A 57300-nucleotide genomic window follows, 5' to 3' on the forward strand; every position below is an offset into this window, starting at 1 on the left:
GGTCGTGCCAGGGGCCCATGACCAGCGCGTCCCGTACGATCAGCCATCCCGTGTGGGTCTGCCAGGTGGTTTCCATGATCAGGCTGCCGGGCAGGTAGCGGCGGGCCGACGGGACGGACACGCCGTAGGGTCCCAGCCGGAAATGGCCGGCGCTGCGGTCCAGGATCGCCCCGAACACGCTCGGGGAGTCCGGTCGGGGCACACACATCCATTCCACCGACCCGGCCGGAGAGATCAGGCAGGTGGTTTCCCAGTCGGACAGGAATGCGTAGTCGGCGATCGGGGGAAACGGGTTCCGCAGGGCTGCGTTGGGAGCAAGCGGCCCGGGTGTGCGCAGGTCGATCGACGACTCCATCGACGTCGCGGGGGCTGCGCGGAAGGGTTCCTCGGGCATGGTGTCGGCCGGTTGGTCGTCGGGTTGAGCGTGCAGAACCATCTGGACATCATCGACTGCGCGGCGGCCCTTCGTCCAACGTTTCGGCCGCGCGGCAAAGTCGGCGTGCTTTTTCCCTCACCGTGACTTTGACGCCGGAGCGGGCCGGTACGCCCGTCTTCACACATTGGTCTTCGGCCGCCGGGCGCAATAGGGTGAGCTCCGTGAACGCGTTCCTCAACTGGTGGGACGGCAACGAGCTGTGGCTTTCCGGGCTGGCCTTCGTGCTTCAGGCCATGGTGGTGATGCCGATCGTGCTGGCGGTGGCCTACGTGACGGCGGCGTTGCTGGACGGCCTGCTCGGCAAGGGCATCGCCCTGATGCGCCGCGCCCGCCAGGCCGGCGGGACCTCCGGATAACCCGGATGCCTCGCTCGCACGTGACGCTGGTGCTCGCCATCCTGGTGGCGCTGGTGATCATCACCTGGCTGGTCACCCATCTGATGCACCGGTAGGGCGCCGACGCGATCCCCGCAACGGCCAGCCGTGCGGCGGTCCGGTGGCGGCCCCGTCAATTCCTGTTAGGCTTCCGGCCATGCGTGCGGCGTTCGGCATTCCGGGGTGCTATGCCTTCATGCACTGTTGTCGCTGACTCCCAAGCCCGTGTGCGGTCTGGTTCCGGAGTTCTCGAATTCTCCTGACGTTCTAGTTGCCTTTCCGCCGAGACGGGACACCGAGATCCGCTAAGTTCTCCCACCGGAAGGCCATCGATGGACATCAGGACCGCAGCGCGCTGGCGGCCTGTTCTCGCCCTTGTTCTCACCGCCGGTGTCGTGGCCGGATGCCACGGCGGCGCCAGCGATGCCGTCGGCGGCACCGGGCCGGCCGACGCGCGCACCAGCATCACGCTGGTCGCCTACTCGGTCCCAGAACCCGGATGGAGCAAGATAATTCCGGCGTTCAACGCCTCCGACGAGGGCAAGGGCATCCAGGTGGTCACCTCCTACGGGGCCTCCGGTGACCAATCCCGCGGTGTGGTGGACGGCAAACCCGCCGACGTGGTGAACTTCTCCGTCGAACCCGACATCGCTCGCCTGGTCAAGGCCGGCAAGGTCGCCAAGGATTGGAACACCGACGCCACCAAGGGGATCCCATTCGGCTCGGTGGTCACGCTGGTGGTGCGCAAGGGCAATCCGAAGCACATCAAGGATTGGGACGACCTGCTGCGGCCCGGCGTCGAGGTGATCACGCCCAGCCCGCTCAGTTCCGGGTCGGCCAAGTGGAATCTGCTGGCGCCGTACGCCGTCAAGAGCGAGGGCGGCGCGCACGGCGACGCCGGCGTGGACTTCATCCGGAAGTTGGTGACCGAACACGTCAAGTTGCGTCCGGGATCGGGGCGCGAGGCCACCGACGTCTTCGTGCAGGGCAGCGGTGACGTGTTGATCAGCTACGAGAACGAGGCCATCGCCACCGAGCGGGCGGGAAAGCCGGTCGAGCACCTCAATCTGGCGCAGACCTTCAAGATCGACAATCCGGTCGCGGTGGTCAACACCAGCCCGCACCTGCAGGCCGCCGTCGCGTTCAAGAACTTCCAGTACACCGCGGCGGCCCAAAAGGTTTGGGCGCAAGCCGGTTTCCGGCCGGTCGACCCGGCCGTCGCCGCCGACTTCCGCGACCAGTATCCGGTGCCGGCGAAGCTGTGGACCATCGCCGATCTGGGCGGCTGGAGCGCCGCGGACCCGCAGCTGTTCGACAAGAACACCGGCAGCATCACCAAGATCTACACGCAGGCCACCGGATGACGGCCATCACGCCCGACCCGCTGGCGATCCGGCCCGAACTCGGCGGCGACCCCGGACACCAGCCGGTGCCCGGACGCGGCCGCGGCACCACCGCGCTGCGGGTGGGGGTGGCCACGGTGTGGCTGTCGGTGATCGTGCTGTTGCCGCTGGCCGCCATCGCCTGGCAGTCCGCCGGCGGCGGATGGCACGTGTTCTGGCTGGCGGTCACGTCGAACGCCGCGCTGGAATCGTTCCGGGTGACGCTGACGATCTCGGCCGGGGTGACCGTGCTCAACCTGGTCTTCGGCCTGGTGATCGCCTGGGTGCTGGTGCGCGACGAGTTCCCCGGCAAGCGGCTGGTCGACGCGATCATCGACCTGCCGTTCGCGCTGCCCACCATCGTGGCCAGCCTGGTGATGTTGGCGCTGTACGGCAACAACAGTCCGGTGGGTCTTCACCTGCAGCACACCGCGGCGGGTGTGGCGGTGGCGTTGGCCTTCGTCACGCTGCCGTTCGTGGTGCGTGCGGTCCAGCCGGTGCTGCTGGAGCTGGACCGCGAAACCGAGGAGGCGGCCGCGTCGCTGGGCGCCAGCGGCCCGAAGATCTTCACCTCCGTGGTGCTGCCGGCGCTGCTGCCCGCGTTGTTGTCCGGTGCGGGCCTGGCGTTTTCACGCGCGATCGGCGAGTTCGGCTCGGTGGTGCTGATCGGGGGTGCGGTGCCGGGCAAGACCGAAGTGTCCTCGCAGTGGATCCGGACCCTGATCGAGAACGACGACCGGACCGGTGCCGCCGCGATATCGATTGTGCTGTTGGCGATTTCCTTTGTGGTGCTGCTGATCCTGCGGGTGGTCGGTGGGCGCGCGGCCAAACGCGAGGAGCTGGCCGCATGACGTCGTCGCCCGGGGTCCGCTATGGCCTGCGATTCGTGGCGCTGGCCTACATTTTCGTGCTGCTCGTCATTCCGGTGAGCCTGATCCTGTGGCGGACGTTCCGGCCCGGGTTCGGCCAGTTCTATGCCTGGGTCAGCACCCCCGCGGCGATCTCGGCACTGAACCTGACGCTGCTGGTGGTGGCCATCGTGGTGCCGCTCAACGTCTTCTTCGGCATCCCCACCGCACTGGTGCTGGCGCGCAACAGGTTTCGGGGCAAGGGCGTGCTGCAGGCGATCATCGACCTGCCGTTCGCGGTGTCGCCCGTCATCGTGGGCGTGGCGCTGATCGTGCTCTGGGGTTCGGCCGGTGCGCTCGGGTTCGTCGAAAAGGACCTCGGCTTCAAGATCATCTTCGGTCTGCCCGGCATCGTGCTCGCCAGCATCTTCGTCACCCTGCCGTTCGTGGTGCGCGAGGTGGAACCGGTGCTGCACGAGCTGGGGACCGACCAGGAGGAGGCGGCGGCCACCCTGGGTTCGGGCTGGTGGCAGACGTTTTGGCGGATCACGCTGCCGTCCATCCGGTGGGGCCTGACCTACGGCATCGTGTTGACCATCGCACGTACCCTGGGGGAATACGGCGCGGTGCTGATGGTGTCGTCGAACCTGCCGGGGAAGTCGCAGACGCTGACCCTGCTGGTCTCCGACCGCTACAACCGGGGCGCCGAGTACGGCGCCTACGCGTTGTCGACGCTGCTGATGGGGGTTGCCGTGCTGGTGCTGGTTTTCCAGGTGGTTCTCGATGCCCGCCGCGGCCGCGCGGCCCGGCAGGCCTGACGAGGAGGCATGACGTGACCGACGCCGGTACCGACCGCGGCGACATCGCCATCACTGTGCGCGACGCCTACAAACGCTACGGCGACTTCGTCGCACTCGACCACGTGGACTTCGTGGTGCCGACCGGTTCGCTGACGGCCTTGTTGGGTCCCAGCGGATCGGGCAAATCGACGCTGCTGCGCACCATCGCCGGCCTGGACCAGCCCGACACCGGGACGGTGACCATCTACGGCCGGGACGTGACCCGGGTGCCGCCGCAGCGCCGCGGCATCGGCTTCGTGTTCCAGCATTACGCGGCGTTCAAGCACCTGACGGTCCGCGACAACGTGGCCTACGGCCTCAAGGTGCGCAAGCGGCCCAAGGCCGAGATCAAGGCCAAGGTGGACAATCTGCTGGAAGTGGTGGGGCTGAGCGGTTTTCAGGGCCGCTACCCCAACCAGTTGTCCGGTGGGCAACGGCAGCGGATGGCGCTGGCGCGGGCGCTGGCCGTCGACCCGCAGGTGCTGCTGCTCGACGAGCCGTTCGGCGCGCTGGACGCCAAGGTGCGCGAGGACCTGCGCGCCTGGCTGCGCCGGTTGCACGACGAGGTGCACGTGACCACGGTGCTGGTCACCCACGACCAGGCCGAGGCGCTGGATGTCGCCGATCGGATCGCGGTGCTCAACCAGGGCCGCATCGAGCAGATCGGATCCCCGACCGAGGTGTACGACGCCCCGACGAACGCGTTCGTGATGTCGTTTCTGGGTGCGGTGTCCACGCTCAACGGCACTTTGGTGCGACCGCACGACATCCGGGTGGGCCGCACTCCCGAGATGGCGGTGGCGGCCGAGGACGGCACCGCCGAGTCGACGGGTGTGGCCCGGGCCATCGTCGACCGGGTGGTCAAGCTGGGTTTCGAGGTGCGGGTCGAGTTGACCAGCGCGGCCACCGGCGGGCCCTTCACGGCGCAGATCACCCGCGGTGACGCCGAGGCGCTGGCCCTGCGCGAGGGCGACACCGTCTACGTGCGGGCCACCCGGGTTCCGCCGATCACTGCCGGCGCGACGACGGTGCCCGCGGTCTCCCGCGACGGCGCCGACGAGGCCACCCTGACGTCGGCGTAAGGAACGCTCTTCAGCGCGACAGCCAAACAGGTTGGCGCCGAAGGCTTTACGAGGCGTGCAGCCCGCATTCCGTCTTGGCCAGGCCCTGCCAGCGCCCGCTGCGCGGGTCGGCGCCGGCCAGCGGCTTGGCCGTGCAGGGGGCGCAGCCGATCGACGAATAGCCTTCGTAGATAAGCGGATTGACCAGCACGTTGTGCTCGTCGATGTAGTTCTGCACGTCCTCGTCGGTCCAGGTGGCCATGGGGTTGACCTTGACCAGCTTGAAGCCCTCGTCGAAGCCGATCACCGGCGCGTTGGCCCGTGTCGCGGCCTCCGAGCGGCGCAGGCCGGTCACCCAGGCCGAGTATCCGCGCAGCGTCTTGCCCAGCGGGGCGACCTTGCGCAGCCGGCAGCACTCGCCGGGGTCGCGCGCGAACAGGTCCTTGCCCAGCAGTTTGTCCTGCTCGGCGACGCTGTGCTCGGGAGTGACGTTGAGCACCCGGATGTCGTAGACGGATTCGATCGCATCCCGGGTCCCGATGGTCTCGGCGAAGTGGTAGCCGGTGTCCAGGAAGACCACCGGCACACCGGGGCGGACCTTGGCGGCCAGGTCGATCAACACCGCTTCCTGCATGCTCGAGGCCACCACGTAGTTGCAGGTGGCCCATCCGCGTGGCCCGTTGACGCCGCCGAATGTCTCGTCGGTCCAACGCAACACGTCGCTGGCGCTGGCGCCTTCGAGCTCGGCGGCGCCGCGGGCGGCTAGTTCACGCAGTTCGGCCTCTGGAAGTTTGGTCGTTCGTTCGGTCATCGCAAATCGTCCTCGTCTGCCCTCATGGCCCACTGGGCGAAACGTTCACCTTCGCCGCGATATTTCAAGAAGTTGCGTGCCACCCGCTCGATGTAGTCGCCGAGCTCGTCGCTGGTGACCTTGTGCTGGCGCAGTTTTCGGCCGAAGCCGCTGTCCTGGCCCAAGCTGCCGCCCAGGTGCACCTGGAATCCCTCGACCGAGCCGCCCTCTCCGTCGTCGACCATCTGGCCTTTGAGGCCGATGTCGGCGACCTGGATGCGGGCACACGAGTTGGGGCAGCCGTTGAGGTTGATGGTGATCGGCACGTCGAGCTGCCGGTTGACATCGGCGAGGCGGCGCTCCAGCTCGGGCACCAAACCCTGTGCCCGCACCCGTGTTTCGGCGAACGACAGCTTGCAGAACTCAATTCCGCTGCAGGCCATCAGGTTACGACGCCAATGCGACGGTTGCGATTGCAGGCCGAGGGCTTCCAGCCCGGCCACCACCTCGTCGAGCTTGTCGTCGGGGATGTCGAGCAGCACCAGCTTCTGATAGGGAGTGAACCGGATCCGGTCGCAACCCGCTTGCTGCGCCAGGTCGGCCACCGCCAGCAGGATGGTGCCCGACACCCGCCCGGCGATCGGGGCGACTCCCACCGCGTTGAGCCCGTTCTTGAGCCGTTGCACCCCCACGTGATCGATCGGATGCGCGACCGGCTCGGGGGCCGGACCGTCGATCAGCGGACGCTTGAGATATTCGGTTTCGAGAACTTCGCGGAACTTCTCGATGCCCCAGTCCTTGACCAGGAACTTCAGCCGCGCCTTGGAGCGCAGCCGGCGGTACCCGTAGTCGCGGAACACCGAGGTGACCGCCGCCCACACCTCGGGCACCTCGTGCAGCGGAACCCAGGCGCCGACCCGTTGGGCCAGCATCGGGTTGGTCGACAGCCCGCCGCCGACCCACAGGTCCAGGCCGGGACCGTGCTCGGGATGGTTGACGCCGATGAACGCAACGTCGTTGACCTCGTGGGCGACGTCCTGCAACCCCGAGATCGCGGTCTTGTACTTGCGGGGCAGGTCGGCGAATTCGGGCTGACCGATGTAGCGGCGGGCGATCTCGGCGATCGCCCAGCTCGGGTCGATGACCTCCTCGAGCGACTCACCCGCCAGCGGCGACCCCAGGATCACCCGCGGGCAGTCGCCGCAGGCCTCGGTGGTGCGCAACCCCACCGCGTCAAGCCGACGCCAGATCTCGGGGACGTTTTCCACCTCGATCCAGTGGTACTGGATGTTCTCGCGGTCGGTGATGTCGGCGGTGTCGCGGGCGAAGTCCACCGAAATCTGGCCCAGCGTGCGCAGCGCGGCCGCGGAGATGGCGCCGCCGTCGCAGCGCACCCGCATCATGAAGTACCTGGCCTCGAGCTTTTCGATGTTCTCGTCGCCGGTCCAGCTGCCGTCGTAGCCCTGCTCGCGCTGGGTGTACAGGCCCCACCAGCGGAAACGGCCGCGCAGGTCGCTCTTGTCGATGCTGTCGAAGCCGTTTTTGGCGTAGATGGTCTCGATCCGCTCCCGAACTGCCAGCGGCGCGCCGGCCTGTTTCATTTCCTCGTTCGGGTTCAGCGGCTCACGATTCCCCAGTGCCCACTGGCCCTCGTTACGGGCCTTCGCGGGTCGGGCGGTGGTCATCGGACGTTCTCCTCGGAAAAAGATCGCCAGCGCGGCCAGCACAGTTCACCGACACTGTTGGGCGGCATGGAACCGTCAGCCGGCTGGAGACGCGGGGGGCTGGGTCTACCACGTCAAGGCAGACAGATACAGCTGCAGACGCGCTTGAGATCGATGTGCCGTCGCGCCACGAGCACCACGTGCGGGCTGGGTTGGGCGACAGTCACGCCAACCATTGTGCCACGGACGCCGACGGGCCGTGCGAGCAGGTCAAATCTTGGCTCACGGTGATTTAAAACCCGGGCCGCAGCGGGCTCGCCAGCCGTCCCGGGCCGCCCGTTCGCCGTGGGATCATGTGGCATGGCCATTCGCGAGCAAACGGTCGAGCTGCCCGACGTGCGGGTGGTCGACGGGCACCCGTTTGGCCTCTATGTGCACGTGCCGTTTTGCGTAACCCGTTGCGGCTACTGCGATTTCAACACCTACACACCCGCCGAGCTGGGCGGGGTCAATCCCGACGCGTGGCTGGGGGCGCTGCGCACGGAACTGGAACTGGCCGCCGCGCGGCTGCGGCCACCACCGGTGAACACCGTGTTCGTCGGGGGCGGGACGCCCTCGCTGCTGGGGGGCGCGCGGCTGGCGCTGCTGCTGGACATGGTGCGCGAGCACTTCGCCCTGGCGCCCGACGCGGAGATCACCACCGAGGCCAACCCCGAGTCGACCTGGCCGGAGTTCTTCGACGCCATCCGGGCGGCCGGTTACACCCGGGTGTCGCTGGGGATGCAGTCGGTGGCGCCGCGGGTGCTGGGTGTGCTGGACCGCATTCACACGCCGAACCGGTCGGCGGACGCCGCCCGCGAGGCGCTGGCCGCCGGGTTCGAGCACGTCAGCCTCGATCTCATCTACGGGACGCCGGGGGAGTCCGACGAGGACCTGCTGTGGTCGCTCGACACCGCGATCGAAACCGGTGTGGACCACGTGTCCGCCTATGCGCTGGTGGTCGAGGAAGGCACGGCGCTGGCCCGGAGGGTGCGCCGCGGTGAGCTGGCGGCGCCCGACGACGACGTGCTGGCGCACCGTTACGAATTGGTCGACGCGCGGCTGTCGCAGGCGGGCCTGTCCTGGTACGAAGTCTCCAACTGGTCGCGCCCGGGCGGGCAGTGCCGGCACAACCTCGGCTACTGGGACGGCGGTCAGTGGTGGGGCGCGGGTCCCGGTGCCCACGGCTACGTCGGCACGACGCGCTGGTGGAATGTCAAGCACCCCAACGCCTATGCCGAACGGCTCAACGCCGCGGCGCTGCCGGTGGCCGGATTCGAGCAGCTCGTCTCCGAGGCCTTGCACACCGAAGACGTGCTACTGAAAATCCGCCTGCGCCAAGGGCTTCCGGTGGATCTGTTGAATCCCGCGGAACGCGAACGCGTCCAGGGCGTGGTGGCCGACGGGTTGTTGGTGCGCGACGGCGACCGGCTGGTGCTCACGCCGCGCGGGCGGCTGCTGGCCGACGGCGTGGTGCGCACGCTGTTGGGGTGACGCCGGTCAGACCCCGTACCAGCGCTCGACGAGGCGGGCGATCTCGATGTAGAGCGGGATCCCCACCGTGACGTTGTAGGAGAACGTCAGGCCCAGCGAGGCGGCCAGCGGCAGCGTCGGGCTCGCCTCGGGGATCGCCAGGCGTTGCACCGCGGGCACGGCGATGTAGGACGCCGCACCGCAAAGCACCGCGAACAGCACGTAGGTCCCGGTCTTGAAGTCGGTGTGGGTCAGCGAGGCGTAGCTGCAGGCGACGAAAATGCCCAGTGTCGCAAAGACATTCGGGGCCACCAGGCCGAAGACGATGAAACCCCAGCCGGCCGAGCGAAGGTCCTTCAACTTGCGCGACGCCGTCATCCCCATCTCGAGCAGGAACAGACACAGCACGCCCTGGAAGGCGATCACGAAGAACTTGTCGTCGTCGGCGACGACCTTCTGGCCTTGCAGCCCGCTGACCAGGCCGATGATGATGCCGCCCATCAGCAGGACCAGGCCGGGGTTGAGGAAGACCTCCTGGAACAGCTCCCGGGAGAAGATCGGCGCCCTTGTGCCCTTGCCGCGCAGCGGGCCCGGGTCGGTCTGCCACTCCGGATGCTCCAGCTTTTCCAGCGACAGTTCCAGCTCCTGCTCGATGGCCGCCTCCTCCTGGGTCTGCAGGCTCTGGCCGTGCGGCGGACGCGCGGCGGTGCCGGGACCGACCCCGACCCGGACCGGCGGCGTGTAGCCCGCCTCGTCGGGCATGTACCCGGCGGAGTCCATGCCCCGGTGGCGCAGTCGCGCCACGAAGTACAGCGCCACCAGGCAGCCGGGAATCTCCATCACGGCCAGCATCACCGGCATGTAGGCGTTGAAGGCGATGTTCACCGCCGCCAGGACCGCCACGCAGGTGGCGAAGGTGCCCGCCGAGTCCGACCCGTAGTAGCCGGCGATGGTGGCGCGGTCCACCTTGCGCAGCGATTTCAGCCGGCTCAGCCCCAGGTAGGCCAGCCCGCCGATGGCGCAGTTCAGCACGAACCCGAGCACCATGAAGCCCACGATCGCCCCGACGCTCGACGCGCTGACCTGGGCGAGTTCCTCGCCGCCGTGCCAGCCGATGGCCAGCAGCAGATACATCGTCAACCCCTGATAGATCACGTAGGGGAATTCGAACCGCACCTTGAGAATCGGGATCAGGAAACCGAAGTAGAAGAACAGCAGTAGCGGCTTGAAGAGGTTGTGGGTGAAGTTGTGCCAGAACTCTTGCAGCATCGATGCCTCCGTTGATCAGAGCCGTGATCGGGGGGAAGCACCGTCCGCGAGCCGAGCAGCCACGAAACGTCCCGACGACCGTGACGAACCTATCCCCGCCGCCCTGGCCTCGCCACTCGACGACACGGCGGGTGAGGAAGATTTAACGGAATCCTTTCGGGCGGCATAAGCGCTGCTCAGGGGCGGATTTCCGGGCGGAATCGGGGCGGATTGCCCGGTTCGCCGCCGCCGTGCATTTGGTGTGAAGGTGCTGTGGATTTACTGTGCAGTCAATAGAAGCCAGGTCCGGACTGTAGGCCACGGCCGGTGGCTGCTCCCAACCGACGGGCGGTGACCACCCCGGGATGAGTGTGGCCGCCGGATGCGCACCGTGTGTGGCCGCCACGTAAACGGCGGGAAAACGTTGCGACGATGATCACCGCCCTTCCGGGAATCGGGCTGACGAGATCGGTTGCGCAAAGCTACATAGGTTAGGCTACATTTACTAACCGTGACCGAGGTCAGCGTCGAGACAACTTCCGCCGGCTCTGAGTCGCCGTCGATTCCTCTTCCGGTGCACATCGACCCGGCGGACCTGGCCGCCGAGCTGGCCGTGGTGCTCTCCGAGCGTGCCGGGGAAGAGTATTTGCTCTACGAGCGCGGCGGTGAATGGGTGCTGGCCACCGGGGTGCGCGCCATGATCGAGCTGGACAGCGACGAGCTGCGGGTGATCCGCGACGGCGTGACCCAGCGCCAACACTGGTCGGGCCGGCCGGGGCCGGTGCTCGGTGAGGCCATCGATCGGCTGCTGCTGGAGACCGACCAGCTTTTCGGCTGGATCGCCTTCGAGTTCGGCGTCTACCGCTACGGGCTGCAGCAGCGACTGGCGCCGGGCACCGCGCTGGCCCGGGTGTTCTGGCCGAACGGACGCATCGTGGTGACCCGCGAGGCGATCCAGCTGTTCGGGACGTCGACCGGCCGGCGCGACGACGTGCTGGGCGTGCTCGGCGACGGGGTGCCGGGGCTGCGCGACGCCTCGGCGGTCGACGTCGTCACCGACCCATCGAACTATCGCGATCGGGTGGCCTCGGCCGTCGCGGAGATCGCTGCCGGCCGCTATCACAAGGTGATTCTTTCCCGTTGTCTCCAAGTGCCTTTCGCGCTGGACTTCCCCTCCACCTACCGGCTGGCCCGTCGGCACAACACCCCGGTGCGGTCGTTTCTGCTGCGGCTGGGCGGGATTCGCGCGGTGGGCTACAGCCCGGAACTGGTCGCGGCCGTGCGTCACGACGGCGTCGTGGTGACCGAACCGCTGGCGGGCACCCGCGCGTTCGGCCGCGGCGCCCTGCACGACCGCCAGGCCCGTGACGACCTGGAGTCGAACTCCAAAGAGATTGTCGAGCATGCGATTTCGGTGCGAAGCTCGCTGCAGGAGATGGCCGAGATCGCCGAGCCCGGCACCGCCGTCGTCACCGACTTCATGACGGTGCGGGAACGGGGCAGCGTGCAGCATCTCGGCTCCACGGTCAGCGGGCGGCTGGCCACGTCCAACGACCGGATGGACGCGCTGGAAGCGCTGTTCCCCGCCGTCACCGCCTCGGGCATCCCGAAAGCGGGCGGAGTGGAGGCGATCCTGCGCCTCGACGAGGGACCACGCGGGCTGTATTCGGGTGCGGTGGTGATGGTTTCGGCCGACGGCGCGCTGGACGCGGCGTTGACGTTGCGCGCGGCCTACGAGCATGACGGCAAGACCTGGCTGCGGGCCGGCGCCGGCATCATCGAAGAGTCGACGCCCGAGCGCGAATTCGAGGAGACCTGCGAGAAGCTGTCCACCCTCGCGCCGTATCTCATTGCGCGCCAATAGCTTCCCGGGGCTGCCGCTGCCTGGCGTGTGCCGGGTCACGGTTCGGCGCTAAGGGACTTTCGGCCCTAGGTGGTCGCCTCCGCCGCGTGTCATCTTCATGTAACCGCATGACACAGATACATGCGGGCTGCCGACCGCGATGGACAACCGGGAGGGTTCCGTGCCCAAGGACCTGACTAACCTGCAGCTGCTGCATGAACTCGAGCCGGTGGTGGAGGGGCTGCTCAACCGGCACCTGGCGAAGTTCAAGGAGTGGAACCCGCACGACTACGTGCCCTGGTCGGACGGCAAGAATTTCCACACCCGCGGCGGGCAGGATTGGGAACCGGGCCAGACCCGGCTGCCCGACGTCGCGCAGGTGGCCATCGTCCAAAACCTGCTGACCGAAGACAATCTGCCGTCGTATCACCGCGAAATCGCCATGAATTTCGGCATGGACGGCCCGTGGGGCCAGTGGGTGAACCGCTGGACCGCGGAGGAGGCCAGGCACAGCACCGCGCTGCGCGATTACCTCGTGGTCACTCGATCGGTGGACCCGGTGGAATTGGAGTTGCTGCGGCTCGAGCAAATGACCCGGGGCTTCAGCCCCGGCCAGAATCAGCAGGGCGACATGTTCGCCGAGAGCCTGTTCGACTCGGTCATGTATGTCTCATTCCAGGAATTGGCCACCCGCGTCTCGCACCGCAACACCGGCAAAGTGTGCAACGACGCGATCGCCGAGCAGTTGATGGCCAGGGTGTCGCACGACGAAAACCTGCACATGATCTTCTACCGGGACGTCAGCGCCGCGGGCCTGGATATCGCACCGAATCAAGCGATGAAGTCGGTGCACCGGATTCTGCGCAATTTCAAGATGCCCGGATTCACGGTGCCGGAGTTTCGGCGCAAGGCGGTGATCATCGCCGTCGGCGGTGTGTATGACCCACGGATCCATCTCGACGAGGTGGTCATGCCGGTGCTCAAGAAATGGCGCATCTTCGAACGCGAAGACTTTACCGGCGAGGCCGCCCGAATGCGCGACGATCTCGGCCTGCTGGTCAAGGAGCTGCAGGATGCGTCGGAGAAATTCGAGGAATCCAAGCAGCGCTACCTCGAACGTGAGGCACGCAGGACCGAGAAAATCACCGCCAGCAAAGTGTTGCAAACGAAAGGAACGCTGACGCTGAGCCGGCATTGAGCCGAGTGTTCGCCGATGATTGTCGCCGCCGGGCCGATGTCACGCGCAACCCTGCACGCCTGCTGCGGGTTTGCCGCGAAAATCCATCATTCTCCGGTTTTCTGACAGCGCCGCGTTTAGCATCTGTGCCACCTTCAACGGGATGGAGTATTTGTGTCTGGCCGTAAGTCCAAAATCATTCTTGCCGTAATGCTGGCCCTCACTTACCCCACGGCCGCAGCCTGCACGGGCACCTACACGTGGTTAACCTGCACTGTGGTCAGCACTCCTTTTTAGTGCTGACCCACGTCTAGATTGCGCGCGCACGACCCGAGGTGCGCGCGAAGCCGTATTCAGGCCGACGAGCTGGATTCGAGATAGTCGGCCAGAATCCGGCTGACCAACGACTCGATATTGGCTTCGATCGACGACGCGAGCGTCGCGGTGACCGTCGCGACCGCTTGGGTGCGGAACCGCACCAGCATGGTGATCAGCTCGGCGATCTCGGCGTCGGCCGGCAATGGTTCGCCGGGCTTGATCCGATCGAGCACGTGTTCGGCGCCCGCGCGCACCAGCATGTCGCTGATCTTGTCGATCTCGGGGACGATCTGCTCATGGAGGTCGATGAGCTTGTCGAATTCGACGCCGTAGCCGCGTATTTCGTTGAACGCCTCGATCAGCTTCGGGCGGGTCAGGGTGGCCCGGGTCCCGTCGACGCGGATCACCTGAAGCGCCACCAGGCGCTCGAACGCGCGGGGGTCGCCGACGAGTCGCTGTGCCTCGGCCAGCGACATGGTCTCCGGTTTCTCGGTGGTCCAGGTGCCCACGATGGCGGTTTCCAGGCCCAGCACGTCGCCGAGGTTCTTGCCTTGCTCCCAGGCGCTGAGCATTTCCCGGACGTGGGCGATGGTGTAGCCGCGGTCGAGCATCGACGTGATCAGCCGCAGCCGGGTCAGGTGGGTGTCGTTGAACAGCGCGATCCGGCCGACGCGCAGGGGCGGCGGCAGCAGCCCGCGGTCACGGTAGACGCGAATGTTGCGGGTGGTGGTGCCGGCCAGCCGGGCCAGGTCGTCGATCCGGTACTCACCGGAGTTGGGGTCGCCGTGCGGGTGACGGACCGCCGCGTCGAAAAGCTGCGACACCGCGCCCTCGATGAGTTGGCGATATTCCCGCGACTGGCGCCGGACGCGCTTGGGTGCCCGCCGCACGTTGTGCAGCACGCTGGCGATGGTGCCCGGCTCCGGCCTGGAAGAACGGTAGGGTGCGCGCTCGGTTGCCATGTCGGTGCGTCGGCTCAGGCGGAGGAGGCGGCGGGTGTGCGGGCGCGCCGCGCCACGGCCTGATAGTCCTGGTACCGGAAATCGCTCATCTGGCGAAGATACTGCGTGGCGAAGCCGGGATACATCGACCCGTTGAATCCGTCCTTGGTGAGGTACCAACTTCGGCACCCCGACATCCAGGTCGTCTTGGTGAGCCGGCGTTGAATGACCTCGTTGTGGCGGCGTTGAACCTCTTCGCGCACATCGAGGTAGCGCAGGTCGTCGTTGAGAATGGTGGTGATGCCGCGGACCGCGTAGTCCAGCTGGCCCTCGATGTAGACCAGCAGCGAGTTGTGCCCGGGCCCGGAGTTGGGGCCGGTCATCACGAACAGGTTCGGGTAGCCGTGCACGTTGATGCTCTTGTAAGCCTGTGCGCCACCGGCCCATTCGGCGGCCAGCGATCGTCCCCCAAGCCCGGTGACCGGAAACGGCGGACCGGTCAGGTGCACGTCGTAGCCGGTGGCGAACACGATGCAGTCGAGGTGGTGCTCGATGCCGTCACTGGTGCGAATGCCGGCCGGGCTCAACGTGGCGATCGGCCAGTCGATGAGCTTGCAGTTGTCGCGTTGCAGCGCCGGGTAGTAGTCGCTCGAGACCAGCATGCGCTTGCAGCCGGGCCGGAAGTCCGGCGTCAGCTGACGGCGCAGCCACGGATCCTTCACCTGAGCGCGCAGATGCGCCTTTCCGAGCCGGGCGACCAGCGACGTCAACGGCGTGTCCCACACCAGCGCGGTGGCGCTGGCTTCGTGGCCCCAGTACAGCGCCTGGCGGGCAAGTTCCTGTGCGGCAGGGACTTTCGCGAACAACGCCTGGACAGCCGGTGGGGTGGCGACGTCCAGCCGCGGCAGCACCCAGCACGGGGTGCGCTGAAACACCTTGACGAACCCGGCCTGCTTGACCAGTTCGGGGATGATCTGGATGGCGCTGGCGCCGGTCCCGATGACCGCGACCCGCTTGCCCGCGAAGTCGTAGTCGTGGTCCCAGCGCGCGCTGTGGATCTTGTGCCCGCGGTAGCTGTCCAGCCCACGGATGTCGGGGAAGCTGACGTCGGACAGGGGACCTGACGCCAGCACCACGGTGCGGGCGCGGAACTTCTTGCGGTTCTTGGTGGTGGCGGTCCACACGCCGGCGTCCTCGTCGAAGGCCAAACCGCTGACCTCGTGGCCGAACCTGATGCGCCGGCGAATGTCGAACCGGTCCGCCATGTCCTCGAGGTGGCGATAGATCTCGGGGGCCGGCGAGTAGGTTCGCGACCAGGTCGGGTTCTTGACGAACGAGTAGGAATACAGCAGCGAGGGAACATCGCAGCTGGCACCGGGATACGTTGTGTCACGCCAGGTTCCGCCGACCCGGTCGGCGCGCTCCAGAATCACGATGTCGTCGACTCCGGCCTCGGCCAGTCGGATCGCCGCACCCAGACCGGTGAAGCCGGCTCCGATGATGAGCGCCGCGTGGGCGTGATCGCGTGCCATGCTCACGCCGCCGGCTCGTGGGTGAGTTCTTCCACCCAGGATGGCACACGCGGAAGCAGCAGCCGCGGATACCGGTCGGAAAGCCACACCATCGAATTCGCCAGCAGGTGGTAGGGGTGGCGTGGGTTGGTGACCACTCCGGCGTAGCGCCTCAGGAAACGATAGGTCGGCACCCGAGTGGTGCGTTCGCCGCGATCGCCAAGCTCTTTGAATCGTTTCACCGCCCGGTAGAGCCGCTCCGGCTCCATGCCCATGGCGGTGATCTCGTTGCGGATCCGGTTGATCAGCGGTGCGCCGGTGATCGCACCGATGATGAGGCCCGGGGTGGCATGGTGACCGACGAAGTCGATGAGCAACCGCCGGACCTTGGCGTGCCCGATCATGTCGAGGACTTCGAAATCGACGACGAGATGGCGGGATTCGTCATTGTTGATCTTCTCGAAGACCTGATGGCAGATGGGGTCGTGCACCTCGTCGAGGAGAAATTTCAACAGGGCGCCGTCCAGTGCCACCTCGAGCATCGGGATGACGGTGCCCAGCAGCGACAGCGGCATGTCGTCGGCCCAGCGGTCCAACCAGTCGATCGCCAGCCGGATGTTCACGTTCGGCTCGGGAATCTCACCGTCGGTGAGCATGCCCCAGCGTTTCATCAGCGCCAGTTCGGCGTTGGCGTGCCGCTGCTCCTCGGCGTGAAAGTAGCGGTAGATCTCGGCGATGGTCGGGGTGGGCGCCTTCTTCGCCAGTGCCGCGAATCCCCTGGCGCCGATGTTCTCGATCCAGCACAGGTCGGCCATGAACGCCTTGAGCTGTGGCCGCTGTTCGTCACTGATCATGTCGGCGCCGGGCGCGTCCCAATCGATGTCGGCGAGCGCCCACTGTCGATCCTTGATCTTGGCGAGCATGGCTTCCATGTCGATGGCCACCGGAGGCTCCTTTCCGTCGGGTGATCAGGGCAGGTTGATTCGGGACACCAGGCCGGCCGCTCGCGTATAGGCCTGCGGGGCAAGGCGTTTGATATGCCAGCCGATTTGTGCGTCGAGCTGCGGCATGCAGTACAGGTCGCCGCGGTCGTGCGCGTCCAAGCAGATGCGGGCGACTTTGTCCGCGGAGAACCCGGTCCAGCGCATCAGTTTTGCGGCCAGTTCGCCGGATTCCTCGCTGATTCGCCCGGATTCGAGGATGTTCGTCTTGACGAACGTCGGGCACAGCACGGTGACCCGCACCGGCGTGCCGGACAGCTCGGCGGCCAGGGTCTCGGACAGTGACAGCACACCCGCCTTGCTGACGTTGTAGGCAGCCATGCCGGGGGCCGCGCCGAACGCCGCGGCTGAGGCCACGTTGATGATGCCCCGCGGCGCGGCCGACGGCGCGGCGTCGCGCAGGATCGGGGTGAACACATGGCAGCCGTGAATGGGACCCCACAGGTTGATTCCGAGCGTCCACTGCCAATCGTCCAGTGGCGCATCACCGATGGCCGCGCCGCCGGCGCCGACACCGGCGTTGTTGATCACCAGTGTGGGTGGGGCGCCGAACCAGGACTGCGACTGCTCGGCCAGCGCCTGCACGTCGCCGAATTGCGAGACATCACAACGGGTTGCGAGGGCTTTCGCGCCGTGTTCGGTGATCGCGTCGGCCGTCCGCTGGGCGGCGGCTTGGTCGATATCGCTGCACACGACGGTGCCGCCGCGCTTGCCCAGTTCGAGGGCGAAGGCTGCACCGATGCCGCTTCCGGCGCCGGTCACCACCGCCAGGGCGCCGCGGCTGGTCTTCGATCGGTGCAGCAGCCGGTCCAACATGTCAGTGCACCTCCTGGGTGAGGGCACGGGCATCCTGCAGGGCGTGGGTGATGAACCGCGCGACATAGGCCATGGCCTTGGCGGCTTCGGGCGTCATGCGCGGCAACGCCTGAAAGACGTGCACCTGGTGCGGCCAGATCTGTAGTTCGCATCTGCCGCCGGCGGTGCGGATGTCGGCGGCGAGTTGGTGGGCGTCCGCTTGCAGCATTTCGGCTCCGCCGGCCTGGATCAGTGTGGGCGGAAGCACGGGACCGCGGGCGACGTCGAGCGTCAGCCGCTCATGGGTGAGGTCGACGCCGCTGTGGTAGAGGCCCACCAGCCGGATCGCGTTGGCCGCGCGGGTGGCCGGATCGGGGCGAATCCGTTCTCGCGCCTTGGCCAGCTCGAACGTCAGGTCATAGAGGGGGGAGAACAACACCATGGCGGCGGGGTGTTCGACCCCCGGTTGCAGCAGTAGGTCGACCGACAGGTGACCGCCGGCCGAGTCACCGGCGATCACCATCTGTTCGGGCGGCACACCGCAGGTGTTGATCAGCCAGTCCCAGCCGGCGCGCACGTCGTCGGCGGCGGTGGGGAAGCGATGACGCGGGGCCAGTCGGTAGTCCACGCAGAACACCGGCAGACCGGTCAGCGACGACAGCCAGGATGTCAAGCGGCGGTGCGTCTTTGGCGAACACACCGCGTAGCCGCTGCCGTGTATGTAGTAGATCGCTTCGGCGATGCTGGACGGGCGCGAGTGCTCGCTCGTCGGGGTGCGCGGGCCGAAGACCCATTCGCCCTTGACGCGGCGGCCGTCGGGCAGCCTGGTGTCCACCGATTGGACGCGGGTGCCGGACAGCGAGGGGCCGAACGTTCCCATGATCCGGGCGACGATCTGGCGCGAAAGCCACAGCCCCCATGCCCGCTCGGGCGGGATCACGCTGGTGATCGGCCGAAGGGTGTACGTACTTACCGCTGCCGCGCCGCGGGACCGCAATGACCCGCGAGCCGGAACACCGCCCGTCATGCAATGCAGTCAACACCAAATGGTGACATTGGTCAATGGCAGCTTTTGGATCTGCGCCGTACGCGTGGTGCTTGGTGGGCTGGCTGGGCGTCTGGAGTACGACGCCGATCACCTCGACGACGCCAGTCGCGATATCAACGCCATGATCGGTACGACTAGTGGATAACTCATGAGTCGGTCATCGCCGAGCGGATCACCTCCAGGTCGTGATCATCGATCTTGAACACTCCGAACCGAAACTTGTAGCCCCACCGAGCCTTATCTTCGATGAAGTCGAGTTGGTCGATCAGCGGTCGGATCGGTGTCTGCGTGCAGTCGAGGAAGTCGACTTTGCGGCGCCACGGCTGAAAGTCAGGCGTCATCTCCGCTCGATATGGCTCGTCGTCGGCAACTTGTCCAATAGCGGTGAAGGCCTGTAGTGGCTCGCCGTCGGGGTAGACGGTCTTGGGTGAGTAGAAGACAATCCAGTCACCTTTTGCCATCTTGCGAAGCATGTGCGGCTTGCCGTGGTTAGCCTGGGTGAAGCGGCCGCGGACCCCCGCTTCGACATGGTCACGGCTGACGGTATTGATCCAGTTCGTCATGACCGCATGCTAAGCGGAGCGACTGACACATCTTGGTGCTTGCTCGTCGGGCTGTGGATAACAATCGGCGATTACGTCGCGGGGGAAAGCACGGACCCGAGTCGTAATTGCGTGCTGTGCGCCCGCACGGGGCGGGCGCACGGTCAAGCCGAAGGGTTCCGACCTCACGCGGCTGAGTCGGGCCGCGTCAGGCCATCGATCTCGGGGAGGGGCCGTCGGCAGATTTTGTCGGCCTCGTTTGCGCGAAGCACTCTCGCGATGGCGCTGGGGCCGAGCAACCGCTATGTGCACTCGGCGTATCAGGTATGTGACCTCGACGCCCTAGCCGCCGGCGGCGAGTATCTGAAAGACCATGGCTACCAACAATCCTGGGGGATCGGCCGCCACATCCAGGGCAGCCAGATCTTCGACTACTGGCGCGACCCGGACGGCTTCTTGGTGGAGCACTTCAGCGACGGCGACATGTTCGATTGCACGCTGGAGCCGGGCTGGGCGCCGTTCACCGCCTCCGGCCTGGCGCAGTGGGGGCCTCCCGCCAGCAAGGACTTCCTCGGCACCAATCCCAAAGCCCTTCCGCACGAGGCGCGCTCGATGATCAGCGCGCTTCGCCACCGCAACGAATTCGATATCCACCGTCTTATCGGCCTGATGAAAGTAGCTAACTCATGACCATCTCGATCCTGCGCACTGCCGACGCCTGGTGGGTCCAAACCGCGACTGGCGCCGTCAAGGTCAACACCCACGCCACCACTACGCGGGAGCTGCTGGCCGACCGTGCCGCCATCGACGCGGCCGCCTCCAGTTCCGACACTGTGCCTGTCGAAGGCGTGAACCTTTTGTCTCCGGTGACGGCGCCGTGTCGGGTGGTGGCGCAGATGACCAATTTCGCGTCGCACGTCAAAGACGCGGGCATGGATCCCAACACCATCCCACTGACGTTCTTCCGCAAGGCATCTGGTTCGATCACTGGACCGTTCGACGACATCGTCAAGCCCGACCACGTTCGTTTCCTGGACTACGAGGTCGAGATCGGTCTGGTCATCGGCCAGGAGCTGCCCGTCGGCGCAGCCATCAGCGAGGCGAACCTGGCGAATTACATTGCAGGCGCGGTGGTGACCAACGATGTGTCGGCGCGTGATATCCAGCTGCCGAAAACCCAGTTCTACGAGTCTAAGTCGTACCCGACGTTCACCCCGGTCGGTCCCGCACTGGTACTGCTCGACGCTGACGAGCTGAAGCGCTTCGGCGACCTGCGGCTTCAGCTGCGAGTCAACGGTCAGGTTCGCCAGGACATGCGCGTCGACGGCGACATGATCTACCCACCGGTGCAGGCATTGCAGGCGTTGGCGCGGTTCCAGCGCCTCGACCCGGGCGATCTGGTCTTGACCGGCACCCCGGTCGGCACCGCGCTCAGCGCCCCGCCCAAGCCCGTGCAGATCATCGCGTCGCTGCTGCCGCCCGCGGTGAAATGGAAAGCGTTCTTCAACGCCCAAGCCAAAAACCCGAAGTACCTGCGCGACGGCGATGTCGTCGAAACCGCCATTGCAACCGATGATGGCGCCATCGACCTCGGCACACAGCGCAATGTGGTGAGATTTGCGAAATGAGCACCGGCGCCACATCTTTGGACTACTGCTGATCGATATGCACCAAACCGCAAGCAAGGAGCGGAAATGACGGATTCACCCGCGTACAAGCATGCGGAAGAATCCGTGCCGGTTGTCATCGTGGGTGCCGGCCCGACCGGGATCACCGCCGCGACGTTGTTGGCTCAGCATGGCATTCGTTGCCTTGTCCTGGAGCGCTGGGACGATGTCTATCCGCAACCCCGTGCTGTCCATCTCGACGACGAGGTTCGTCGCATCCTGGCTCGGCTAGGTATCAACGATGAATTCGCTGCGATCTCGCGCCCGGCGTTGGGCCTGCGACTTCTCGATCCCGAGTTCGGAGTGCTCGCTCAGTTCAACCGCGATCCAGCCGAAAGTGTCCATGGATTCCCGCAAGCCAACATGTTTGATCAGCCGGAGTTCGAGGCGCTGCTGCGCAGGAATCTAAAGAACTTTCCCGGCGCCGTTATGAGAGGCAATTCGGAAGTCACCGATGTGACCCAAACAGAGGTGGGGCGCCTGCGAGTGACGTTCGCCGATCGCGCCACCGGCGAGGGACACGTCGTCGATGCGGATTACGTTCTGGGCTGCGATGGCGCGAACAGTGTGGTGCGGTCGGCGATCGGGGCCGCGATGGACGATCTGCACTTTGAGCAACGCTGGCTGGTCGTCGACGTGGCTACCGACGTCGATCTCAATCAGTGGGACGGCGTGTATCAGGTATGCAGTCCGGTGCGAGCCGCGACGTACATGCGCATCGGGGCCACTCGCTACCGATGGGAATTTCGGCTGCTGCCCGGCGAAACTGCCGACGATTACCGCAGCTGTGCTGCGCTTCGTAGCCTGATCTCACCGTGGGTCGGCGACGTAGCCGACGAAGACCTCGAACTGGTGCGGGTGGCCGAATACACCTTCCGTGCCCAGCTGGCGAACCGGTGGCGGGATCGCAACGTGTTTCTCCTCGGCGACGCAGCCCATCTCACACCGCCGTTCATCGGACAAGGCATGGGAGCAGGGCTCCGGGACGCGATGAACCTAGCCTGGAAGCTGGCCGGTGTACTCGGCGAAGACTTGCCCGAGGAGGTCCTGGAAACCTACGAGCAAGAGCGCAAACCACATGCGCGCGCGTTGATCGCCCTTGCCCTCGGGATGGGGTGGGCCATGACCGCCGGCGGTGGCATCGGGGACGCGATCCGACGCACTGTTGTCCCGCGCCTGCACCTCGTCCCCGGCATGCGGGGCAGGATCGTCAACAGCAGAACCCCGGCTCTGCGCAGATCGGCGCTCGTTGTCAAATCCCGTCTCCGCCGAGACCTTGCAGGCACGCTGTGTCCGAACCCGGTGCTAGACAACGGTGCTCGGTTCGACAACGTCGTCGGAAATCGGTTCGCGCTGATCACGTCCTTACCGCTGACGAAGGGCCAGCGCATCGAACTTGACCACCGCGGGGCCGTCGTCTTATCGGTCAAACCCGGCTGTGAACTCGACCGCTGGCTGCGGCGAGGCCGTGCTACCGCCGCGATCGTTCGGCCCGACCGCACCGTGATGCGAGCCGGCCGCGACACCGCCGCGCTGTGTAATGCCTTGCTGTACTTCTGTCCTGGAGACTGAGCTGACCGTGGAACAAGACAACCAAATCATCATCCGTGGGCTCCGCGGCGAACCGGCGGATCTCAACGAGGGGGAGGAACTCTGAAGTGGCAGCCTCTGACCATTGTTGGGCTCAAGAGATCTTCCAGACCTCGACAATGGGAGCACTGCTGGATGGCGTGTACGAGGGAAACGTCACGGTCCGTGAATTATTGCGCCATGGAGACTTTGGTCTCGGCACCTTCAACCGTCTAGACGGCGAAATGCTGGTGCTCGATGGGGTCTGCTACCAACTGCGCGCGGACGGCAGTGCCGCGCTCGCCGATCTCGATGAACTGACTCCATTCGCCGCAGTGACCTGGTTTCACCCCGACCGGACGATAGACGTCTCGGCCCCACATGACCGCGGCGCGCTCAAAGCGCGGATTGACGAAGCTCTGGAGAGCACGAATCTCATGGTCGCCGTTCGTGTTACCGGTGATTTCAGCACGATTCGCACCCGCACCGTCACGGAGCAGCATCCGCCGTTCCGGCCCTTCACCGAGGCCACCGAGGATCAGCAGGAGGTGACGTTTACCGACGTGACTGGGACGTTGGTCGGATTCCGCATGCCCGACTACGAGCAGGGCATCTCGGTGGCTGGCTACCACTCGCACTTCATCGACGCCGAGCACCGGCATGGCGGACATACCCTTGACTACCAACTGGTTCGGGGAACCGTCGAGATTGGCGTGCGCACCGAACTGCATCTGAGTCTGCAGCGCACCCCGGGCTTCCTTGGCGCCGAATTAAACCAGCCGAATCTGGACGGTCAGATCCGCCAGACCGAGGGCGGCTGAAGACGGGCGAAAACGAAGCGCGCTCGGCTCAGCGGGTGGTCGAGACATTGCACGCATATGGAGTTCGATATGTCTTCGGTGTGCCCGGGGCCAAGATCGACCCGGTCTTCGACGCCCTCCTCGACAGTGGTGCCGAACTTGTCGTGTGTCGCCACGAACAGAATGCGGCGCATGCGATGTGGGATCCCTCTACATCTTTGTGCGCTCGTCTGGGTTCATGGCGGCTGCTTGTTAGAGGCCAGGGCAAGGTTGCACCTCTGCGGCCCCAGCATTATTATCGACTGATAATAACGCTCCGAGGAAGCTAGCACCATCCCCGGATCGCCTACCAAAGATGAAGGATTGGCGTCATGCTGCTTCCCCTCGCGCCGGAGCCATTCACGGTTCCCACTGATCGCGATCTGCTCCCCTCGGAGCGGCGAGAATTCGTGCGTACCCATCGCACCTGTGTTTACGGTTACCGCCGGCGAAACGACGGTCCGGCGATGTCGATCGTGTACTACATACCGACCGACAACGACGAACTGCTGGTGTCCACGATGGCCGCTCGTGGCAAGGCCCGGATGGTCGAGAGAGACGGCAAGGTGAGCCTCTGCATTCTTGATGAACGCTGGCCCTTCGCATATCTGCAGGTGTACACAGACGCCACCATCGAGCGAGACCACGATCTGGTGGTCGATGTAATGATGGCCGTCGCTGGTCGGATGTCGGGTGAGCCACTCCCCGAGGAAGCGCGTCCGATCGTTGCCGCCAAGGCCGCTGAGGAGGATCGGGTCGTCGTGCGTTGCCGCCCTTACGCGACTTTCGCGCAGCCACCGGCTCACCTCTACCGCAATGATCAAGAGGAAGAGATCGTTCACTGGGTGTCGACCACCGTGCCCTGGGACGCACCCGATCCCGCCTGATTCGCGTCCTCTCGAATCGCCAGTAACGTGACGCAATGAAAACCAAAGCGCCCCAACACGCACCACGCCAGCGTCGGGTGCGAACTGATATCCGCGAAGCACTATTGAACGCGGCACTGGTCGAGTTCGGAGCCAAAGGCTTCGACGGCGCATCCACCCGTGCGATTGCAGCGCGGGTAGACGCGCACCAGCCCCAGATCAATTACCACTTCGAATCGAAGATGGCGCTGTGGACCGCAGCCGTGGACCACTTATTTGCGCTACTCGGCGAGGAGATGGCTGGGCTCTTCCCAACTGGTCCGACCAACATCGACGCAGCGCAATTGGCAGTGGACTTCGCTGACGGCATACGGCGGTTCGTGGCATTTGCCGCCCGACATCCCGAACTCAACCAAATCATGGTCCATGAGGGAACCGCCGACTCCGACAGACTTGCTTGGTTGACCAAAACTCACGTCAAGCCACTCTTTGATGCCGTTGCATCCGCGTGGACGCTACTGCGCGAGGCCGGGGTGGCCGCTCCCATCGACAGCGACATCGTCTACTACCTGCTCGTCGGCGGGGCATCGACTCCCTACAGCAACGCGCCCGAAGTGCGCCTTCTCACCGGACACGATCCGCAATCATCTAAGTGGATATCCGCGCACGCGGATGCCCTGATAACCACGCTGTTACCCGGAATTTCATGCTCCAGGCCCGCCTCACGCCCGCGGAGGAACTCGGAGACTGAACCGCGTTTCGACTGAAGTTCAACACTCGCCAAAACAACACCGTGACAACACATTGCGGCCCAAGTTGTAATTAGCAGCTTCCGAATGACGCAAGCCCCCGGACCCGCGTACCTCGCCAGCTGGGTCGTCAAGACTGCTTGCGCTAGGCAGATGATCGACTGGTACGGCTCGTTTTCGGCCCCCATGTCGTGCAGGCCGAACGATGGATCGGCCGCGTGCTCGCCGGGACGCGACCCAGCGTGTGGTCACCGCGTCGCGCGATTCGTCATCGATCGGCGCCACCTGCGTAATCAACGTAGAGATGAAAAAACTCGACACAGCGTTGATTTTTGCGTAGGTTCGGGTCATGCCCAAGACGTTCTTCATCACCGGTGTGAGCAGCGGACTCGGCCGCGCCTTTGCGCACGGTGCGCTGGAAGCCGGCCACACCGTCATCGGCACGGTGCGCAAGACCGCCGATTTAGCCCCTTTCGAAGCACTGGACGCGAAGGCCCACGGCCGGATCCTCGACGTCACCGACCACGCGGCGGTCATCGACACCGTCGCCGAAGCCGAAGCGTCCATCGGGCCTATCGATGTCCTGATCGCCAATGCCGGTTACGGATTGGAAGGCGTCTTCGAGGAGACGCCGCTGTCGGAGGTGCGCGCGCAGTTTGAGACCAATTTCTTCGGGGCTGCCGCCACCGTGCAGTCGGTGCTGCCGTACATGCGGAAGCGGCGGGGCGGGCACATCATGGCCGTCACTTCGATGGGCGGGTTGATGACGGTACCGGGGCTCTCGGTGTATTGCGCCAGCAAGTATGCGCTCGAAGGCCTGCTGGAGAGCATCGGCAAGGAAGTTGCCGGGTTCGGGATCCACGTCACCGCAATCGAACCCGGGTCGTTCCGGACGGATTGGGCGGGCCGGTCGATGGTCCGCGCCGAACGCGCTATCGATGACTACGACGCGGTGTTCGAGCCGATCCGTTCGGCACGGCTGCGCGCCAACGGCAACCAGCTCGGTGATCCGGCAAAGGCCGCGACGGCCATACTGACCGCCGTCGAAGCTGCGCAGCCACCCCGCCACCTCGTACTGGGATCCGATGCGCTCCGGCTGATCCGCGCCGGACGCGACGCGGTCGACGCTGACATCGCGGCCTGGGAGTCGTTGTCGCGCAGCACCGATTTCCCCGAGGGCCATCAGATTGCGGCGAGTTGACCCGGCGACGAGCGGGCGAACCGCGCAAAGGTGACCTCCGCGAGGCCGCGATCCTGGACGCGGCCGAGGAGTTACTGGGCGCCATCGGCTATGACGCGATGACGATCGCCGACATCGCCGCACGCGCCGGCATCACCCGCGGAGCGCTCTACTTCTATTTCGGATCCAAGCAGGAAGTCATCACCGCGTTGTTCGCCCGCACCGTCGCGGTGCTCCACGAGAAGTCGCGGGCCGCAACCGAGGACGCCGCCAGCGGGGCGAAGGCGATCGATACCGCCATGCGACGGACCGAGGATCTCTGGCGCGAGCACGGCGTCGTCATGCGCACGGCGATCGACCTCGCGGCCACCGTTCCGCAACTCGATGCACTGTGGAAACAGACAGCCGACATCTTCGTCGTTGCGATCACCGCGATACTCGAGCACATGGGTGTGCCGGCCGGTAAGGGGCCCGACAAATCGGCGGCCATCGCTGAGGCTCTGTGCTGGATGATCGAACGCAACTTCTATCAAGCCTCCCGAGTGTCGCCCGCCCGCCTGACTCGAGCGCGACAGACCTGTACCGAAATATGGCTACGAGTCGCCTCTTGAGTCGCGCTGTGCCCTGTGTTGCCGCAGAGAAAGGAGAGCACCGCCAGCCCGCAACTTCGCAGTGTCGCGACGAGACGCCTCTGCCCTGACGGGGGAGAAGAAGGTGTGGCAGCGGCTAGCTGCTCGGTCAAATGTCGGGGTGACCAGACTCGATCACCGGTCGCCGTCGGCCTTCCGCAGCGGATTTGGAACTGGCGATTCGGGGACACCGCTGAGTTTGCGGAGTGTAGCGATGCAAGCTTGAAGTTCTTCGAGAGCCACGCTGGCCGCCTTGGCTCGGAAGAACTTATGCAGTTGGCGCAACGATTCCTTTTGCACGCGCGCACTTCGAGCCGTTACCCGGATGGGAGAGCTGCCTGACCCGTCCCCGCGGGACGGTGGCTGGACCTATAATCTCCGGTTATGAACAAGGTCACGAAAATCTTGTTTACGGTGTTGCTCGCCTTTGCCGTCTCGACGACGTCGGTGAGTTGTGTGCCTCCCTACTGCCCCCTCACCGGCGCCCCGGCTGCCATTTGCTAGTCGGCTGCGGCCGCTGACGGGGTTAACGCCCGCCGCACGGCTCGGTCAGCCGCTCGGCCGGTTGCGGCTGTTTGGGGCAGCCGCTGATCTACCGGAGAAGCGACGCGAGCTTTTTGGCCGTCTCCTTGGCCGAGGCTGGATTCTGTCCGGTGACGAGGTTGCCGTCGACGACGGCGTAGGAGATGAAGGGAAGTTTGGCTTTTTCGTAGAGCGCGCCACGATCTTTGGCTCGTTGCTCCGCGTTGTAGGGAACGAGCTTGTCGACGCGGGCGAGGACCTCTTCTCGCCAAGAGAAGCCCGTCATCTTCTTGCCCGCGATGAGGTAGGAGCCGTCGGAAAGCGTGGTGTTGAGAAGTCCGCAGTAGCCGTGGCACACCGAGGCGACGATGTCCCCGCGTTCGTAGATCTCACGGGTGATGCGTTGCAGCCCAATGCTATCGGGGAAGTCGTACATGACAGCGTGGCCCCCGGTGAAGTAGATCGCGTCGTAGTCGGCTGAGTCGATCTCGTCGGGGCTGCGGGTGTTTTCCAGGAGTGCCATCTTGCCCGGGTCGGCGCGCCAGGCCTTGGCGGTCTTGTCGTAGTTGGGGAACTTTAGCGCTCTGGGCTCCAGCGGGACCTTGCCGCCGGAGGGGCTGACGAGGGTCTGCTCCAAGCCGTGCTCGTCGAAGACGCGCCACGCGTGGGTGAGTTCCGACAGCCATAGGCCGGTCGGGTGCTCGGGCTCGTCGTAGTGGGCCACGTTGGTGACCACGTTCAGGATGCGTTTGGTCATCGGCGGCCTGCTTTCGTGTGATTGACGGATCGGTGAATCGGCTGCAGCGCTTCCTCCGGGGTACCCGAATCCGCGACGGGATCACCAAAATCAGCTGCGGTGTCACCGTCTCAGACAACTCTCGGGTCTTGCACGGCCGGCCGGATGTTTACAGAATCGCGTCGTGCAGCGCGTCGCGGTCGTGGGGTCCGGCGGAGCGGGTAAGACCACCTTCTGCCGGGAGCTGGGGCGTCGTACCGGTCTTCCCGTAATTCACCTGGATCACCATTACTGGCGTCCGCACTGGACGCCGACCCCGACGGATCAATGGCGAAAGACGGTGGCGGAGCTGGCCGCTGGGGATCGCTGGATCATGGACGGCAACTACCGTAGCTCGCTCGACCTACGCCTGGAGCGGGCCGATGCAGTGATCATCCTTGCGTTCTCACGCTGGCGATGTCTGGTTGGGGTGTTGCGCAGATGGTGGACGAACAGGGGACGGGCGGTGCAAGCCGACGGCTGCCCCGAACGCCTCGATTGGAAGTTCCTGCGATGGGTATGGCGATACCCGATCGACAGCCGACCGCTCCTCGATGCCGCCCTGGTGCGCTATGCCGACACCGTCCGCGTCGTCGAGTTGGCGTCACCCGCCGTCGCGCGATCGTTCTTGCGTGAGTTGCCCGCATAATCCTCAGGCAACGTCGGCTCCGCGAGTCGGCTCCGACCGCGACTGCAAGGTCGTGCATCGGATTCACGCCGAACGCCGCGACGAGCTGGAACCGACCGCCGGGCAACAAAATTGGCGATATCGCCTGATGACGCTGGGGCATGACCCGTTGAAGCAGGCTCGCCGACAACCACCGCTTCGCCGGCGTCACATTCGCCCGTATGCGACGGCGACCATGAGGAAGACCACCGCGGTCAGCAGAACGATCATCGCCAATGGGTCGATGAGGTCGAATATCATCCGATCACCGGCGATCAGCTACTGCCGGCCAGGTGAACGCCGTACGGCACGGCCTTCAGCAGAGTGACGGTGAGCGGGGCGCCGTTGGGCAGAATGTAGCTGCGCTGCTCACCCGGACGCGCACCCGCGATCGCGGCGCCCAACGGCGACCGGACCGAATAGACCTCGGTGCCGCCGTACTCGGCGCCGCGCACGCTCAACAGGAACGTTTCGATCTCTCCTGTGTCGTCGTAGCGGATGGTCAACACCATGCCGGGTTCGGCGACCCCGTCATCGGGCGGGTCATCACCGACCACGGCGTTGACCAGCAGGTCATGAATCCGGTGGATGCGCAGCTGCCAGGCACGCTGAACCGCCAGAGAGTTCTCGTCGGTGGCGCTGCCGACGGCACTGGTATCACGCAACTCGCGAAGCGTGGCCAGTTCCCGCTGCAATCGTTCGTGGGCTTGCGGCGAGATCCACGCGGGCTGTGTGCTGGTCATGCCTGTCTCCTCTCGTCAGCCAGGCCGGTGTCAGCGCACTGTTGAATGTCTTGTGGGGAACGGGGTTTCGAGTCTCCTCCCGCGTAGGGCACGGCCTTGAGCAACGTCACCACGCGGCCGGTGTCGTTGGGTATCGGGTAGATGCGTTGCTCGCCGGGGCGCGCGCCGGCGATCGACCGGCCCAGCGGTGACGCCATCGAGTACACCTTGACCCGGCCGTCACCACCGTTGCGCCGACCGAGCAGAAACGTCTCCGTCTCGCCGGTCGCGTCGTAGCGAATGGTGAGCACCATGCCGGGTGCGGCGACGGCCTGGGCGGCGCGATCCCCGGATCCCGGGGCGGTCGCCAACAGCTCCTCGAGCTCACGGATTCGGTTGCGGCGCACCGACGGACGCGCGGCACGACCCGGGCGGTAATCCATGAAGTCGTCGGGAACCTCGACACTGCGCTGGGAGCGCAGCGCGGAGAGCTCGTCACGCAGCCCGCGGTGGTACTGCGATGTGGACGAGGCGATCGTGTCGGTGGTCATGCTGGTGAAAATCCTTCCGTGAGAAGAGATGTCGTCAGGGACGGGCCGACATACGGCAGCCGTCCCTGACGACGCGGAACCCCTGCGGTCGGGGCGAGTCCCGGAGTTGCTACTTCCCATGGTGGCCGGTCCGCGGGCGCCGCGTTTGCTGGAAACGGACAACGGCGCCGCGGCCCGTTGTCGCGGCCCGACAATGCCGTCGCGCCCGAGTTGCGGCACGTCGACGGCTCGCCGCGGTGGCTTGCACGAAACTTAACCTGTGGCGGTGCTCGTCGGCGTGTCTTCGCCACCATTTACGTGTCGTGGACACCGGGGGGACACAGGGGGAGGTGGGGGAGGTGGACACAGGGGAGGTGGGGGAGGTGGGGGAGCCGCGTATCCCTACCGCTGGCCGACAAGCCTGTCGAAGTCGCGTTGCCATGCGGCGTAACGCCGTCGATCGAGGGCGGCGCGGGCGGCGGCGAACAAGGCCGCGGCGGGCAAACTCACGGCGCACCAGGACACCACCGCGAACGCCACCGCCTCGTCGAGGGCGGTCCGATCCGGCGGCGTCACCGGCGAACCCGTGTCGTCGACCCAAATCTCAACCGTGTCACCGGCTTTGACATTCAGCGGCGCGATGACATCGCCGGCATGTTCGGCGCCGGCGTACTGCCACCGGGCGGGCACCCTTACCGTCGGACTGTCAAGGTCTCGGCGGGGATGGCTGTCCCCGACGGCCGTCGCGGTCACCGTCCGCCACGTCTGGGACTGCTCGGCGTAGACGCGACTGCGGGATTCGTGGACGGCGGTGCCGATGGTCGCGGCGACGGGCACCGCCGCCAACGACACCGTGACCGCCAACACCAAGATCAGCGCCTGCACCCGGTCGCTCACGCGTACCAGTGGATTTCGCCCGAACGGGTGCGCCAGCAGGATCCGCGGCAGCGGGATGTGCACGGTCTCCAGTTCCGCCGCGGCGTCACCGCCTCGCCCGCCGGTGAGCCGCTGATGATCGCGACCCTTGGTGGTCATCGGATGCTTCCTGTCAAACGTGGACATCGCGCGGGGCCCGCACCCGAGCGGGCCATGGACAACCTCATCATCGGGCGGACCGTCGGCGAGCGCGTTGCCCGTGGCGCACAACGGTGGCGCGGCGATTTGTCGGATCCCGACAGCGTCGATGCTCAGTCGGTGTGGGTGGCAGCGAGTTCGATCATCATGGCCAGCCGCTTCTTGGAGTCGTCCAACGACAGGTTGGTGATCTCGGCCATCTTGCGCAGCCGGTAGCGCACCGTGTTCTCGTGCACTCCCAGCTGCCTGCCGGCCTCGGCGGGGTCGCCCTGGGCCTGCAGCCAGGCCCGCAGCGTGGCCAGGTAATCGGTGCCGTTGGCGCGGTCATGGCGGCCCAGGTCGGCCACCGGCCCGCGGGTCGGGGCACGCCCGGACCGCGCCGCGGCACGCAAACGCTGCAGCAGGATGTCGTCCCACGACTCGTCGTAGGCGGGCGGCGGTGCGGCAGGCGACATCTCGTGCAGTGCCAGACACTCGTCGGCCTCCTGGCGCGCGGCGGCCAGATCGCCCACCTCGGCCACACCACTGATTCCGGCGATCACGGTCAGCCGCTCGGGCAGCGCCGCCCGCAACGCGCCGACCCAGCGCCGCGCCGTCGACGCCTCATTGGCGGGCAGCACGGCGTAGACACTGTTGCCGGCCAGTGCGCTGCGCCCGGGCCGTGACCAGCCGAACCCGGTGGTGGCGCGCTCGAACGCCAACAGCAGCGGGGCATCGCGGTCGGCGCCGACGAAGGCCTGCACCGCGACCACGCGTAAACCGTTGTGCGCCAAGCCCAACCGGCTCGCCACCGTGGCGGCGTCGGCGGTACCCTCCAGCAGCCGGATGACGAGTTCGGATTCGACCTGTCGCTCCAGGTCCGCGCTGGCGCGCGACCGCAGCAGGTGTAAGGCCACCGTGCGCGCCCCGTCCGCCAAGGCGCGCAGCGCCGCCGGCTGCAACGGCGCCTCACACGCCACCCACACAGATCCGATCAACTCCGCGCCGGCTCGCACCGCCACCACCATGCGCCCGGAGAGACCCCGCTCGGCGTCCTCGGCGACGAACAGCGGCTCGTCGGCGACCTGCAGGTGGGCGAATACCCCTCGGGCCTCCAACAGCGCGCGCAACGGCTCGGGCGTCTGCCGTTGCAGGACCGTCTCGACCAAGGCCGGATCGGCCTGGGCCAGCCGCGAGTACGCCAGCACGCCCAGGTGCCGATCCTGGATCACCACCGGGTTGCCGATCCCGTCGGCCAGGCTGTCGGCCAACGCGAAAAGATCCGTTGGGCCACGCCCGGATTCGGTCTCGCGGCCTTCCAGAACCAGACCGTAGACGACCGCGGCCACCGCGCTCCACGACACCGTCGGATCGATCACCAGGACAGCGCCGACGTCGGTGACGCCGTCGAACGTCATCGGCGTCTCATCGTCGCGCAGCACCACCACCGCGGCACGCGCCGACGCCGCCCAGCGCACGGCTTCGTCGAGCGAGCCGGCGCCCACGGCCAGCAGGACGTCGCCCACCACCGGGCGGTCCTCGGGCGTCTCGTGGATGACGACGCTGCGCAGCTCGGTCGACCGGGGCACCGCCGACCACCGCAAGCGGACCCCGTAGCCGCCCAAGACGTTCACCAGGCGGTCCAACGTGATCACGAGCCGGCTCCAACGATGCTCAGAAACGAGAGGCAGATTCCTTCGTATCCTGCCTTCCGAGGTCAGGAGCAACAACTACGCCGGAAAGCCGCCCCGGTGATCGCGTCAAAAAAATCTTGGGGAGAGCCTTGCCAGAACACCGAGACGGAGGTAAATAAAAACTGTGTCGCGAGACATAGATAATCGATGGCGGGTAGACGACAGATTGGAGTGTTGGAGGTGACGACCATGTTGGTGCGCAGCGATCCCTTCCGTGACCTCAATCGCTTCACTCGGCAGGTCTCGGGCACCGCGGCGCATCCGTCGGTGATGCCGATGGACGCCTGGCGCGACGGTGAACAGTTCATCGTCGAGTTCGACCTGCCGGGAATCGACGAGCAGTCGTTGGACCTCGACATCGAACGCAACGTGGTGACGGTGCGCGCCGAGCGGCCCGACGTCGATCCGGGGCGCGAGATGCTGGCCACCGAACGGCCGCGCGGCGTGTTCAGCCGCCAGCTCGTGCTCGGCGACAACCTGGACACCGACCGCATCGAGGCGACCTACACCGACGGGGTGTTGCGGTTGCGAATTCCGGTGGCCGAGAAGGCGAAGCCGCGCAAGATCGCGGTCAGCCGGAATGGGCAGGCCGCCGTCAACGCGTGATCGGCCGGTCAGATGCTGACAGAAGGCGGGTTAGTGATGACGCGCTGCAGCACCGTGGCCTCGCCGGCGCCCGGCACAGCCATCCAGGACCAGGAGGCGCCCTTGCTGCTGGACGATCCGCCGGTGGCCACGCTGATCGCCGAGGTCGATGCCATCCTGTGCGCGGCGGCGGAAGCCCTGCTTCGTCGGCCACCGGCGCCACCAGTGGTCGGGTGCGCCCTGCTCGGGCCCCGGTCACCTGGTCGGTCTTGGCAGATACCGGCGCGCCCGCGGACCGGACCCGTGCGCGACGTGTTCGCCGCGGAGCGCGGCCCTCCGCAGCCCATCCCCGATGGGACCGTTAACGCAACGATCCAGGAAAGGCAGGTGATGGCATCACCAACACGATGATCGGGTCAGCCCGCCGGCCGGGCAGCACCGTGGGCGCTACCTCAGTGTGCGAGGAGACGCCATTGCCCAGCAGGCAACTCACCCGGGGGCGGGCGGCCCCACCCTTCGTTGCGCCGCGACGCGGCGGCAAGCTATAGAAGCCTGAAAGCGTTGACAGGCACAGGTATTCGTTGAGTCGCAAAAGGGAGGGGTAAGAGTCGTGATCGCACAAGCCGTCCCCCACATCGGTGCGCGCAAGTACTCCGGCGCGTTACGCACCGCTGTGCCGGTCGAGGCTGATCCCGCCGACTGGGCAGAACAGCAACAGCTGGTGCCCCTGCCCGACGACGAATATCCGCACCTCGGCGGCGACCGTCGCGTCCTGGTCACCAGCGGTCTCGGCATCGACTGACCGTTGCGGTCCGCCCCGCCCCAGGGCTGCCCTCGGCGGGGCGGACCGGGTCAGCGGCACGCATTTGCATCCAGCGGGATCGGCCGGTCGGTGCGCTGGCCATTGATGTGCTTCAGTTGACATAGATTTTGTGCCACCTGCGCAGGTATTCTTTCCGGGCCAGGAATACCGGGTCATTTCGACAGGGAGAAACCAGTTGACCGGCGATGCGACCGCTCGATCCGCGCGCGGCGTCTACGGCATTTCGGTGGCCGCCGAGCTGTCCGCCACCCCGCCGCAAACGCTGCGGCTGTACGAACGACGGGGACTGCTGACGCCGTCGCGCACCGACGGCGGCACCCGTCGCTACAGCGACGACGATCTCGAGCGCCTCAAGCGGATCAGCGAATTGGTCGGCCAGGGCATCAACCTCGCCGGCATCGCCCGAATACTGCACCTGGAAACCGAAAACAACCAGTTGAAGTCCGACTACACCAGGCTGCAACTGTCCAACGCCAAACTCCGGGATCGATCCAAACCCTCGCCGAGCCGGGCCACCTCCCGTCGCACCGGAGAAAAGCAGACGCCCTGACGGGTTCGCAACCGGTCGGGTGTTCACGTTGCACGCCGAGGCGGTCGCCAACCACGACGCCGAATCATCGGGCGACACAGCGGTCTTCGAGGCAACCCACGCGGTCGTTTCGCCCGGCCGGAGCGGCTGAGCCGCCGCCCGAAGGGCCGTCGCGCACCCGGCGGCCAACTCCTTGCACTTTCTTGTCATTTCAACGTATTTCGGCCTGCCGATGGTCTACTGTGGTCGAACTCGGTGACGCGGGCGTTGAAGGGTGAGGAAGTACGGGAGAGGCAGACCGATGAAGTGGCTGGCGGCGTGGTGGGGACAACCCGACCATTTCGATTGGCTGACCGGCTATTTGCAAGATCACGGGTTCGGCACCGCCACCCGCCGGGCGATGGCCGTGGTGGGTGCCTCGCTGGTGCTCGTTCCGGCCAACGTGCTGTGGGGCGCCACGCCGTTCTTTCCCGGGCTGACGCTGACGGTCTCGGTGCTGGCCGGCATGGTGGGGCTGGGCATGGCGGTGCTGTGGCTGCATGGGTGGCCAACCCGCCGCCAGTCCGTCGTCTTCGCGCTGACCGGCAGCGTGGCCATCGGCGCCGGCTGCCTGTGGCAAACCGAGCCGCTGGTCGGACTCATGGCATGCTCGGCGCTCTCGGTTACCGGCGGCTACAACGCCTTCTTCCACACCGCCAAGTTCATGGGCCTGAACTTCGGGTTGGCCGGCGCCATCGGGGCGCTGCAGGCGGCCCGGCTGGCCGCGTCCGGCCAGGCGATGCTGGCCTTCACCGGGTATTTCCTGGTCCTCGAGCTCAACGTGATCGTCCCGCTGTCCATCCAGATCGTGGTGCGTGCACTCTGGCTCGACTTGCTGCGCGCCAACCGCGACCCGCTGACCGGGCTGCTGAACCGCAGAGCGTGCAACCGGGCCATCATCGGACGCATGCTCACCGGGGCCAGCCACATGTTTTTGGCCGTGGCCATGGTCGACCTGGACCGGTTCAAGGCGCTCAACGACACGCACGGACACGCCGCCGGCGACGAGGCGCTCATCGCGGTGGCCGGCGCCCTGACCGCGACCTGCGGCGACACCACAGTCGTCGGCCGCGTCGGCGGCGAGGAATTCCTGGTCGCCGACATCGTGACCACCGAGCAGCTACCCGGGTGGGGCCAACAACTGTGCGAGGCCGTGGCCGCGCTGGATCCGCCGGTGACCGCCAGCGTCGGCACGGCGACCCTGCCGCTGCGCGACCTCGTGTCCGAATACGCCGAACACGCGTTTCACCAGTTGGTCGCCCAGGCCGACAGCGCCATGTACGAAGCTAAACGCTGCGGCGGCAACCAAACCCGGCACCGGCCCGCCCAGGTCTCTACCTGATCGACACGCGCGCTATTGGTCTGGTCAGCCGGCGCGCCGACGGCTAGAGTTTACACAATTGTTGCTGTAAAAATCGAGGAGCGGGCGGGCAGCCCACCGGCGTCCTGCGGCCATCGGTGCAGACCCGGGCCCGCTGGCCTGTTTCAGTGGCGCAGAGGAGCACCCGATGCCCGGTGGCGCGTTATCCGCGGTCCTGACGCGGCAACATCGCGAAATCGATTCCGCGATCGGGCTTTTCATGAAACCGCGGGATAGGGCGACTGCTGCGCCGAGGCTCACCGCGACCATCCCGGCCCGCTACCGAACGGACGCCCAAGTGAAGCCCGAGCAAAGGAGAAACCGTGCGCGTCGTAGTAGATCGTGATCGCTGTGAGGGCAACGCTTTCTGCGTGAAGATCGCACCCGAGGTGTTCCAACTCGACGACGACGAATACGCCGTGGTCATCGCCGACCCGGTGCCCGCCGAGCAAACGGCGATGGCCGAGCAGGCGATCGCCGACTGCCCCCGCGCGGCGTTGTCGCGGCAGGACTGACCGCGGACCCGGTGAGCTGCCGGCCGGGCCCGGCCGGTCAACCCGGTGGCCGCTCGGGTGACGACGCAGGGCGCCCGTCCGAAAGTCCCTGTCGCAGTCCATGATCGATCTGCGCTGGATCGCCCGCCGGTCGCGTCCCGCTGCAGCCGCAACTGAGACCGCCGAACGGATTTGCGGCGCCGCCGGGGTCCGGATCGGCACCGGCAGTCGCCGGCCACGCGGTCGCGACCGCCGCTGCCAGGGCGGCGCCCAGCAGCGGTTTTACGATGAGCGCCAACGGGTTTCGGTCCCGCCTCGGACGGCCCGAGCGGGGTGGTGCGGGGCTGGGCATGACGATCTCCTTTGTGGTCGACCGGTTTGCGGATCTCGGTACGGCGTGCCGAGTGAGGCGGTGGCTCATCCGATCACCTGCGGAATGAGCGAGACGCGCTGGCCGACCCGGTGCACCGCGCCCTCGGATTCGCGCCCGACCATCCCGCCCAACGGCAGCCGGGACACCGCGGGACCGGGTGACGCCGTGGGCGCCGCGGCCCAACCGCCCGGCACCGGACCGGAGTTGGGCGAGGGCAGGGGGGTGACCGTCGACACCGTTGTGGCCCAACTCGGCGGCACCGACAACGTGCTGAGCGCGCCGGCCTGGCCCACGCTCGCCGAGGCGCCTTGGCCCAGTCCCGCCGGCGGTTCGAGGCTTCCCAATCCGGCGGTGCCCGCTATGCCGGTGCCAGCCTCGGCCCCCAGGATGGAACCGGCGCCCGCTTCGTCCAACGCCAGTCCCTGGTAATCCAGATCGAGGCCGTAGAGGTCGATACCGATTCCACCGCCGTCGGCGATCAGACCGGCGCCGTCGGCGCCGTACCCGGCCGCCTCCTCCGCCAAGCCGGCCGCGGCTCCGTCCGCCGCGGGCCCGGCGGCGAGCGCCGACGCCAGTCCCGCGCCGGCGCCGGTGCTCGCGCTTTTGGTCGCACCCTTGCCCGAGGCGCCGGTGAGGCTCGACAGCGAGCTGAATGGCCCGGAGGATCCCAGCGCGGCGCCGGTGCCCATCGCTGTGGGTGACAGACCATTGCCCGGCGTCGACCCGGGTGTCGAAAGGCCTTGCAGCGCCTGGGGAACCGAGGACATCCAGTGCGCTGTCGTGGTGTGCGCGCTGCTGCCCGATTGGACCGCCGCGTGGGCGGCGGCAGCTAGGTGGCCGGCCGCGGCGGGATTCGTCGGTTGCGGTGGGGAAGGCACCGGCGAAAGTGCCGACGCCGACGCCGAATTGGCGGCGTAGCCGTACATCGCGGTCGCGTCCTGGGCCCACATTTCGCTGTACTCGGCTTCGGTGGCCATGATGGCCGGGGTGTTCTGCCCGAAGATGTTGCTCTGGACCAGGGCCAGCAGCCGGGCTCGGTTGGCCGCTATCAGCGGTGGGGGCACCGTCATCGCGTATGCCGCTTCGAAGGCGGACGCCGCCGCGGTGGCCTTTGCGGCGGCCCGACCGCATTGCTCGGCGACCGCCGTCAGCCAGGAGGCATAGGGCATCACCGCGCCCGCCATCGACAGCGACGCCGGCCCCAGCCAGGACTCGTTGGTTAGGCCGGCGATCACCGCTTGGTAGTTGCCGGCGCCGTCGGCCAGCTCGGCGGCCAGTGACTCCCATCCCGCGGCGGCGGCCAGCAGCGACGCCGGTCCCGGTCCCGAATACATCCGCCCCGAGTTGATCTCGGGTGGTAACGCGCCAAAATCCATGTTCGTACCCATCTTTTGGTTGACGTCTTCAGCCGACTTGCCGCGGCGTGCGCGCGCGAACCGGTCAGCGGCTGACGCAGGTGAGGAAAGGTTGGAGTCCCCGACGCGGCACGCGAGGCCGGTCGGGAGTCGAGCTCAGCAGGAGGCTCAGCGGCCGGCCCGCGATGAGCCGTTGCCAAAAGCGGCCAGCCGGTTGCTAGCCCGCCGCGATGGCGTCGCGCGCCACCGAGCGGCGAGGGCGGATCAGCAACGGGCGACGCAGAATTGAATCCGGAGGTTGTGTCCGGCGGGAACCGGGGTGGGCGGGCGAGGAGGGGTATCGACACGCTGCTGCCACCCGATGACACCGGCCGTCGGTGCTACCAGGGAATCGGACGAACGCGGTGTGGAGAAGGCGAAAGCGGTTGCGCGATCACGCTTTAGGCCGGGGCTCTTGAACGCCAGGTCATCGTTCACGGTGGAGCCGATCCCCAGCCGGCGTGCCGGAACCGGCTCGTGGTTCAGCCGCGCGGGCCCGGAGGCCAGTTCGGCGGCCGAGGCCACCATCGCGGGTTGCGAGGCGTCGCCTGCCATTTCAACCCGCAAAGCCGCGCAACCGAGGACAGCTGCGACGAGGGTCAGCACGGCAACGATGGCCGACGCGCTCTGCCGTCGTGACCACCGTGCCGGCGTTCGGTCACCAAAAGTCACAGTGCGACCCACTTTACCAGCCGCGATCTCCTGCCCCGGCCAGCGCGCCGGGGCCGATCAGACCATCCGCGGTCCTCCGAAACCCGGAACGGCGCCCACCGGAATGAGCGCGAACGCGATCACGAGAACGAGGAACAGCCGCAGCGTTCTTGGGGTGGGCGCTTGGTCGATCTCCGCGCGACGGGAGGCGAAGAGGAGGAACACGATCGCGATGTCGAACGCGACGACGGTCAGCCAGCGCGTCCAGTCGTAGCCGGTGAGGAAAACCGGGACGACCAGCAGTAGCCCGGCGGTCACCCAGGTCATCCGGCCGTGCAACGCCGCGATGAACGCGTGCCACGGCACGCCGGAAAGTTCGCCGAGTCCCCACAACGTCGCCACGACGGCAGCGCCGCCGAAGATCAGAGAGACGGTGAGACCGAGTGCTCCGATCTGGCCGACCGCGCGCAGCGCGTCCGAGATTCCGTTGTCGTAGTTCGGCATCACGTTGCGGCATACCCAGTCGTGATAATCGGTCTGACTGGGCGGTCCCTCGGTCACAAAGCGCAACAGCGTCTCCGGCGATGTCACCTTCGCGAAGGGGTTGGGCATGAGGCGATGCGGCACGGCGGCACACAGTTCGGCGGCGACGTCGTGACGGCCGAGCACGGCCACCATCGCCGCGGCGAGGACCCCGGGTGTCACGGCCACGAGCGCGCCGAGACGTCGAGCGGATCCCAGCCCGCCGCCGAGGACGACGATCGCCAGCACCGCCCCGAAAGCAAACTGCAGCCCTATCGCCTCGTGCACCAACGTCAGCACCGCGATCGCGCCGCCATACAGCGCGCACCAGCCCATTGCGAGGGCGCGGGAACGCGCGTGGGTCAGCGCCGTGCTGAACAGCGCCAGGGCCGCCCCGCCGAACAGGTCGGGCCGAGCCGAGAACGCCGCGAACGGAACTCCGAAGGGCAGCAACGGAATCAGCATCGCAACCATCAGCCGGCGCTGCGACCGAGGGCCACCGGCGAGCACCACGCCGGCGACCGCCGCCAGACCGCACAAATAAATCGCCGTGGACATCCATCGCACACCGAGACCGACCGCGAAGTAGTGTCCCGGTACCAGGTGAACCAGCTCACCGGCGAGCCCGCGACGGACGAAGCCGTGGGTGTAGTCGGCGGCGTAATACGACATCCAGTACACGTCGAGCGGAACGACCCGTATTGCGCACCACAGCACGAGCGCCGCCCACGCCGCGATCGCGGCGCCGATGCCCACGTACACACGGTGGTGCCGCCGGGCAGGCGGATCCGCCTTGATGCCCAGGCCCACCATCAGTTTCGGGCCTCGTAAACGGTGGTGGCGGACAGCTGCAGGTCGGCCAGCGCGGCACACGCGAGTTCAGGTGTGGCCGTGGCGTTGCCCGCACCGCCTTGGTGGGCGACGACGGTGAGAAACCTGCTGCCGTTGACAACGCCTGTGGCGCAGAATAATTGGCCGCCAGCCTGCTCGATGCGGGCCCGGGTGATGCCCTGCTCGACTAGTCGCATGGAGACCTCGGTCGCGTCCGCGCCGTCGATGCGGCCGACGGCGCCGTCCAGGCTCCCGACGTTGGAGCATCCCACCGGCAGTTGGCTGGACGCCATGGCGAGGCCTTCGCCGCGCCGCACCAGCCATCGCGGGATGAACGGGATGAGCGGCAGTCCGGCGAGCATTTCGTTGGGCCGGTGCTGCAGGGATGCCAGCGATCTCTTGACGTCGGCGCGCACATCGGTCAAGTCGTCGGCCACCGCCGCACCGTCGACGGTCAGCGTGATCGAGGTCAGCGCATTGGCGCGGTCGTCGTCGCGGGTGCGGTCGCTGACCGGAAGTACCACGGTCACGGACTTTCCGTCGGCCAGCACCCTGCCCATCCGGTGCGCCAGGCGGGCGGCGAATGCGACGAACAGCGAATTGCCGCTTCCGTTCAGGGCGCGCGCTCGTGCCTCCCATGCCGCGGCATCGGTGTGGATCGTCACCGACCCGGAGGTGTTCGACGCGTCGCCACGCGGGACGAACTCCCCGCGCCGCCGCACCCGCGGTTGAACCCGCCGATCGTGCGAAACCCTGAGCAACAGAAGCAGGGTCGCGATCAGCGCGCGGGTTGCCGACGGTAGGGCGGCAACGGCATCGGCCAGGTCCTCACGCACCGCGCGCCACCGGCTGCGTGAATTCGGTTGAGGGTAGCCGAGATCGCGTCGCTCACCCTTGACCGCTTCGGCGACGGCCGTCACCAGACCGAGCCCGTCGACGACGCAGTGTGACGCCACCAGGGTGACCGCCGCGCCGCCGTCGTCCAGCGGCAGCACGCCGAGGTGAAACGTCGGGCCGTGTTCGGGGTCGACGGCGACCCGCGCGCGTCTTTCGAGCCACGCACCGATCTCGCACCGCGGTTGCCGAGGCTCCCACGCGATGTCGGGCGGGCGGCGGTCGAGCACCCAGCGGTGACGCCCGAACGGCAGCGGCGAACGCTCGATGCGGCGTCCGAGCAGGCCGAAGCCGAGGTTGTCATTGAAGGCGCGCAACTCGGCGATGTTCACGTCGCGGTCGTAGATCCAGGTGCATTGCACGGTGCTGCCCTGACCGGTGGCGCGCAGCCGGAGGAAGGCGGCCTGGTCCAGCAGCGCCAGCCTCGCCACTAGCACCCCGCCTCGGCCGCGGCGCGATACCCGCGCACCGCGATCGGCGCAAACACCGCGACCAGAACGCCACCCCACAAACCCGCCTGCCACAGCGGCGACAACACCGGGCCGCCCTGCGCCAGCGCACGCATCGCCTCGATCGTCGGTGAAATCGGCGAATAACGCACCACCGGCTGCAGCCATCCCGGAAACACCTCGGCGGGCGCGACACCGGTGTTGAGGAACAACAGCACCACGCACCCCGCACCCAGCCAGGTCACCATCGCCTTGCCGTCCGCGCGGGCAGCGATGGCGGTGACCAGTGTCGCCATCCCCGCCGAAATCGTCACGGGCACAAGCACGAATGCCAGCATGGCGATCCAGCCGTCGTTGAACCGCAGACCCAGGGCGATCCCGAAGACGGTGAGCACGGACGCGGACGCGACGGTTCGGGCGGCCTCCGCGACCAGTCGGCCTGCCACGGGGCTGGCCCGATGGACCGGCTGCACCCATAACCTGGTCAGCACGCCCGACTCGCGCTCCGACGGCAAAGCCAAACCGGCGCCGATGGTCCCGAAGACCGCGCCGACCACCGCGCACATCGGGACCAACCCGTACAGGCTGTCGTGTCCGGTGACGGCCAGCACGGACTTGCCGACCAGCAGCTTGTAGATGATCAGCAGAAGCGTGGGAAACAACAACGCCTGCACCGCGACGACCGGGTCGCGGCGCCAGCGGCGCAGCAGCCGGCCCGCCTCCGAGGCGCTTTGGCTGACGAATCCCTTCAGGCAGCTCACGCTCGTAACCTCTTGCCGTGCAAGGCCTTCGGCCGATTTCCCGACCGGGTCCACACCCACATCACCGGCCGGCGCGGTGTCTCGAGGTGCCGTGCGCACGGCTCGGTGTGCTCGCGACCTGCCCGCGTCGACGCGTCGTTGCATGCGCACCGCGACAACGCCGAATACCGCGAGCAGGCCGAGGCACCACGTCAATGCCGCCGCCAGACTGCTGCCGGCGACGTGACCGGTCGCAAGGCCGCGCAGCGCCTCGGTGACCTGGGATACCGGTTGGTTGCGAATGAACGGTGCCAGCCACGCCGGAAACGATTCGGCCGGAGCGATGCCGGTGGACAACAAGACCAGGACCAGTTGGGGGAGAAGCAGCAACTGGCTCGACGATTCGACGGTGCCGACGCGGGAGCCCAGGGCGTCGGCGCCGAGGCAGACCGCCATCGCGAACACCACGACGATGGTCACGAACAGGACTGCATCCGCCGGGCCGCCCTGCATCCGGAAGCCGAATGACCATCCGGCCGCCATGGTGGCGGCCAGCGCGATGAGCGCGCGTGTCAGGCAGTACAGCATCCGCGCGCCCAGCGGTACCGACGCGGGAAGCGGCAGGGTGCGAAGCCGAGACCCGAAGCCGGACAGCCGGTCTCGGGCGGCACGGTCGGCCGTGGTCATGGCACCGAACAGCATCGCCTGCACGATGACCACCGGAAGGACGTATTGCGGATAGCTCATCGAGCCGGTGCGGATGAGGCCGCCCAGCACCAGGGTGAATCCCAGGAAGCAGCCCACCGGTGCCAGCGCCGCGAAGAGCAGGTCCGCGTCGCGCCGCGACCCTGACATGGTGCGCAAGGTCAGCGCCACCAGGGCACTCATAGCGAGGCCTCCGGTGCCGGGACGTGTACTACATCACGCATCGCTGCGCGGTCCGGCGTCGCACACCCGGGCGAACTCGGCACGCATCGTCTCGACATAACGCCGGACGGACCCGCGGGCGACGTCGGTGCCCGGGTAGGCGACCACCAACTGAGTCCTGTCGTGCATGCGATTGACCCACATGCACACCGTCTCCGACAGCCGGTTATCGCCCCATACGCCGGCGCGCAGGCCGTCGAAGTAATCGCCGAACGGCAGCTTACGGATGTCGATGTAGGACAGCATCGGGACGGGACGATCCGGAACCTCGATGGGCGTCGACGACGGGCCGGTGGTCTCGAGCAGGTGGTAGTACGGCACGGCGCCGAGGGCGGCGTTGGCATCGAAAGAGGCCTGGGCGGCACTGACCACCTCGTTGAATGACGCACCGGCGGTCGGAATCGCCAGCGGCACGAAGCTCGCCAGCCAACCGACGGCGGTGGCGTGCGCGGGGTCCCGCCGGTTGTCGAACGGTGTCAGACCGAAATACGTTGCGGCGCCGGTCAACCGGTGTTCAGTCAGCGCAGCGCAGGCGAACACCCCGCCGCTGAACCGCGCACCCGCGGCACGGCACGCGGCCTCGAACCGCCGGCCCTGCTCGTCATCGATCAAGTCGAACACCTCGATGGCCCCCGGTGTATCGGCGTTCGACTCGCCGAGTTCCAGGGGAAACCTGGGTAGGGCCCCGTTGTTGGCCGCGAGAAAGGCGCGCCACGACCGGATCTCGGGCGACTCCTCGTTCAGGCTTCGGGTATAGGCGTGCTGTCTCGCGCTGTATTCGCGATGGCTGGGCGCGGGCGGCAACGCGAAATGCGTCCTTTGCAACGCGGCGAAATACGTTGTCTGGATGTCGAGGAAGATCACGCCGGCCGACATGCCGTCGGCGCGTAGATGGTCGACGGCGATATAGATGGTGAACCGGTCTTGAGCCTGAACGATGCCGAAGGTAAAGCAGTCCCACTGCAACGGGTCGGGCGTATCGAGAAGTAGTTTGCGGATCTGGGGCGGAGCCATCCTTCCGAGATCCGTTGGCGCCAACGTGATCGCCTCCGGTTCGGGAATGACGTAGCGAAGGATTTCGTCGTCGTCGCCGAAGACAAAGCGGTCGTGGTAGGTGTCGTGCCGGCGCAGATGAGTGTTCACCGCCTGCGTCATCGCGTCGATGTCGCAGGTACCGCTGATTTCCCAGGCCCCGATGCACAACCGGGGGATATCACGGCCGCGGCTTACCTGGCGCCGGTAATAGCGCAGATGTTGCGCCTGCTGATAGCTCACCGGGGCGGGGTGGTATTGCGCTTGGGCCGCGCGCCGATAGGTTGCGGCGGTGGGGTACCAGGCTACGACCGTGCCCTCGGCTGTCCAGTCCTCAACCGTGCCCAAAAACATGCGCTAACCCTCATCCGTCAGTGGCGACGCCGGTTCGGATGACCTTAACGGCACCGCGGATGAATTGCTGAGTAAGTCGGGCGCCGGCGCGGTCCGGTTCCGCAGGACCGACAAGTGGCTGACGGTTGCCGTTGACGGCCCCCACGGCGTCAAGCAGCGAAGATAAATGACTCGCCTGCGATCCCGCGGCGCAATCATGAATCCCCCTTCGGGTCGAGTTATCTCCCAGCAAGTTCTCAACCGAATAGGTGCTCGTGTGTGAGGTAGTCGACATCGCGGGTCGGCAGTTCGCGCTTGGATAACACGGAACTACCACGCGAACAAGCATTTATCTCGACGTGATGACCCAACCTGTCGATTCCCACCACAGAGCGAGCGCTATCTTGACGAGACCACATGTGATAGAAAGGCGGGCCTGCCAAAACGGCGCCTCAGTTACCGTATCGTGATGTGTGGCCGTATTGGAATAGTGTCAGTGAAAGATTCCTCGCGCCAATCACGCTGGCAAACAGTCAATCGATTCCCAAAAGTGCCGCGGCAGAGGGTGATACAGCCCGGTTAATACAATGCGCGGCGTGCGAATCCCGGTGCCGCCTGCACGCCGGTAGCAAACTGCGATGCCGGCCGAGTCGACGATGGCGAGCTGCAGGGCTTGCGCCAAGCACCCGCAGCCGGCTCGATCGGTGGCGTGAGCGCCGTCGAAACTCGTGTACCCCAGTGGGTTACGCACCGAGGTGATCCCCCTTGCTCCGGCGGCGTGAATGGTTGGCCAACGGATGGTGACGCTGCAGGGCGCTGTGAGGATGTTCACGTTCCGGCCCGCTGGCGCCGGACCGCGTGCGCAACGGCGTTGGGGCCGCCGACGAAAAGTCCAGCGCAGCAGGGGAAATCTGCGCACGATGACCGCGCGCCGACGCTGCCTCCGCCGAGCTGTGGCCGCGATTGAAAATCTGGCGTGCGTGGTAACAAAAGCAACGTGAGCGAGGCCGGCATGACCCCGGCGTGCCCGATGCCTTCGCAATCCCAAAGGAACCAGATCCCAAAGGAACTCGATGTACTTTGCGGTATTGCCGCCGGAGGTCAACTCCGGCCGCATGTACTCCGGCCCCGGCTCGGGATCGATGCTGGCGGCGGCGTCGGCATGGGACGAGCTGGCCAACGAGCTGCACGTCACGGCCGCCAACATCGAGTCGGTGATCTCGGGGCTCACCAGCGAGCCGTGGCAGGGCCCGTCGGCGGCGGCGGTGACCGCTGCGGCCGCAACACAGGTCGAGTGGCTGACCGCCACCGCCGAGCAGGCGGCGCAGACCGGCGCTCAGCTCAAGGCGGCCGCGACGGCTTACGAGTCGGCCTATGCGATGACGGTGCCACCGTCGGTCGTCGCGGCCAACCGTTCCCGGTTGGCGTCGCTGGTCGCCACCAACCTGCTGGGCCAGAACACGCCGGCGATCGCGGCCACCGAAGTCGCCTACGGCGAAATGTGGGCCCAGGACGTCGCCGCGATGTACGGCTACGCCGGTGCCGCGCAGGCCGCCTCCCGGGTCACGCCGTTCACCCCGCCGCAGCGAACCACCAACGAGGCCGGTATGGGCGCCCAGAACGCCTCGGTCGCCCAGGCCGCCGGCACCTCGGCCGGACACGTCCAGTCGGCGGTGTCGAACAGCAACGCGATGTCCGCCGTGCCCAACGCGCTGCAGAATCTCGCGTCGTCGTCCTCGTCATCCTCGGCGGCATCGGGGCTGAGTGACTTCTCGAGCTTCCTGAACCCGTACAACCTGGTGTCGCTGGGCTCGGCGTTCTTCGGTAACGGCACCGGGCTGATCGGCGTGTCCGGCGCCGCGGGCTTCATTTCCGACGCTGAACACAAGATGACGGAGCCGGGTGCGAAGTCCAAGGCTGTCGCGGCGCCGGAGCGGCTGGAGCCGCCGCCCGGGTCGCGTTCGTCCGGGGCGACGACGGTGTCGGCCGGGATGGGCCGTGCGTCCTCGCTGGGCGGCATGTCGGTTCCGCAGGGCTGGTCCACCGCCGCGCCGGAACTGCGCCTCACCGCGCTGCAAGCGCCCGCCGCCGCTGCCGCGCCGCCGGGCCGCCCGGGTCCGTTCGGCGAGATGCCGCTGTTCGGTGGTGCGCCGCTGATGGGCCTGCCCGGCCGGGGCGCCGCCGATTCCCGCGACGGCCGCTCGTCCGGGGACGCCGGGACCGCCGGGCGAGGGCGACGTGCGGCGGCGTCGCACGGGCCCGCCGGGGCCGCCCGCACCGCGTCGACCGGCACCACCGCGGAGCTTCGCGAAATCACCGATCTGCTCGGCAAACTCGCCGAACTGCGGGCCACCGGAGCGCTGACCGACACCGAATTCGCCGAACAGAAGCAGCGGCTGCTCGGGGCCCGCTGACCAGCGCGGCTCACAGCTCCGCCTGCTGAAAGGGGCCCTGCGGTCGGCGGCGGTGGAGCGATATATCCCCGCGCGGACGCGGGCGCGGTGATGGACCGGCTGCTTATCGCATTACGCAGCAAGGAGATTGGGTAGTCGATGGTCACCCCGGAAGGGCGGGCGGCGGCGGGCGGCGACGGGTTGTCCGGCGCTACTGCCGCACGTGGTATCTTGGCCGGCGTGAAAATCGGCGTGCGCGCGTATTGGCGCTTTATCGTGGCTACGGGTGGGGCCCGCGATACCGCGTCCGGTTGACGCACGCGCACGACCGACACCCGGAGCCCAGCAGTGACCACACGGTCGCTGCTTTTCGTTTTTCAGGGCATCGGGAATCAGCGGGCGTGCCCTGGCGGCACAGAAAGGCACCCACCCCCATGTCCCTCACCGAATGCGCCACCGCGGCCGTCGATACCTCCGATCACCGGATCGTCTCGTTCCGGGAACTGTCGGCGCCGGCCGCGATTCGCGCCGAACTGCCGCTGACGCCCCGGCGCGCCCGGGCGGTCCAGCGCGACCGCGACGACATCGCGGCCATCCTGGCCGGTGCTGACGACCGGCTGCTCCTGGTGGTCGGCCCCTGCTCGGTGCACGATCCGGTCGCCGCGCTCGACTACGCGCGCCGGCTCGCGCCGATCGCCGCCGAGTTCGCGGATCGGCTGAAGATCGTGATGCGCGTCTACTTCGAAAAGCCGCGCACCACCATCGGCTGGAAGGGACTGATCAACGACCCCGCCATGGACGGCAGCTTCGACGTGGAGCGCGGCATCCGCACCGCGCGTGCGCTGCTGCTCGACATCATCGACGTGGGCCTGCCGGTGGGATGTGAATTCCTGGAACCCACCAGCCCGCAGTACATCGCCGACGCCGTCGCGTGGGGCGCGATCGGCGCCCGGACCACCGAATCGCAGGTGCACCGCCAACTGGCGTCGGGGCTGTCGATGCCGATCGGATTCAAGAACGGCACCGACGGTAACGTCCAGGTCGCCATCGACGGTGTCAAGGCCGCGGCGGCGCCGCACCACTTCTTCGGAACCGACGACGTGGGCCGCGCCGCCGTCGTCGAGACCATGGGCAACCCCGACTGCCACGTGATCCTGCGCGGCGGCACCGCCGGACCCAACTACGACGCCGGCTCGGTGGCCGGCGCCATCGAACGGTTAAGTGCGGCAGGGCTTTCCCCGCGGGTGATGGTCGACTGCTCACACGCCAACTCCGCCAAGGACCATGTGCGGCAAGCCGAAGTCGCCGCCGAACTGATCGCCCGCATCGCCGCCGGCGAGCGCGGGATCGGGGGCCTGATGCTGGAAAGCTTCCTGGTGGCCGGTGCCCAACCGCTCGGCGGCGAACTGACCTACGGCCAATCCGTCACCGATGAGTGCATGGATTTTGCGACCACGGCCCGGTTGCTGGCCGGGTTGTACGCGGCGATGGGCTGACCCCGGCGGCCCGATGATCGACTAGCCGTGCCGAACGTGCACGTGCTGCGAAAAAAGGCGCGGAATTTCGCGATGAGCGCACGTTGGGCGACCCTCAGGGACGCCGATTCCGCGCCGATACCTGGTTCGCGATCGCCTTTTTGTCGATCTTGCCGATCGGCGTGGTGGGCAACGACGGCATCGGGGCCAGGACGTCGGGACGGGCGTGCGCGGCCACACCGCGCTCGTCCAGGTAGCCGTTCAACTCCGCGAGTGACAGCGCCGGGCCCTCGAAAACGACAGCAGCACAGATCTTTTCGCCGAGGTAGGGGTCGGGGAGGGGTACTGCGGCGGCCGAGAAGATCGCCGGGTGGCTCAGCATCTGCTCCTCGAGGTCGGCCGCGGAAATCGTCTCGCCGCCACGGCAGATCACGTCCTTGACCCGTCCGGTCACCACCAGGTAGCCATCATCGCGGACCCGGACCAAATCGCCGCTGCGGAAAAAGCCCTGCGCGTCGAAGCAGCGTTGATTGTCGCGTTCGGCCCGGAAATAACCGTTGAACGTGTACGGTCCGCGGACCAGCAGTTCGCCTTCCTGCTCCGGGGCAACGGGATTGCCCGCCGCGTCGACCACCCGCACCTCGTCGGCGGTCGACAACGGCCGCCCCTGGGTGTGCTCGGTGATCTCCGGTGGATCGTCGAGCCGGGTGTAGTTCAGCAGGCCCTCGGCCATCCCGAACACCTGCTGCAGGCCCGGCGTCAACGCGCTGCGGATCAAACGGGCGTCGTCGGCCTCCAACTTGGCGCCGCCGACTTGCAAGAGCCGCAAGGACTTCGGTGGATTGTCCTCCCATTCGCAAGCCTGCGCCCATAGTTTGGCCAGGGCCGGGACCAGGGCGGTCACCGTGACGCCGTGGCGCGCGATGGTGGCAAAGGCCGCCTCGGGGCTCGGGTCGGTGCCGAACACCGTCGTCGCGCCCACCGTCATCGCGCCGAGCAGGCCGGGGCAGGCGAGCGGGAAATTGTGGCCGGCCGACAGCACCGCCAGATAGACGTCGTCGCGGGTGAGCCCGCACAGTTCGGCGCTGGCGGTGGCGTTGAAGACGTAATCGTCGTGGGTGCGCGGGATGAGCTTGGGTGTGCCGGTGGTGCCGCCGGAAACCAGTAGCAGCGCAGGCGATCCCGGATCGACCGGCGTCGCCGGCCGCCCCGCGGGCGCCTGTGCGCACAGCTGCGCCCAGGACAGAAACGGCCCCGGGTCGCCGTCGACGATCACGTGGGCGAGCGCTTCATGCTCCTCGACGAGCCCCGCGGCCATCATTCGATAATCGAAACCCGCTGCGGTGTCGGCGATCAGCAGTGCAGTGGCCTGGCTGACCGCGGCGAAATGCCCAAGCTCGGCGGCGCGGTGGCCGGGCAAGCACATCACCGGGATCGCCCCCACCCGTAACAGCGCGAACAGCGCCACCGCGAACTGGCAGCCGTTCGGCAGCTGCAGCAGCACCCGGTCGCCGGGGGCGATACCCGCGTCCGCCAAACCCGCGGCGGCGCGGTTAGCCTGCTCGTCGAGGCCCGCGTAGCTGAAACCGGTGCCGCCGGAGGCGTCGAGGACGGCGGTTCGGTCGGGCCACCGCCGGGCCGCGTCGATCAGGATCGTGTCCAGGGCTCGCCCCGTCCACAAACCGGCCGCCCGGTAGGCGGCGGCGCGCTCGGCGGGAAACGGCACGAACCCGTCGAGGACTCCGGCCGGCGGCGTGGTGTTGGGGCTCATGGCTCCTCTAAGCGGGCTTCGAACGGGGCTAGTAGCGGGGACGCAGGGAGTAAGGATAGGGTAACCAAATCATTTAAGGGCAGCCTGCTAATTCAGGGAGGTCTATGGTGCACGCCCCGGCACGCTCGGAGGACATCCGGGAAGAGGTGGCTGAACTGCTCGGCGTCGACGTCGATGCAGTTCAGCCGGGTAGCAACCTCATCGGCCAGGGCTTGGACTCGATCCGGATCATGACCCTGGCCGGCCGCTGGCGGCGCCGGGGCATCGCCGTCGACTTCGCCACGCTGGCCGAGACGCCCACCATCGAGGCCTGGGCACAACTGGTCACCGCCGGCCGCCAGGACACCGATTCGGCGGCCCCGCCCGCCGATTCACCCGGGGACCCGTCGGGCGAGAACGAGCCGTTTGCCCTGGCCCCGATGCAGCACGCCATGTGGGTGGGCCGCCAGGACAACCAGCAGCTCGGCGGGGTGGCCGGGCACCTCTACGTGGAGTTCGACGCCGGCCTTCTCGACCCGGGCCGGCTGCGGGCGGCGGCCACCGCGCTGGCCCGTCGCCACCCGATGCTGCGCGTGCGGTTTCTGCCCGACGGCACCCAGCGCATCACCCCGGCGGTGGAATGCGGTGACTTCCCGGTGCACGTCGAGGATCTGCGCGAGCTGGGCACCGACGAGGTCGAGCGGCGGCTCACCGCGCTGCGCGAGGCCAAATCGCACCAGCAGCTCGACGGCGCGGTGCTCGAGCTGACCGTGAGCCTGCTGCCGGGTGGGCGGTCGCGGTTGCACGTCGATCTGGACATGCAAGCCGCCGACGCGATGAGCTATCGCACCCTGATGGCCGATCTGGCGGCGCTATACCGCGGATGCGATCTGCCTGAACTGAGCTACACCTACCGGCAGTACCGCCACGCCGTCGAGGCGCAGGACGCGCAGCCGCAACCGCGCCGGGACGCCGACCGGGACTGGTGGGCACGCCGTCTGCCGGAGCTGCCGGATCCGCCGGCCCTACCGATCACCGCCGGCCGCGGCGCAAACCGCAGCACCCGGCGCTGGCACTGGCTGGATCCGCAGACCCGCGACGCGCTGTTCGCCCGCGCCCAAGCGCGCGGCATCACCCCGGCGATGGCGCTGGCCGCGGGGTTCGCCAACACGCTGGCCCGCTGGTCGTCCAATTCCCGCTTCCTGCTGAATGTTCCGCTGTTCGGGCGCCAGCCCTTGCACCCGGACGTCGACGCGCTGGTCGGCGACTTCACCTCCTCGCTGCTGCTCGACGTCGACCTGGTCGGCGCGCACACCGCGGCGGCGCGCGCTCAGGTGGTGCAGGACGCGATGCGCACGGCCGCCGCCCATTCCGCCTACTCGGGGTTGTCGGTGCTGCGCGACCTGAGCCGTCATCGCGGCACCCAGGTGCTGGCGCCGGTGGTTTTCACCAGTGCGCTGGGACTCGGCGAACTGTTCAGCCCGGAGGTCACCGACCAGTTCGGCACGCCGGCCTGGATCATCTCTCAGGGACCGCAGGTGCTGCTCGACGCCCAGGTCACCGAATTCGACGGCGGCGTGCTGGTGAATTGGGATGTGCGGGAAGGGTTTTTCCCACCCGGGGTGATCGACGCCATGTTCGCCTACCACATCGACGAACTGCTGCGGTTGGCCTCCGCCGACGACGCCTGGGACGCGCCGGGACCCGCGGCGCTGCCCGAGGCGCAGCGCGCCGTGCGCGAGGCGATCAACGGGCGCACCGCGCCGCCCAGCGGAGAAGCCTTGCACGACGGGTTCTTCCGGCAAGCCGAGCGGCAGCCGGATGCGCCCGCGGTGTTCGCCGGTTCCGGCGACCTCAGCTACGCGCAGCTGCGCGATCAGGCCCTGGCGGTCGCGGCGGCGCTGCGCGCGGCCGGCGCCGGCGCCGGGGACACCGTCGCGGTGGTCGGCCCGAAAAGCGCCGAGCAGATCCCGGCGGTGCTGGGCATCCTGTCCGTCGGCGCTGGCTATCTGCCGATCGGGGCCGACCAGCCCCGCGATCGCGCCGAGCGCATCCTGCAATCCGGCCGGGTGAGCCTGGCCCTAGTGTGCGGCGGGCGGCAGCTGTCGCTGCCGGTGCCCGAACTGGTCCTTGCCGACGTGCTGGGCGGCGCTCCCGCGGACGCCGAGATCGCCTGCGCGAGAGTCGATCCCGGCGAGCTCGCCTACGTGTTGTTCACCTCGGGGTCGACCGGAGAGCCGAAGGGCGTCGAAGTCACCCACGATGCCGCGATGAACACCGTGGAATTCATCGGCCGCCACTTCGAGATCGGCCCCGCGGATCGATGCCTAGCCCTGTCGACCCTGGAAGGCGACATCTCGGTGATGGACGTGTTCGTCACGTTGCGCACCGGCGGCGCCATCGTGGTGGTCGACGAGGCGCAGCGGCGTGACCCCGATGCGTGGGCCCGGCTGATCGACGCCCACCGCGTCACGGTGCTGCATTTCATGCCCGGATGGCTGGAGATGCTGGTCGAGGTCGGCCGCGGGCGGCTGTCCTCGGTGCGGGTGGTGCCCACCGGCGGCGACTGGGTGCGGCCCGAGGTGGTGCGCAGGCTGCGGGCCGAAGCGCCCGGCCTGCGGTTCGCCGGCCTCGGCGGTGCGACCGAAACACCGGTGCACAACACGATTTTCGAGGTGACCGAACCGCTCCCGGCGGACTGGACGGCGCTGCCGTTCGGCGTCCCGCTGCCCAACAACGTCTGCCGCGTCGTCGGCGACACCGGCGGTGACTGTCCGGACTGGGTGCCCGGGGAGCTCTGGGTGTCCGGGCGCGGCATCGCCCGCGGTTACCGTGGCCGCCCCGATCTCACCGCGCAGCGCTTCGTCGAGCACGACGGCCGAACCTGGTATCGCACCGGCGATTTGGTTCGCTACCGGCCGGACGGAACCCTCGAATTCGTCGGGCGCGCCGACCACCGCGTCAAGATCAGCGGGTACCGCGTCGAGCTGGGTGAGATCGAGTCCGCGCTGCGGCGGGTGCCCGGGGTGCGCACGGCGGTGGCCGCCCTGATCGCCGGGTCGGGCGAATCCGACGTGCTGGCCGCCCAAGTGGGCACCGACGACCCCGCCCTGACCGGCGAGCAGGTCCGGCAATACCTCGCCGACCTCGTTCCCGCGCACATGATCCCGCGCCACGTCGCGGTGGTGGAGCGGATCGGCTTCACCGCGGCCGGCAAGCTCGATCGCCGGGCCGTGGCACGCGAATTGCACAGCGTCGTCGGACAATCGCGCTCGCCCGGCCACCGCGCGGCGTCCACACCGCTGGAAGGCGCGCTGGCGCTGATCCTGGGCGATCTGCTCGGGCGGGACGACGTCGGCGTGGACGACGACTTCTTCGCGCTCGGCGGTGATTCGGTGCTCGCCACCCAGGCGGTGGCGCGAATCCGGGCCTGGCTGGACGCGCCCGACGTCATGGTCGCCGACATCTTCGCCAACCGGACGGTGTCGGCGCTGGCCGCGGTGCTGCGTGCCGCCGAGGACAACCCCGACTGGCTCGACCACGTCGCCGAGTTGTATCTGGAGGTGATCGGCATGGACGCCGAATCGGTACTGGCGGCTACCCGGCAAACTACGAAATCGTAACCGGTGCAATGACATTGAATAACATCGCCACCATGTCCTCCGCCTTCCCGTCCTGGATCAAGCTGGCCCCGGGCCGCGGCGGCCCGGCGTCCGGGACGGGCGCCACCATAGTGTTCCCGCATGCCGGCGCGGCCGCCGCGAGCTATCGGGTGCTCGCGGCGGCGTTGGCCGCCGGCGCCGACACCTACATCGTGCAGTACCCGCAGCGGGCCGAGCGCCTCGGCGACCCCGCCCACGAGAGCGTGCATGATCTGGCCGCCGGCCTGTTCCGGGCCGCGCCCTGGCCCGGCGTGGCGCCGCTGACGTTGTTCGGGCACAGCCTGGGCGGCGTCGTCGCCTTCGAATTCGCCCGCGTCGCCGAGGCGAACGGAACCCCGGTGCGCAAGCTTTGGGTGTCGGCCGGCCCGCCGCCCTGCGTGGTCGGCGACATGCCCGAACTGCCGACCACCCACGACGGGCTGCTCGCCGACATCGCGGATTTGGGCGGCACCGACCCCGAATTGCTTGCCGACGAAGAATTCTCCGAACTGCTGACCACCGCCGTGCGCGCCGACTACCAAGCCTTCAACGGGTACGACCCCAGCCCCGACGTCCGCATCGGCGCGGACATCCATGTGCTGGGCGGTCATCATGACCACCGCATCGCAACCGGCGTGCTCCGGCAATGGGAGAGGCACACCGCCGGATCCTTTGCCATGTCGCTGTACGACGGCGGCCACTTCTACCTCTACGACCACGTCGAAACGGTCGCGGCGCAGGTGAATGCCGGGTGACGCCGATGTCTGAGAACGGGTTCGATGCCGCCGGCATCGACCCGGTGGTGATCGTGGGGATGGGTGTCGAGGCGCCCGGCGGCATCGAGACCGCCGAAGACTACTGGGAGCTGCTGGCCCACGGCCGCGAGGCGCTGGGCCCGTTCCCCACCGACCGCGGCTGGGCGGTGAGCGAACTGCTCGCCGGATCCCGGCGCAGCGGTTTCAAACAGATTCATGACCGCGGTGGCTTCCTCAGCGGCGCAGCCACTTTCGATCCGGAGTTCTTCGGCATCTCGCCCCGTGAAGCGGTGGTGATGGACCCCCAGCAGCGGGTGGCGCTTCGGGTGGCCTGGCGCGCGCTGGAAAACAGCGGCATCAATCCCGACGACCTCGCCGGAGAGGACGTGGGCTGCTTCGTCGGGGCGTCGGCCACCGGCTACGGACCGGAAATGGCCAGGTTCTCCGAGCACAGCGGTCACCTGCTGGCCGGGACGGCGCTCAGCGTCATCTCCGGCCGGATCGCCTACACGCTGGGATTGACCGGTCCGGCACTGACTGTGGACTCCTCGTGCGCCTCGGCCCTGGTGGCGTTTCACGTGGCGGTGCGAGCGCTGCAGAACGGCGACTGCGACCTGGCCCTGGCCGGCGGGGTCAACGTGCTGGGCTCGCCGGGATTCTTCGTCGAGTTCTCCAAACAACACGCCCTCTCCGACGACGGACACTGCCGCCCGTACAGCGCCCAGGCCAGCGGAACCGTGTGGGCCGAGGGAGCGGCAATGTTTGTGCTGCAACGCAAATCGGCGGCGCTGCGCGCCGGCCGGCGGGTCGTGGCCGAGGTGCGCGCCACCGCGATCAACCAGGACGGGCGCAGCGCCGGGCTCAGCGCGCCCAGCGGCGATGCCCAGGTCCGGCTGTTCCGGCGGGCCCTCGGCGAATCCGGGGTCAAGCCCGCCGAAGTGGGCATGATCGAGGGGCACGGCACCGGAACCAGGCTCGGCGACCGCACCGAGTTGCGCTCGCTGGCACAGACTTACGGCGACACCGAACCCGGCGCCGGTGCCCTGCTGGGGTCGGTGAAATCCAACCTCGGCCACTCGCTGGCCGCGGCCGGCGCGCTGGGCCTGGCCAAGGTGCTGGTCTCCGCCGAACACGGCGCCATCCCGCCCACCCTGCACGCCACCGAAGCCAGCGGCGAAATCGACTGGGAACACCAGGGTTTGCGGTTGGCGCAGGCGTTGACGCCGTGGCCGGCGATCGACGGGCAGCGCACCGCGGCCGCGTCCGCGTTCGGGATCGCGGGCACCAACGCGCACCTGATCGTCTCCATGCCCGAGGTCGCATGATGCCGAACCACGGCCTGCCGGACGGGCGCATCCCGGTGCTGCTCAGTTCCCACGACCCGGAGCTGATCCGCCGGGACGCCGCGGCGATCCTCGAGTATCTCGACCGCATCGGCGAATCGACCGAAGCGACCGGTGCGGTGGCCGCGACCTTGCTGCGGCTGCGGCGGGTGCGCCGGCACCGCGCCCTGCTGCGCGCGGCGGACCGCGCCGAACTCGCCGCCGGACTGGCGGCGATCGCCCGCGGCGAGGAGCACGCGCTGATCACCCGCTCGGCCCGGACGACGCCGCCGCGGATCGCGTTCGTGTTTCCGGGGCAGGGCAATCAATGGCAGGCGATGGGAGCCGACGCCTACCGGCGGCTGCCGGCCTACCGCGAGGCGGCGGATCGGTGCGCGCAGGCGTTCGTCGCCGCCGGGTTCCCTTCCCCGCTCCCGTATCTGGTGAGCCCCGACGACCAGAGCTGGACCCGCCCCGAGATCCAGGGCGCGCAGTTCACCCATGCGGTCGGCCTGGCCGAAGCGTGGCGCTGCTTCGGGGTGCTGCCCGAAATGACCATCGGGCACAGCCTCGGTGAGGTGGCGGCGGCGTATGTCGCCGAGGCGATCTCGCTGCCGGACGCCGTCGCGCTGGTGGTCGCCCGCGCGACCGTCGTCGACCGGTTGACCGGCCGCTACGCGATGGCGGTGCTGGGCACGGGTGCCGCCGACGCCGAGTCGCTGCTGGCCACAACACCCGGCTGGGTGGAGGTTTCGGCGGTCAACGGGCCGGCGTCCACCGTGGTCGCCGGGGACTACGACGCGGTGGCCGCCGCGGTGCGGTCGGCGCAGCAACGGGAGATCTTCGCCCATCAGCTCTTCGTCGACTATCCCGGCCACACCAGCGCACTGAGACCATTGCGCGCCGCGCTGGCCGAGCTGACCCCGCAATCGGCTTTCCGGGTCTCCCCGATACGGTTCATCGGCTCCACCCGCGGCGCCGAGGTGGCGGCGACGACCGACTACGCCAGCTACTGGTATGAAAACCTCTGCAGCACAGTGCGATTCGATTTAGCTGTGCAATGCGCGGCTAGCTTTGGGGCGGATGCCTTCGTGGAGCTCTCGGCGCATCCCTCGCTGCTGTACCCGCTGTCCGGCATCGTCGACGACGAGTCGGCCGTGATCGTCGGCTCGGGGCACCGCGACCGGCCCATCACC

The 57300-nt window shown here is 67.5% G+C and carries 52 protein-coding genes and 1 pseudogene (2 of these 53 only partly in view); 30 read left to right on the plus strand and 23 right to left on the minus strand.

Translation table 11 applies throughout. From position 1 onward, the window contains the following. Positions 1-355 carry the 5' end (the start) of a glycoside hydrolase family 15 protein gene (locus H7I87_RS10660; protein ID WP_010949520.1) on the minus strand. It extends 1604 nt beyond the left edge of the window, so only the first 355 of its 1959 coding nucleotides appear in the window; its start codon is at positions 353-355; its stop codon lies off the left edge, out of view. 242 nt (positions 356-597) lie between these two features. Here H7I87_RS10660 and H7I87_RS10665 point away from each other — a divergent pair, with 242 nt between their 5' ends. The 5 genes from H7I87_RS10665 to H7I87_RS10685 all read left to right on the plus strand — a co-directional run bounded on the left by H7I87_RS10665 (position 598) and on the right by H7I87_RS10685 (position 4961). After that, positions 598-792, plus strand: a complete 195-nt coding sequence (locus H7I87_RS10665; RefSeq protein WP_003875916.1) for a hypothetical protein — start codon at positions 598-600, stop codon at positions 790-792. Between the two features lie 350 nt (positions 793-1142). Beyond that, complete coding sequence (locus tag H7I87_RS10670; RefSeq protein ID WP_003875918.1) at positions 1143-2174, plus strand: sulfate ABC transporter substrate-binding protein; 1032 nt, start codon at positions 1143-1145, stop codon at positions 2172-2174. Then, positions 2171-3043 (plus strand): sulfate ABC transporter permease subunit CysT, encoded by an 873-nt coding sequence (gene cysT / locus H7I87_RS10675; protein WP_003875919.1) that lies wholly within the window; start codon positions 2171-2173, stop codon positions 3041-3043. Before H7I87_RS10670 ends, cysT begins: the two co-directional genes overlap by 4 nt. Continuing rightward, the gene (gene cysW, locus H7I87_RS10680) at positions 3040-3858 is read left to right on the plus strand and encodes a sulfate ABC transporter permease subunit CysW (RefSeq protein ID WP_003875920.1); all 819 of its coding nucleotides are present in this window, start codon (positions 3040-3042) and stop codon (positions 3856-3858) included. Before cysT ends, cysW begins: the two co-directional genes overlap by 4 nt. Before the next feature lie 14 nt (positions 3859-3872). Beyond that, entirely contained in the window at positions 3873-4961 is a 1089-nt protein-coding gene (locus H7I87_RS10685) for a sulfate/molybdate ABC transporter ATP-binding protein (RefSeq protein ID WP_009976059.1), read from the plus strand. Positions 4962-5007: 46 nt separating this feature from the next. Here the strand turns inward: H7I87_RS10685 and H7I87_RS10690 are convergent, their stop codons facing one another. Continuing rightward, positions 5008-5751 carry a phosphoadenylyl-sulfate reductase gene (locus H7I87_RS10690; protein WP_003875922.1) on the minus strand — a complete coding sequence of 248 codons (744 nt, stop codon included), beginning with the start codon at positions 5749-5751 and terminating at the stop codon, positions 5008-5010. Beyond that, positions 5748-7415 carry a nitrite/sulfite reductase gene (locus H7I87_RS10695; RefSeq protein ID WP_009976061.1) on the minus strand — a complete coding sequence of 556 codons (1668 nt, stop codon included), beginning with the start codon at positions 7413-7415 and terminating at the stop codon, positions 5748-5750. Before H7I87_RS10695 ends, H7I87_RS10690 begins: the two co-directional genes overlap by 4 nt. Positions 7416-7754: 339 nt before the next feature. On the opposite strand from H7I87_RS10695, the gene hemW reads away from it, so the two are divergent. Next, positions 7755-8927, plus strand: coding sequence for a radical SAM family heme chaperone HemW (gene hemW / locus H7I87_RS10700; RefSeq protein WP_019732318.1), 1173 nt, complete (start codon positions 7755-7757; stop codon positions 8925-8927). A gap of 6 nt (positions 8928-8933) precedes the next feature. On the opposite strand, the gene H7I87_RS10705 is transcribed toward hemW, so the two are convergent. Continuing rightward, the gene (locus H7I87_RS10705) at positions 8934-10175 is read right to left on the minus strand and encodes a sodium-dependent bicarbonate transport family permease (protein ID WP_009976063.1); all 1242 of its coding nucleotides are present in this window, start codon (positions 10173-10175) and stop codon (positions 8934-8936) included. 490 nt (positions 10176-10665) lie between these two features. Between H7I87_RS10705 and H7I87_RS10710 the strand changes: the two genes are divergently transcribed. Further along, positions 10666-12018: a salicylate synthase gene (locus H7I87_RS10710; RefSeq protein WP_019732317.1), complete on the plus strand. Its 1353-nt coding sequence runs from the start codon at positions 10666-10668 to the stop codon at positions 12016-12018. Between the two features lie 139 nt (positions 12019-12157). Next, on the plus strand, positions 12158-13195 hold the full coding sequence (locus H7I87_RS10715; protein ID WP_009976066.1) for an acyl-ACP desaturase: 1038 nt from the start codon (positions 12158-12160) through the stop codon (positions 13193-13195). A 332-nt stretch (positions 13196-13527) separates the two neighbouring features. Here H7I87_RS10715 and H7I87_RS10720 read toward each other — a convergent pair whose 3' ends face one another. The 6 genes from H7I87_RS10720 to H7I87_RS10745 form a co-directional block, all read right to left on the minus strand. Next, positions 13528-14454 carry a MerR family transcriptional regulator gene (locus H7I87_RS10720; RefSeq protein WP_023865604.1) on the minus strand — a complete coding sequence of 309 codons (927 nt, stop codon included), beginning with the start codon at positions 14452-14454 and terminating at the stop codon, positions 13528-13530. A 14-nt stretch (positions 14455-14468) separates the two neighbouring features. Continuing rightward, positions 14469-15971, minus strand: coding sequence for a flavin-containing monooxygenase (locus H7I87_RS10725; protein WP_033726755.1), 1503 nt, complete (start codon positions 15969-15971; stop codon positions 14469-14471). Continuing rightward, complete coding sequence (locus H7I87_RS10730) at positions 15968-16888, minus strand: hypothetical protein (protein WP_023865606.1); 921 nt, start codon at positions 16886-16888, stop codon at positions 15968-15970. Before H7I87_RS10730 ends, H7I87_RS10725 begins: the two co-directional genes overlap by 4 nt. Before the next feature lie 24 nt (positions 16889-16912). Then, on the minus strand, positions 16913-17761 hold the full coding sequence (locus tag H7I87_RS10735; protein WP_023868737.1) for an SDR family NAD(P)-dependent oxidoreductase: 849 nt from the start codon (positions 17759-17761) through the stop codon (positions 16913-16915). A gap of 1 nt (position 17762) precedes the next feature. Continuing rightward, positions 17763-18767, minus strand: coding sequence for an alpha/beta hydrolase (locus tag H7I87_RS10740; RefSeq protein ID WP_023898327.1), 1005 nt, complete (start codon positions 18765-18767; stop codon positions 17763-17765). Positions 18768-18934: 167 nt separating this feature from the next. Continuing rightward, positions 18935-19351: an EVE domain-containing protein gene (locus H7I87_RS10745; RefSeq protein ID WP_019732311.1), complete on the minus strand. Its 417-nt coding sequence runs from the start codon at positions 19349-19351 to the stop codon at positions 18935-18937. A 249-nt stretch (positions 19352-19600) separates the two neighbouring features. On the opposite strand from H7I87_RS10745, the pseudogene H7I87_RS10750 reads away from it, so the two are divergent. The 4 genes and pseudogenes from H7I87_RS10750 to budA form a co-directional block, all read left to right on the plus strand. Continuing rightward, positions 19601-20020, plus strand: a pseudogene (locus H7I87_RS10750) (VOC family protein); the annotation flags it as partial. Beyond that, a complete protein-coding gene (locus H7I87_RS10755) occupies positions 20017-20958 on the plus strand; it encodes a fumarylacetoacetate hydrolase family protein (protein WP_019732309.1) in 942 nt (313 codons plus the stop codon). The pseudogene H7I87_RS10750 and the gene H7I87_RS10755, both read left to right, overlap by 4 nt. Positions 20959-21024: 66 nt before the next feature. Next, positions 21025-22569 carry a bifunctional 3-(3-hydroxy-phenyl)propionate/3-hydroxycinnamic acid hydroxylase MhpA gene (gene mhpA / locus H7I87_RS10760; RefSeq protein WP_019732308.1) on the plus strand — a complete coding sequence of 515 codons (1545 nt, stop codon included), beginning with the start codon at positions 21025-21027 and terminating at the stop codon, positions 22567-22569. An 86-nt stretch (positions 22570-22655) separates the two neighbouring features. After that, on the plus strand, positions 22656-23387 hold the full coding sequence (budA, locus tag H7I87_RS10765; protein WP_023882519.1) for an acetolactate decarboxylase: 732 nt from the start codon (positions 22656-22658) through the stop codon (positions 23385-23387). Here budA and H7I87_RS29160 read toward each other — a convergent pair. Continuing rightward, complete coding sequence (locus H7I87_RS29160) at positions 23360-23560, minus strand: hypothetical protein (RefSeq protein WP_023900957.1); 201 nt, start codon at positions 23558-23560, stop codon at positions 23360-23362. The genes budA and H7I87_RS29160 overlap by 28 nt on opposite strands. On the opposite strand from H7I87_RS29160, the gene H7I87_RS29165 reads away from it, so the two are divergent. The 5 genes from H7I87_RS29165 to H7I87_RS10795 all read left to right on the plus strand — a co-directional run bounded on the left by H7I87_RS29165 (position 23468) and on the right by H7I87_RS10795 (position 26811). Next, positions 23468-23695: a hypothetical protein gene (locus tag H7I87_RS29165; protein ID WP_230488813.1), complete on the plus strand. Its 228-nt coding sequence runs from the start codon at positions 23468-23470 to the stop codon at positions 23693-23695. The genes H7I87_RS29160 and H7I87_RS29165 overlap by 93 nt on opposite strands. Before the next feature lie 42 nt (positions 23696-23737). Then, complete coding sequence (locus H7I87_RS10780; RefSeq protein ID WP_019732306.1) at positions 23738-24292, plus strand: pyridoxamine 5'-phosphate oxidase family protein; 555 nt, start codon at positions 23738-23740, stop codon at positions 24290-24292. Between the two features lie 35 nt (positions 24293-24327). Further along, positions 24328-25038, plus strand: coding sequence for a TetR/AcrR family transcriptional regulator (locus H7I87_RS10785; protein ID WP_024637172.1), 711 nt, complete (start codon positions 24328-24330; stop codon positions 25036-25038). Positions 25039-25369: 331 nt separating this feature from the next. Next, a complete protein-coding gene (locus H7I87_RS10790) occupies positions 25370-26221 on the plus strand; it encodes an oxidoreductase (RefSeq protein ID WP_023882520.1) in 852 nt (283 codons plus the stop codon). Beyond that, positions 26218-26811 carry a TetR/AcrR family transcriptional regulator gene (locus H7I87_RS10795; RefSeq protein WP_003875965.1) on the plus strand — a complete coding sequence of 198 codons (594 nt, stop codon included), beginning with the start codon at positions 26218-26220 and terminating at the stop codon, positions 26809-26811. The genes H7I87_RS10790 and H7I87_RS10795 overlap by 4 nt, the downstream gene beginning before the upstream one ends. A gap of 610 nt (positions 26812-27421) precedes the next feature. On the opposite strand, the gene H7I87_RS10800 is transcribed toward H7I87_RS10795, so the two are convergent. Further along, a complete protein-coding gene (locus H7I87_RS10800) occupies positions 27422-28108 on the minus strand; it encodes a type 1 glutamine amidotransferase domain-containing protein (RefSeq protein WP_023882521.1) in 687 nt (228 codons plus the stop codon). 163 nt (positions 28109-28271) lie between these two features. Here H7I87_RS10800 and H7I87_RS10805 point away from each other — a divergent pair, with 163 nt between their 5' ends. After that, the gene (locus H7I87_RS10805) at positions 28272-28775 is read left to right on the plus strand and encodes a P-loop NTPase family protein (protein WP_023861384.1); all 504 of its coding nucleotides are present in this window, start codon (positions 28272-28274) and stop codon (positions 28773-28775) included. Positions 28776-29068: 293 nt separating this feature from the next. On the opposite strand, the gene H7I87_RS10810 is transcribed toward H7I87_RS10805, so the two are convergent. The 4 genes from H7I87_RS10810 to H7I87_RS10825 all read right to left on the minus strand — a co-directional run bounded on the left by H7I87_RS10810 (position 29069) and on the right by H7I87_RS10825 (position 32753). Further along, entirely contained in the window at positions 29069-29536 is a 468-nt protein-coding gene (locus tag H7I87_RS10810; RefSeq protein ID WP_023882522.1) for a GreA/GreB family elongation factor, read from the minus strand. Next, a complete protein-coding gene (locus H7I87_RS10815) occupies positions 29533-30066 on the minus strand; it encodes a GreA/GreB family elongation factor (protein WP_023882523.1) in 534 nt (177 codons plus the stop codon). The genes H7I87_RS10810 and H7I87_RS10815 overlap by 4 nt, the downstream gene beginning before the upstream one ends. Before the next feature lie 381 nt (positions 30067-30447). Continuing rightward, the gene (locus H7I87_RS10820; RefSeq protein ID WP_023882590.1) at positions 30448-31080 is read right to left on the minus strand and encodes an Rv1733c family protein; all 633 of its coding nucleotides are present in this window, start codon (positions 31078-31080) and stop codon (positions 30448-30450) included. A 152-nt stretch (positions 31081-31232) separates the two neighbouring features. Beyond that, positions 31233-32753 carry a PucR family transcriptional regulator gene (locus H7I87_RS10825; RefSeq protein WP_063971708.1) on the minus strand — a complete coding sequence of 507 codons (1521 nt, stop codon included), beginning with the start codon at positions 32751-32753 and terminating at the stop codon, positions 31233-31235. A 228-nt stretch (positions 32754-32981) separates the two neighbouring features. On the opposite strand from H7I87_RS10825, the gene H7I87_RS10830 reads away from it, so the two are divergent. The 6 genes from H7I87_RS10830 to H7I87_RS10855 all read left to right on the plus strand — a co-directional run bounded on the left by H7I87_RS10830 (position 32982) and on the right by H7I87_RS10855 (position 36643). After that, a complete protein-coding gene (locus H7I87_RS10830) occupies positions 32982-33398 on the plus strand; it encodes an Hsp20/alpha crystallin family protein (protein ID WP_003875974.1) in 417 nt (138 codons plus the stop codon). A gap of 36 nt (positions 33399-33434) precedes the next feature. Continuing rightward, positions 33435-33788 (plus strand): hypothetical protein, encoded by a 354-nt coding sequence (locus H7I87_RS10835; protein WP_264002671.1) that lies wholly within the window; start codon positions 33435-33437, stop codon positions 33786-33788. 199 nt (positions 33789-33987) lie between these two features. After that, the gene (locus H7I87_RS10840; protein WP_003875975.1) at positions 33988-34179 is read left to right on the plus strand and encodes a hypothetical protein; all 192 of its coding nucleotides are present in this window, start codon (positions 33988-33990) and stop codon (positions 34177-34179) included. 196 nt (positions 34180-34375) lie between these two features. Beyond that, positions 34376-34750 carry a MerR family transcriptional regulator gene (locus H7I87_RS10845; RefSeq protein WP_003875976.1) on the plus strand — a complete coding sequence of 125 codons (375 nt, stop codon included), beginning with the start codon at positions 34376-34378 and terminating at the stop codon, positions 34748-34750. A 280-nt stretch (positions 34751-35030) separates the two neighbouring features. Continuing rightward, a complete protein-coding gene (locus H7I87_RS10850) occupies positions 35031-36110 on the plus strand; it encodes a GGDEF domain-containing protein (protein WP_023882586.1) in 1080 nt (359 codons plus the stop codon). A gap of 341 nt (positions 36111-36451) precedes the next feature. Further along, positions 36452-36643 (plus strand): ferredoxin, encoded by a 192-nt coding sequence (locus H7I87_RS10855; protein WP_024637328.1) that lies wholly within the window; start codon positions 36452-36454, stop codon positions 36641-36643. Positions 36644-37039: 396 nt separating this feature from the next. Here the strand turns inward: H7I87_RS10855 and H7I87_RS10860 are convergent, their stop codons facing one another. The 6 genes from H7I87_RS10860 to H7I87_RS10885 all read right to left on the minus strand — a co-directional run bounded on the left by H7I87_RS10860 (position 37040) and on the right by H7I87_RS10885 (position 44789). Further along, positions 37040-38371, minus strand: a complete 1332-nt coding sequence (locus H7I87_RS10860; RefSeq protein WP_063967197.1) for a PPE family protein — start codon at positions 38369-38371, stop codon at positions 37040-37042. Between the two features lie 243 nt (positions 38372-38614). Further along, entirely contained in the window at positions 38615-38995 is a 381-nt protein-coding gene (locus H7I87_RS10865) for a hypothetical protein (protein WP_224110891.1), read from the minus strand. Positions 38996-39118: 123 nt separating this feature from the next. Continuing rightward, positions 39119-40375 carry an Rv1490 family membrane protein gene (locus H7I87_RS10870; protein ID WP_063967198.1) on the minus strand — a complete coding sequence of 419 codons (1257 nt, stop codon included), beginning with the start codon at positions 40373-40375 and terminating at the stop codon, positions 39119-39121. Next, positions 40375-41718 (minus strand): hypothetical protein, encoded by a 1344-nt coding sequence (locus H7I87_RS10875; RefSeq protein WP_023882596.1) that lies wholly within the window; start codon positions 41716-41718, stop codon positions 40375-40377. Before H7I87_RS10875 ends, H7I87_RS10870 begins: the two co-directional genes overlap by 1 nt. Then, positions 41718-43364, minus strand: a complete 1647-nt coding sequence (locus tag H7I87_RS10880; RefSeq protein WP_063967199.1) for an ABC transporter permease — start codon at positions 43362-43364, stop codon at positions 41718-41720. The genes H7I87_RS10875 and H7I87_RS10880 overlap by 1 nt, the downstream gene beginning before the upstream one ends. Positions 43365-43397: 33 nt before the next feature. After that, entirely contained in the window at positions 43398-44789 is a 1392-nt protein-coding gene (locus H7I87_RS10885; RefSeq protein WP_023861388.1) for a condensation domain-containing protein, read from the minus strand. A gap of 1052 nt (positions 44790-45841) precedes the next feature. Between H7I87_RS10885 and H7I87_RS10890 the strand changes: the two genes are divergently transcribed. Together H7I87_RS10890 and H7I87_RS10895 are read left to right on the plus strand one after the other, a co-directional pair. Continuing rightward, a complete protein-coding gene (locus H7I87_RS10890; RefSeq protein WP_023861389.1) occupies positions 45842-47182 on the plus strand; it encodes a PPE family protein, SVP subgroup in 1341 nt (446 codons plus the stop codon). A gap of 413 nt (positions 47183-47595) precedes the next feature. Beyond that, positions 47596-48657, plus strand: a complete 1062-nt coding sequence (locus H7I87_RS10895) for a 3-deoxy-7-phosphoheptulonate synthase (protein ID WP_023861390.1) — start codon at positions 47596-47598, stop codon at positions 48655-48657. 94 nt (positions 48658-48751) lie between these two features. On the opposite strand, the gene H7I87_RS10900 is transcribed toward H7I87_RS10895, so the two are convergent. Next, complete coding sequence (locus H7I87_RS10900; protein WP_063967200.1) at positions 48752-50407, minus strand: (2,3-dihydroxybenzoyl)adenylate synthase; 1656 nt, start codon at positions 50405-50407, stop codon at positions 48752-48754. A 104-nt stretch (positions 50408-50511) separates the two neighbouring features. Here H7I87_RS10900 and H7I87_RS10905 point away from each other — a divergent pair, with 104 nt between their 5' ends. The 4 genes in view from H7I87_RS10905 to mbtD are tightly spaced (at most 32 nt apart) and all read left to right on the plus strand, a layout consistent with a single transcriptional unit that may run on beyond the window. After that, on the plus strand, positions 50512-54009 hold the full coding sequence (locus H7I87_RS10905) for a non-ribosomal peptide synthetase (protein WP_063967201.1): 3498 nt from the start codon (positions 50512-50514) through the stop codon (positions 54007-54009). 32 nt (positions 54010-54041) lie between these two features. Beyond that, entirely contained in the window at positions 54042-54782 is a 741-nt protein-coding gene (locus H7I87_RS10910; RefSeq protein ID WP_196766679.1) for a thioesterase II family protein, read from the plus strand. Next, entirely contained in the window at positions 54779-56107 is a 1329-nt protein-coding gene (locus tag H7I87_RS10915; protein ID WP_269199250.1) for a beta-ketoacyl [acyl carrier protein] synthase domain-containing protein, read from the plus strand. Before H7I87_RS10910 ends, H7I87_RS10915 begins: the two co-directional genes overlap by 4 nt. Next, positions 56104-57300, plus strand: the start of a protein-coding gene (gene mbtD, locus H7I87_RS10920; RefSeq protein WP_081256531.1) for a mycobactin polyketide synthase MbtD. It continues 1848 nt past the right edge of the window; the window shows 1197 of its 3045 coding nt (coding positions 1-1197); it begins with the start codon at positions 56104-56106; the stop codon falls past the right edge of the window. The genes H7I87_RS10915 and mbtD overlap by 4 nt, the downstream gene beginning before the upstream one ends.

It is taken from the genome of Mycobacterium timonense, from assembly GCF_025821985.1.
Classification (GTDB): Bacteria; Actinomycetota; Actinomycetes; order Mycobacteriales; family Mycobacteriaceae; genus Mycobacterium; species Mycobacterium avium.

What these genes read in the sequence shown, in the direction of transcription:
- H7I87_RS10670 (WP_003875918.1), top strand. Translation starts at nt 1,143, where the DNA reads ATGGACATCAGGACCGCAGCGCGCTGGCGGCCTGTTCTCGCCCTTGTT.
- cysT (WP_003875919.1), top strand. Translation starts at nt 2,171, where the DNA reads ATGACGGCCATCACGCCCGACCCGCTGGCGATCCGGCCCGAACTCGGC.
- cysW (WP_003875920.1), top strand. Translation starts at nt 3,040, where the DNA reads ATGACGTCGTCGCCCGGGGTCCGCTATGGCCTGCGATTCGTGGCGCTG.
- H7I87_RS10690 (WP_003875922.1), bottom strand. Translation starts at nt 5,751, where the DNA reads ATGACCGAACGAACGACCAAACTTCCAGAGGCCGAACTGCGTGAACTA.
- H7I87_RS10695 (WP_009976061.1), bottom strand. Translation starts at nt 7,415, where the DNA reads ATGACCACCGCCCGACCCGCGAAGGCCCGTAACGAGGGCCAGTGGGCA.
- hemW (WP_019732318.1), top strand. Translation starts at nt 7,755, where the DNA reads ATGGCCATTCGCGAGCAAACGGTCGAGCTGCCCGACGTGCGGGTGGTC.
- H7I87_RS10705 (WP_009976063.1), bottom strand. Translation starts at nt 10,175, where the DNA reads ATGCTGCAAGAGTTCTGGCACAACTTCACCCACAACCTCTTCAAGCCG.
- H7I87_RS10715 (WP_009976066.1), top strand. Translation starts at nt 12,158, where the DNA reads ATGGACAACCGGGAGGGTTCCGTGCCCAAGGACCTGACTAACCTGCAG.
- H7I87_RS10720 (WP_023865604.1), bottom strand. Translation starts at nt 14,454, where the DNA reads ATGGCAACCGAGCGCGCACCCTACCGTTCTTCCAGGCCGGAGCCGGGC.
- H7I87_RS10735 (WP_023868737.1), bottom strand. Translation starts at nt 17,761, where the DNA reads ATGTTGGACCGGCTGCTGCACCGATCGAAGACCAGCCGCGGCGCCCTG.
- H7I87_RS10740 (WP_023898327.1), bottom strand. Translation starts at nt 18,767, where the DNA reads ATGACGGGCGGTGTTCCGGCTCGCGGGTCATTGCGGTCCCGCGGCGCG.
- H7I87_RS10745 (WP_019732311.1), bottom strand. Translation starts at nt 19,351, where the DNA reads ATGACGAACTGGATCAATACCGTCAGCCGTGACCATGTCGAAGCGGGG.
- H7I87_RS10755 (WP_019732309.1), top strand. Translation starts at nt 20,017, where the DNA reads ATGACCATCTCGATCCTGCGCACTGCCGACGCCTGGTGGGTCCAAACC.
- mhpA (WP_019732308.1), top strand. Translation starts at nt 21,025, where the DNA reads ATGACGGATTCACCCGCGTACAAGCATGCGGAAGAATCCGTGCCGGTT.
- H7I87_RS29160 (WP_023900957.1), bottom strand. Translation starts at nt 23,560, where the DNA reads ATGCGCCGCATTCTGTTCGTGGCGACACACGACAAGTTCGGCACCACT.
- H7I87_RS10780 (WP_019732306.1), top strand. Translation starts at nt 23,738, where the DNA reads ATGCTGCTTCCCCTCGCGCCGGAGCCATTCACGGTTCCCACTGATCGC.
- H7I87_RS10785 (WP_024637172.1), top strand. Translation starts at nt 24,328, where the DNA reads ATGAAAACCAAAGCGCCCCAACACGCACCACGCCAGCGTCGGGTGCGA.
- H7I87_RS10790 (WP_023882520.1), top strand. Translation starts at nt 25,370, where the DNA reads ATGCCCAAGACGTTCTTCATCACCGGTGTGAGCAGCGGACTCGGCCGC.
- H7I87_RS10800 (WP_023882521.1), bottom strand. Translation starts at nt 28,108, where the DNA reads ATGACCAAACGCATCCTGAACGTGGTCACCAACGTGGCCCACTACGAC.
- H7I87_RS10810 (WP_023882522.1), bottom strand. Translation starts at nt 29,536, where the DNA reads ATGACCAGCACACAGCCCGCGTGGATCTCGCCGCAAGCCCACGAACGA.
- H7I87_RS10815 (WP_023882523.1), bottom strand. Translation starts at nt 30,066, where the DNA reads ATGACCACCGACACGATCGCCTCGTCCACATCGCAGTACCACCGCGGG.
- H7I87_RS10820 (WP_023882590.1), bottom strand. Translation starts at nt 31,080, where the DNA reads ATGACCACCAAGGGTCGCGATCATCAGCGGCTCACCGGCGGGCGAGGC.
- H7I87_RS10830 (WP_003875974.1), top strand. Translation starts at nt 32,982, where the DNA reads ATGTTGGTGCGCAGCGATCCCTTCCGTGACCTCAATCGCTTCACTCGG.
- H7I87_RS10835 (WP_264002671.1), top strand. Translation starts at nt 33,435, where the DNA reads ATGACGCGCTGCAGCACCGTGGCCTCGCCGGCGCCCGGCACAGCCATC.
- H7I87_RS10850 (WP_023882586.1), top strand. Translation starts at nt 35,031, where the DNA reads ATGAAGTGGCTGGCGGCGTGGTGGGGACAACCCGACCATTTCGATTGG.
- H7I87_RS10860 (WP_063967197.1), bottom strand. Translation starts at nt 38,371, where the DNA reads ATGGATTTTGGCGCGTTACCACCCGAGATCAACTCGGGGCGGATGTAT.
- H7I87_RS10870 (WP_063967198.1), bottom strand. Translation starts at nt 40,375, where the DNA reads ATGGTGGGCCTGGGCATCAAGGCGGATCCGCCTGCCCGGCGGCACCAC.
- H7I87_RS10880 (WP_063967199.1), bottom strand. Translation starts at nt 43,364, where the DNA reads ATGAGTGCCCTGGTGGCGCTGACCTTGCGCACCATGTCAGGGTCGCGG.
- H7I87_RS10885 (WP_023861388.1), bottom strand. Translation starts at nt 44,789, where the DNA reads ATGTTTTTGGGCACGGTTGAGGACTGGACAGCCGAGGGCACGGTCGTA.
- H7I87_RS10890 (WP_023861389.1), top strand. Translation starts at nt 45,842, where the DNA reads ATGTACTTTGCGGTATTGCCGCCGGAGGTCAACTCCGGCCGCATGTAC.
- H7I87_RS10895 (WP_023861390.1), top strand. Translation starts at nt 47,596, where the DNA reads ATGTCCCTCACCGAATGCGCCACCGCGGCCGTCGATACCTCCGATCAC.
- H7I87_RS10900 (WP_063967200.1), bottom strand. Translation starts at nt 50,407, where the DNA reads ATGAGCCCCAACACCACGCCGCCGGCCGGAGTCCTCGACGGGTTCGTG.
- H7I87_RS10905 (WP_063967201.1), top strand. Translation starts at nt 50,512, where the DNA reads ATGGTGCACGCCCCGGCACGCTCGGAGGACATCCGGGAAGAGGTGGCT.
- H7I87_RS10910 (WP_196766679.1), top strand. Translation starts at nt 54,042, where the DNA reads ATGTCCTCCGCCTTCCCGTCCTGGATCAAGCTGGCCCCGGGCCGCGGC.